The following is a 57671-nucleotide window of genomic DNA, read 5'->3' on the forward strand; positions in this document are numbered from 1 at the left end:
GGAGCACCACCGACGCGGACACCACCGACGCGCGCACCGCCGACGGGACGGAGCAGGAACTGGCCGAGCGGACGGAGCGGTTCGAGTCGGCCGAACGCTCCGGGTGGACGGTGGCCGACGCCGCCCACGACGACGTGTGGGCGTCCCCCTACGACCAGGCCGTCCCCCCAGCCGTCCCGGCCGCGCCGCCGCCCCGCCGGGTCCCGACCCGTCGCGTCCCCGGCAGGCACGCCAGGTCGACGTCCGGCCCCGTCCACTCGCCATCGCCCCCGGCTGCGCCCGCACCCGCTGCGCCCGCACCCGCCGGGGCCGCCGCGCCGTCCTCGCGGATGGCCCGAGCGGCCGTCGCCACCGCCGGGCTCAGCGTCGCGGGCTCCGTACTCGGCCTGGTCCGCGACCAGGGCATCGCCCACCTCTTCGGGGCGGGCGCGGAGAGCGACGCGTTCCTGGTGGCCTGGACGGTGCCCGAGGTCGCCGCCACCGTGCTCATCGAGGACGCCATGGCGCTGCTGATGGTGCCCGCCTTCAGCACGGCGCTGGCCCGCCGCGGGGTGCGCGCCCTGGTCCGCGGCACGCTGCCGCGGCTGGTCGCCCTGCTGGCCGGGCTGACGGCGCTGCTCGCGGCGGGCGCGCCCGCCGTGGTGCGGGTGCTGGCCCCGGGACTGGCCGACCCGGCCACGGCGGTGGCGTGCACCCGGCTGACCGCGCTGACCGTGCTCACCTTCGGGATCGCCGGCTACCTCAGCGCGGGGCTGCGCGCCCACCGCCGGTTCGGGCCGCCCGCGGCGATCTACGTCGCCTACAACGCGGGCATCGTCGCCACCCTCTTTGCCCTGCACGGCGCGCTGGGCGTCAGGGCGGCGGCGGCCGGGGTGGCCGTCGGCGGAGCACTGATGGTGGCGGCCCAACTCCTCCCGGCGGTACGGCTGCTGCGCACCTCGCCCGGCACCGCGCACGCGACCGCGCCCGACACCGCGCCCGCCCCGGCCGACGCGCCCGGCCGGGCCGCCGGGTACGACCCGCTGGGCGTCGTGCTGCTCGCCCCCGTCGTCGTCTACACCCTCAGCCGCCAGGCGCAGGTGCTGGTGGAGCGGTACTTCGCCGCACCGCTGCGGGCCGGCGCCATCTCGCACCTCAACTACGCCGAGAAGGTCGCCCAGTTGCCGATGGCGCTGTCGGTGATGATCGTGACCGTCACCTTCCCCGCGCTCTCCCGGGCGCTGGCCGAGGGCGACGCCGACACGGCCCGGCGGCGGGTCGAACGGGATCTGGGACTGGCCTGCTTCGTGGTGCTGCTCGGCACCGCGTACGTGGTGGCGTGCGCCCCGCAGATCGTCCATGTGCTCTTCCAGCGAGGCGAGTTCACCGCCGCCGACACCACCGCGACGGCCGCCGTGATGCGGGTGTACGCGCTCGGCCTGCTCGGCCAGAGCCTGGTCGGCACGCTGGTGCGGCCCTACTTCTCCGCGGCCCGGCCCACCTGGTACCCGGCCGCGGCGATGGGCGCCGGGCTGCTGCTCACGGCGGTGCTGGACGCCGCCGCGGTCGGCCCGTTCGGCGCCTGCGGCATCGCGGCCGGCAACGCGGCGGGGATCACCCTGGCCGCGGCGCTGCTGCTGCGCGGCCTCGGCGGCCGCCCGGTCGCCCTGCGGGCCCGCGCCCTCGCCCCGGCCATGGCCCGCACCCTGCTGGCCGCCGCCGCGGCGGCGGCCGCCGGGTGGGCACTGGCGGCGCGGCTGCCGGACACCGCGGCCGTGGCCGCCTGCGCGGTGGCCGTCCCGCTGGTGTTCGGGGCCGGCGCGGCGGCCGTCCGCGCGCCCGAAGTCCCCTACCTGCTCGCGACCGTGACCCGGAGGGCCGTCCATGACCGCTGATCCCCCCACCCGGACGCGCTCCCGCCACGGGGGCCGGGCCGGCCGCCGCGCGCCCTGGGCGCTGATGTACCACTCGGTGGCCGACCGGGCGGCCGGCGACCCGTACCTGGTCACCGTGGACCCCGACCGGCTGGCCGACCAGTTGCGCTGGCTGGGCCGGCACGGCCTGACCGGGGTGAGCATGCGCGAACTGCTCACCGCCCGCGCCCGCGGCCGGGCCGACCGGCTGGTCGGCCTGACCTTCGACGACGGCTACGCCGACTTCCTCACCGAGGCCGTCCCGCGGCTGCGCGAACACGGCCACACCGCCACCGTGTTCGTCCTGGCCGGCCGGCTCGGCGGCAGCAACGTCTGGGACGCCGAGGGCCCGCGCAAGCCGCTGCTGACCGCCGACGGCGTCCGCGCCGTCCACCGGGCCGGCATGGAGGTCGGCTCCCACGGCCTGCTGCACCGCGACCTGACCACACTGGACGAGGCCGAGCTGGCCCGCGAACTCACCGAGAGCCGACGCCTGCTGGCCGAGATCACCGGCGCCGTCCCGGTCGGCTTCTGCCACCCCTACGGCGCCGTCGACCCGCGCACCCTGCGGGCCGCCCGCACCTCCGGCTACGCCTACGCCTGCGCGGTCGACCCCGGTCCGCTGGCCTGCGTCCACGCGCTGCCGCGCAGCTACGTCGGCCACGCCGACACCTCTCCCCGGCTGCACGCCAAACGGCTGCTCCACCGGCTGCGCGGCCCCGTCCTGGCGCCGCCTTCCCCCCAGGCCGCCGTACCACCCGCCACACCACCCGCCGTACCGACAGGAGGCGACGCATGAAGGTCCTGCACGTCATCACCGGCCTGGAGATCGGTGGCGCCGAGCAGCAACTGCGGCTGCTGCTCAGGCACCTGGACGCCGAGTGCGAGGTCGTCTCGCTCACCGGCAGCGGCCCGCTGGCCGAGGCGATCCGCGCCGACGGGGTGCGGGTCACCGAGCTGCGCATGGCCGGCAACCTCGACCTGGAGGCGCTGCCCCGGCTGGTCGGGGTGATCCGGGCCGCCCGACCCGACATCGTCCACACCCACCTGTACCGGGCCTGCGTCTACGGCCGCGTCGCCGCCCGGCTCGCCGGGGTGCGCACCGTGGTGGCCACCGAGCACTCGCTGGGCGCCACCCGGATCGAGGGCCGCCCGCTGACGGCGGGCACCCGGGCGCTGTACCGGGCCACCGAACTCCTCGGCCAGGCCACCCTCGCGGTGTCGCCGACCGTCGCCGCACGCCTGCGGGCGTGGGGGGTGCCCGCCGCCCGCGTGCACGTGGCGCCCAACGGCATCGAGCCCGGGCGCTTCGCCTACGACCCGGCCGCGCGCGCCCGGGTCCGGAAGCTCCTGCGCATCCCGCAGGACGCGTTCGTGGTCGGCGGGGTGGGCCGGCAGGTGGCCGGCAAGCGGTTCGACGTACTGGTACGGGCCGTGGCCGAACACCCGGGCGTCCACCTGCTGCTGGCCGGCGACGGCATCGAACGGGTGCCGCTGCTCCGCCTCGTGCAGGGCCTCGGCGTCCAGGACCGGGTCCGGATGGCGGACCAGGCCACCACTGAGGTCGCCGAGGTCCTCAGCGCCATGGACCTGTTCGCCTCGCCCTCCGACGACGAGGCGTTCGGCCTCGCGGTCGTCGAGGCGCTGGCCGCCGGGCTCCCGGTGCTCTACGCGGCCTGCCCGGCCGTGGAGGACCTGCCGCCCGACCACGCCCCCGGCGCCCGGAAGATCGTCCCGGCGCGGGCGTCGGCGCAGTCGGCCGAGCCCGCGGAGCCCGCCGAGCCCGCGGAGCCCGCCGAGCCCGCGGAGCCCGCCGGGTCCGCGGAGCCCGCCGCGCACCCCGGTGACCGAGCGGGCGGGCAGGACGGCGGGCGGTCGACGGCGGAGCTGGCAGCGCGGTTCGCGGAGGCGATCGGCGCCGAACTCGCCGCCGGGCCGCGCCGCCTGCCACCGCCGCCGGCCGTCGGCCAGTACGACATCGTCTGCACCGCGCAGCAGGTCATGGCCGTCTACGAACGTGCGCACCACCGCGCCGGGCTGCTGCGCCGACGCCGGCCCGCGCCGCCCGCCGCCGTCCCGGCCCAGTCGGCGGCCCCCGGGACCCCGCCGCACAGGCGGCCCCGTCCGGTGCTCTGGAGCCCGGGTCCGTCCCCGCGCCGCAGGGTCCCGCCACCGCCCCGGCGCCGACTCCCGTCCCCCCGGCCGCCGGACCGTCCGCGACCGCCGCCCAGAAGTGAGAAGACAGCCATGACCGACTTCCGCGACCCGACGGACCTCCGGCGGGCCGCCCCCGCCGCCGGGTTCCCCGCCGGATGCCCCGCTGGGTGCCGCTCCCGCTCGGCATCGGCCTCGGCCTGGCCGCCGGGCTGGGCTACGGGCTCGCGGCCACCCCGCAGTACACCGCCTCCGGGTACGTGGTGGTCGTCCCCGAGGCCGGCACCGACGCGCCCACCGCCCTCGGCTTCGCCCAGGCGTACGGCCGGATCGCCACCGGCTCGGCGGTACTGGCCGGCGCCCAGGCCGCCACACACACGGCCGCGTCCGACCTGAGGGCGCGGGTGCGGGCCGAGACCTCGCCCGACGCGCCGATGATCGAACTAACCGGCACCTCCCCCCGGGCGGCCGAGGCCGCCTCCGCCGCCAACGCCGTGGCCCGCTCGCTGGCCGCCGTCGCCAACCGGGACAGCGCGGCCACCGGGGTACGGCTGATGTTCTTCTCCCCCGCCGCCGCGCCCACCGCGCCTTCCTCCCCCTCGGCCCCGCTCGCCGGGGCGGTCGGCGCGAGCGCGGGCGGCCTGCTGGGCGGGCTGGTCCTGCTCGTCCGCCCGCGGCCCGAGGAACAGGACGGACCGGAGGGGCCCGCGGCCCAGGTGCCGACCCCGGCGGCGGCCGAGCCGGAACGGGCCGCGGTGTGAGCGCCCCCCGACCGGACCCACGCGTCGGGCCACCCGCGCCCACCTCCGCGACGGCACGTCCGCCGGAACCCGGACCGCCTCGGCCCCGCCGCACCCCTGCCGAGCCCGACGACCCCGACGGGCCCCACGAGCCCGAGGACCCCGACGGGCCGGTTTCTGCCGGATACGAGGTGGCCGTCTGCCGCGACACCGCGGGCTTCGCCGCCCTCGGCCCCGAGTGGTCGGCGCTGCACGGCCGCTGCCCGGAGGCCACACCGTTCCAGAGCCACGCCTGGCTCCACTCGTGGTGGCTGTCGTACGGGGGGCGCCGGGGGCGGCTGCGGGTCGTGGTGGTCCGGCACGGCGGGCGGCTGGTCGCGGCGGCGCCGCTGGCGCGGGTCGGCGGGCCGCTGCCCGCCGTGGTGCCGCTCGGCGGCGCGGTCACCGACTACTCCGACGTGCTGCTCGACCCGGCGCACCGCCCGGGCGCCGTCGACGCGCTGCTGGCCGGACTGCGCCGGGCCGCCCGCGGCGCGGTGCTCGACCTGCGCGAGGTGCGGCCGGGCGGCGCGGCCGAGTTGCTGTACACGCGGTGGGAGGGCCCCCGGCGGCGGCTGCCGGACTCGCTCTGCCTTGAGCTGCCGGGCGGCCCGATGGACGCGCTGATCGCCCGGGTGGGCAGCTCGCGCGGCCAGCGCATCCGCTCCGACCTGCGGAAGATCGCCGCCGCCGGGCTGGCCGAACGGCAGGTGCCGGTGGCTGAGGTACCGGCCGCCGTGGCACGGCTGCTGCGGCTGCACCAGGAGCAGTGGCGGGGGCGCGGCATCACCCCCGAGCATCTGAGGCCACGGTTCGCCGAGCACCTGGCACGCGCCTGCGGGGCGATGGCCGCCTCCGGCGAGGCGGCGGTCACCGAGTTCCGGCTCCCCTCCGCGCAGGGCGCACCGGACACTCCGGGTGCGCCGGACGAACAGGGCGCACCGGACACACCGGACGCACCGGGCGAAGGCCGAGAGGCCGACGCGGGCGCTCGCCCTCACCCGGACGGCGGTACGGCCGACGGACCCGGCGGCGAACTGGTGGCCGCCGACCTCACGCTGCTGTCGCCCGCGCTCTGCGGCGGCTACCTCTTCGGTGCCCGGCCGGCCGCGCTGCGCGCCGCGCGGGTCGACACCACCACGCTGCTGATGCGGCTGGGCGCGCGCCACACCGCGGAGGGCGGGCTGCCGGTGCTGAGCCTGCTGCGGGGGGACGAGCCGCACAAGGCGCACTGGCGTCCCGGACGGGCCGTCAACTCCCGGCTGATGATGGCCGGCCCGTTCTCCGCGCCGCTGCTCGCCGCACGGTACGCCCCGGCCTCCGCCCGCGCCCGACTGCGCGGCCGCCCACTGCCGAGGCTGCGCGCCGCACGGGCCCGGCTCATGGCCCTGCGGGCGGCCCTGGCGGAGCGGGCCGCGCGGGTCCGCCGCGACGGTCAGCGGGACCGGCGCGAACGCTGAGCCCGGCAGTTCAGGACGCCACCGGGTCCTGAGCCCGGCAGTTCAGGACGCCACGGGGTCCTGAGCCCGGCGGTTCAGGACCCCGTGGCGCGGCTGAGGGCGGCGATCGGGGCGCCGTCGGCCGCGCCGCCCGAGGGCCGCACGAGCGGCTCCGGGCTCGCCGGCGGCGCGGCCGGCGTCGTCCCCTCGGGCGCGGGGACCGCCGGGACGGCGGCGGGCGCCGAGGGGCCGCCTGGCCGTGCGGCGGCGTGCCGGCCGGGCTGGGGGACGGGCCCGCAGGCCGGGCAGCGGGGGAAGCGGCCGGCTGCTCGGCGGCGGACGGACCGTCTGACGCGCCGGTGGACGGCGCCGAGGTGTCGATCGGCGGGGGCGCCGAGGCGGTCTGCCGGCCGTAGAGCATGATCCGGTAGACCTTGGCCGCCTGCGGGTTCTGGTCGCACTCCCGGATGCCGTGCGGGCAGTAGTCGGTGAGGGTCTGGTAGAGCGCGTGGTGGGTGTTGATCCAGGTGAGCATCAGCGTCATCCAGTCCGGGTCGTCGCCGTTCTGGAAGAGGCCCCACTCCGGGTAGGAGACCGGTTTTCCGTGTTCGCCCGCGAAGTCCACCTGCTCCTGGAGGCCGTACGGCTCGGTCACCTGGTCGTAGAAGGACTCGCCCGCGGGCTGGTCGTAGGAGTCCATGCCGATGACGTCCACCACGCCGTCGCCCGGGTAGCACTCGGTCCACGGGATCGCGTCCTGGCCGCGGCTGGGCGCGAAGTCGAAGCGGAAGTGCTGGCCGGGCACCGCGCGCATCGCGGCCACGATCCGGTTCCAGTACTCCTTCCAGCCGGCCGGGTCGGGCCCGCAGCGGTGGGTGTAGGTGACGCCGTTCATCTCCCAGCCGAGCACGATCACCGTGTCCGGCACGCCGAGCCGCACCAGGCGGCGGGCCAGCGCGGTGAAGTGCGCGTCGTCGGCGCCCCGCGCGCCCTGGTCGATCAGGGCGCGCACGTCGGCGTCGGACACGCCGCCCTCGTCGTCCTCCTGCATGGGGACGTTGAGCACGAACATCCGCCCGGACCGGGCGCGGGTCCACTGCGCCCAGGGCGCCAGCTGCGCGTCCTCGCCCTCGATGCCCTGCCAGCTGTCGCCCGGCAGGTAGGTGTGGGCGACCCGCACCGGCGTACCGCCGAGCCAGGACTGGAGGTCCGCCAGGGCCGCCACGCCCTCCGGACCCGAGTCGGTGAAGGCGCCCAGCGGGGGGATCTCGTCGGCGCCGGCCCTGGCCGCCGCGCCGTCCGCCGCCACGGCCGAGGTCCCGTCGGCGGCCGGCACGCCCGCCGTACCGGGCCGCGCGGACACCGAGTCGTCGCGGACCGCCGTCGCCGTCAGGCCGCTGAGTGCCAGCGCCGCAGCGGCCAGCACCACCCCCGTCCTCCCCCGCAACCGGTACCGGTCGGCCATGGATCGCTCCTCGCTCGAAAACGGCGGCACCCTGGCCGCCCCTCTGTGCGGTAATTCATAACGTACGAAGAATTGACGGCCAGACATCTGCGCGCCGACCACCGGCGTGCCGCCCCCGTCCGGCCCCACAGCGTCCCTTCACACCGGCCACCACTCTCGTGAGGGGCGCGGCAGCCACCCCAGGGAGGGCCGCCGGAACGGCCACCGGGACAGCCGCCAGGAGAGCCACCGGGACGGCCCGCGCCGGGGGCACCCGGCCGCCGATCCGCCCCGGCGCGCGGGCGGAAGGAACGTTACGTCAGAAGTATTCCCGCAGGTCAGCTCGGCCTCACCGGGAATCGGCCGCACTCCGGCGCGTCCGCCGGGCCGTTCCCGCCGTCCCGCCAACCGCCGGTCCCGCGCACGCCCTTCCGCACCACGGCGTGCGCCCCGCCGACCACGCCCGCCCCCTGGTTCCACGTATCCACGCCTGCACCTCACGGGGCTTTCGGCGCCGATTCCGTGCCGTTCCAGCACCGTTGGCGCACCGGGGGGATTCCGCTCCTTACCAGGAAGACGCCGAGACCCGACGGAAGACAGGAAGAGTCGATATCACTCGGGCGGATGAATTCCACGACTGCTTTTGCCGATAATCGGCTCCAATCCACGGTTCTCCCGCCCCCCGGCGCCACGATGAGGCCCGGACTCACGGAAGGGGTCGGCATGGTCTCGCGCAGGCGAGTGCTGAGGACCGGGTTCACCACCGCCGCCGCCGTGTCGGGCACCGCCGCGGCGCTGCTGCCCGTCACGGCCGGGAGCCACACCGCCGGCAGCGCCACCGCTCCCGGCGACCCGGGCCCCGACGACGGGAAGCCGGGCGGCGCGCTCTTCGACGAGGTGTACCGGGGCCGCCACATCCAGGGCTACCACGCCCCCGACGAGCCCTCCGGGGTGGCCGTGCTGGTGGACGGCCGCCAACTCGACCTGATGCGCCGGGTGGACGGCAGCTTCATCAGCATGGCCAACCACTACCAGCCGTACCTGACCCCGGTGGAGACCGCCCGAGCGGCCGTCGACGTCATCGGGCGGGCCCAGCTGTCCGAGGCCGCCGCCGTCATGCACCACCACTGACCGACCGAGCGCGAAGGGTCCGCGAAGCGTGTACACCCGCATGAACCAGCGCAACCTCACCAGCGACCAGCGCTCCCGGTTCGTCAACGCCGTGCTCCAGCTCAAACACCTCGGCCGGTACGACAAGTACGTCAAGCTGCACGCCCAGTACTTCGCCGCCGACGGGGAGACGGGGCTGCGGATGGCCCACATGGCCCCCACGTTCTTCCCCTGGCACCGCCAGTTCCTGCTGGTCTTCGAGCACGAGCTCCAGATGATCGACCCCTCGGTCACCATCCCGTACTGGGACTGGACCGCGGACCGCTCCACCACCTCGGCGCTGTGGGACGACGACTTCATGGGCGGCGACGGCCGCTCCAGCGACGGCCAGGTGACGTCCGGGCCGTTCGCCTACCGCAACGGCGGATGGCCGATCAACTTCGGCGTCACGAAGGAGAAGTACCTCACCCGCTCCATGGGCCGGCCGGACCGCCCGATCGTGCTGCCGACCTCGGACGAGCTGTCGAGCGCGCTGTCCATCTCCACCTACGACACCTCGCCGTGGAACTCCGCGCCGGGCACCCGGGGCTTCCGCAACACGATCGAGGGGTGGACGGTCGACGAGTCCAAGGGCGGCTACCTGCACAACCGGGTCCACCAGTGGGTCGGCGGCCAGATGACCGGCGGCGCCTCCCCGAACGACCCGATCTTCTGGCTGCACCACTCCTTCATCGACCTGATCTGGGTGCGCTGGCAGCGGCAGCACCCGAACTCCGCCTTCTACCTGCCGTCCCGCCCGCTGGCCGCGAACGACCCCCAACACGGCCGGCTGCTCAGCCTGGACGAGCCGATGCCCCCGTTCAACGTGAAGCCCTCCACGCTGCTGGACCACCGCCGGTACTACACCTACGAGGAGAACTGACCCCGCGCGCCTGCCCGCACGCACCCCGCACGCCGGCGCCCGCACACCGGCCCGCCGGCCCGCGGAAGGTCCCGGCACGACGCGAGCGGCCCCCGCCCCGAGGCTCGGGACGGGGGCCGCTGCCACGCGGGAGACGGCTCAGTACTGGCCGCCGGCGGCGACCGGGGCGATGCCCAGGCCGCTGGACGAGCTGTTCACGCAGGTGTTGCCGAAAGCGGGGTTGAGCAGCCCGACGATGTCGATGGTGTTGCCGCAGACGTTCACCGGCACGTGCACCGGCACCTGGATGACGTTGCCGGACAGGACGCCCGGCGAGCCCAGAGCGGCGCCCTCGGCACCGGCGTCGGCCGAGGCCGCACCCGCGCCAGCGGCCAGGGCGGCACCAACGGCGGCGGTCAGGGCCGCAGCCTTCGCGATACGCGACATCACGTTCTCCTTGAGAGACAGTTCGGGTACAGGAACAGCCGCAGCGCTGCGACGTTGCCACCCAGCGCAACGGCCCGGGGCGCGGATGGTCACGCTGGTTCGGCCGAACCGGTGAGTGCCTCCGGTCGATCCCGGCCGGAACCGTCCCGAACCGGCCCGCACCGGCGAGGGGATGACACGTTCGGGGGAATCCCCGCCCAGGCGTCGCCCGCTGAGGTGACATCGGCGCCGTCGCCGCCCGCCCGGCCGCTAGGGTCCGGCGCATGAGCCAGACCAACACCGCCGCCGGACCGCCCCTCCAGAGCCGTATGGGCACTCTCATGGTGATCCCGTGGGCCGGGGCCGACGACGACGGCGTCGACATGCCGTTCCTGATGGCCTACTCGCTCGGCGACGGGCCCGCGGGCCCCGAGGCCGGCCAGGAGGCGGTGCTGGCCGCGGCCGCCGAGGTGGGGCTGCCCGTCGGCGGCGCCATCCTCGACCTCGCGGAGGCCCAGCGGAACGACGTGCGGCTGCTGGTGGAGGCCGGCAAGGCCGTTCTGACGATGCCGTACCTGAAGGTCACCTGCCCGGTGCCCGAGCAGTGGACGGCCGCCGCCCGCGCCCGCGGCTCGGTCTACTTCATCCTGGCCAGCCGCCCCTGGCCGGGCGCGGTGGCGGGCGCGCCGGTCAGCGAGGAGCAGCTGCGCGCCTTCGCCTCCGACGAGAGCGTGCTGCGCACCGCCGCGCACGTCCTCGTCCCCGTCGGCAGCATCCGGCGCTGACACCTCCCCTCCCCCGGTCCGCCGCCGGGACCGCCGGGACCGCCGCGCCCTCCCGCACCCCCGCACCGTGCCGGGGGCCGCTGGGCCGCCGGTGCACTGGGCCACTGGTGCACTGGTCTGCTGGTCTGCTGGTCGCCACGAACGTGCCGGTCCGCCGGAACATGCCGAAGGGGTGCCCCTCCGCGGTGGAGGGGCACCCCTTCGGTGCTGTGGACGCGGGAGCTGGTCAGCCGTTGACCAGCTGGTTGCCCGCGCTCACCACCTGGGCGCCGCCCTGCACGGCCTGGTTCACGTCGGCCATCTTGGAGCCGACGCCGGACTGCTGGAGCACGCTGGAGGCGGCACCGCCCGCCTGCTGTCCCGCGTCCGCGGCGGTCAGCGCGGTGCCGGTCAGGGTGGAGCTGAGGTCGGCCGCCTGAGCGGCGACGGGGACGGCGGCGGCCATCGCGAAGGCTCCGAGGGCGGCGGTGGTGATGGTGCGGAATACGTTCATGGCCCGTACAACGCCCGCGCGGTCCTCAGGGCACGCCCCGGACGGCCAGCCGTCAGCACCCGTACGCGGACTTCACCCGCGCGGGGCCGCCGGGCTCACCCGGACAGCCCATCAGGCGAGCTTGGCCCACCACCCCGGGCCGGCGCATCCCCTGTTGCCAGGTCGTGACAACCGCCTTACACCGTCGGGAAATCGGCGCCGCACCCTGCTGGCAGGGACCGACTCGCCGTGCCCGGCACGGCGCCCGCACGCGACCGCACCGCTTCCAGGGGGAACCTCATGTCCGCGAACGCCACCAGACGCCGCACCACCGCCATCGCCCTCGCGGCCGGCCTCACCGCGGGGGCGACCCTCGCCCTGTGCGGCTGCGGCTCGAAGGGCGGCTCCGACGCCGCCGCGTCCAGCGCGGCGTCGCCCAGGACCTCGGCCTCGACCCCGGCCGACACCGCGTCCGCGACCGCCTCCCCGTCCGCCTCCCCGTCCGCCTCCCCGTCCGCCTCCGGCACGGCCGGCGCGGGCAGCGGGGGCAGTGCGGCCAGCGCGCCCGGGCAGAGCGCCCGTACCGCCGCGTCGACCGCACCCCTCAACGGCACCAAGGGCACCGGCCTGACCATCAGCGACGGCAGCCGGTACGTCGTGATGAACGGCACCCGGGTGGACTTCGGCACCCCCGTACGGGACCTGTCCTGGTCCCCGGACGGCCGCCGCGCCGCCTTCGTGGACGGTGCCGGCGACCTCGCCGTCAGCCGCCCGGACGGCACCGGCCGGGTGGTCGTGGCCCGCGACACCGGCGGCCAGGTCTGGTCGCACCCGGCGTGGCTGACCCGTGCGGCGTCCCCGCAGGACAGCCTGCCCCCGCTGGACGAACTCGTCTTCACCGCTGCCGGGCCCGGGGCCGGCGGCACCACCCGCCTGTACTCCGTGCCCGCGTCCGGCGGCACCCCGCAGCTCCTCGGCCTGAGCGGCGAGCCCGGCGGCTCCGACGTCAAACCGCTGCCGAAGACCGGCAACACCTGGGCCGCCGGGGGCGGCGACGCGGGCACCATCGTCTACGAGAACACCGCCGACGGGCAGGTCTACATCCGCGACGACAACCTGCGCCAGCAGGGCTCCGCCCTCACCAAGGGCTCCGAACCGACGCTCGCGGGCGGCGAGAACGCGGACGACGAGGGATCGGAGATCGTCTTCGTCCGCTCGGTCGACGGGCACGACCACCTCTTCGCCGGGCACTTCACCGCCGACGGCCCCGTCTACCAGGACCTCACCCCGCACGCGGCCACCAACTACGCCGAGCCCGCGCTCTCCCCCGACGGCCGGCAGATCGCCGCCCGCACCCCCGACGGCGTCGTCGTCCTGCCCGCCGACGGCTCGGCCGCCCCGGTGCGCGTCTCCGGCTACCACGGCCTCCCGGCCTACCGTCGCTCCTGACCGCCGCGGGCCAACTCGGCCCGCAGCTCCGCCAGGAGGGTGTCGGACGTGTCGTAGGGCAGGAACTCCAGCACGTCCAGGAAACGGAACAGCGTGCGGTTCGCGGTCACCGCGAACTCGTACTCGGCGAACCCCACCACCGCGCCCAGCGCCCCCCGCGCCGTGCCCCGCACCACGTGCGAGGTCAGCTCGTCGGGGTGCTCGGCGCCCACCCCGCGGCGGGCGTTGGGCCGGGCGAGGTAGGGGCAGACCATCGCGGCGTAGAGCATGCACGCCCGGTGGCCCGGCCCCTCGGAGGTCGGCGCCATGTTGCGGTACGGCAGCCCGGCGGCCAGCGCGGCGCCGACCGCCCCGGCCTCGGTGGCGCCCACCACCCGCCACACCGGGCCGCGCGGCATCAGCGTGCCGCACACCGAGCACAGCCGCTCCCGCGCGCACTCGGCGCTGCGGCCGTGGTCGGTGAGGGCGAACCTGGGCTCCTCGCCGACCCACGGGGTGATCGCCGGCACCGGGTAGCCGCGGGCGTCACGCGGCCGGGCCCCGACGGCGTCCGGCCGCGGTACGGCGTCGAATCGCACGACCCTCCCCTGTCAGCGGCGGGCGCCCGCGGTCAGCCCCTCGCCTGCACCGCGTGCCCGGCCACGGTCGGTCCTCGCCCACGTCGCGTGCCCGTCCGCGGTCAGGACGCGGCCGGCCCGCCCTCGGCCCGGCCCTCGCGCCACTCGGCGACGATCTGCTCGACGTCGAAGGGCGCCAGGTTCAGCGGCGGCCCCTCGGGCGGCCGGCGGATCGCCTCCCTGATCCGCTCGTTGACCTTCTCCAGGACGCGCCGCACCTGGACCTCGGTACCGGCCGCGCGCGCCTCGGCGAGGGCGTCCTCCGCCTCCTTGCGCAGCACCAGCGACGGCGGCAGGAAGGACAGGCCCTCCCGCCGCATCTTGTCCTTGACCCACCACAGTTCGTCGTAGGCGGCTCCGGACGACGGGAGCGGCTTGCCCAGCCCGGCCAGCCCCTCGAAGGCGCCGCGCTGCTCCGCCTCCCGGATCTGCCGGTCCGCCCACGTCTCGAAGGGGACGCCGGGCGGCTTCCGTTCGGTCATGCGGACTCCTCACCCCTCGTGATCCGCAGAGTTCCCCTCCGAGGTTAACAACCCGCCCGTCCCTCCGGCAGGGTCCCGTGGCCCCTCTCCCGTTCCCGGGGCGGCCCGGTGGTGAGGGGGCGCCTCAGCCCAGCGGCGGCATGAAGACGGCGCGGGCGGCGAGGAGGGCGACGTCGTCCTCGGTCGGGCCTGGGGCCAGGCGGTGGACGACGCGGGCCAGCAGGGCGTCGAGCGGGCCGTCGGCCTGCTGGAGGCGCAGCCCGGCGAGGCGGGCGAGCGAGGTGTCGATGTCCTCGGTGCGGCGTTCCACCAGGCCGTCCGTGTAGAGCAGCAGCACGTCGCCCCGCTCCCACTCGACGGCCACGGTGGCGTAGCCGCCGCCCAGGTCGGCGCCGAGGGGCGGCCCCGGGGGGACGTCGAGCAGGGTCACCGTGCCGACGGCGGTGACGCGGGCCGGCGGGAGGTGGCCGGCGGCCGCGAACCAGGCCGTACGGCGGCGCGGGTCGACCACCCCGAGCAGGCAGGTACCGGGCCGGCCGGTGCCGCCGGCCGACAGCAGGGCGTCGATCCGGTTGAGCATCAGGTGCGGCGCGTCCTCCTCGGCGGCCACCACCCGCAGCATCGACCGGTAGCGGCTCATCTCGACCGCCGCCTCGACCCCGTGGCCCATCACGTCCCCCAGGGCCAGCAGCGTCCGTCCGCCCGGCATCGCCAGCACGTCGAACCAGTCGCCTCCCACCAGGTCCGTCTCGCCGGCCGGCAGGTAGCGGGTGGCCACGTCGACGTTCGGCCCCGGCAGACCCGGTTCGGCCAGCAGCGCCCGTTGGAGCTCCACGGCGATGGCGTGCTCCCTGCTGTAGCGGCGCGCGTTGTCCAGGCTGATCGCGGCCCGCTCGGCGAGCGCCCGGGCCACCGCGACGTCCTCCTCGTCGAAGCCGGGCGACGTGCCGGCCCGCACCATGCTGACCGTGCCGATCCGGGCGCCGCGGGCCGCGAGCGGTACGACCAGCGCCGAGTGGATGCCCGCCTTCCGGTAGGCGCCGACCCGTTCCACGTTGGGCGCGGAGCGGCCCAGCTCCTCGTCCGGCAGCAGGTTCAGGACGATCGGGCGGCCGCTCTCCAGGCAGCGCGGGATCGCCGAGTCCGGCTGGTAGTCGACGTACTCGCCGGGTCGGCCGAAGTCCCCCACCTTGCCGTGCAGCACCGGGCGCGAGCTCATCGCGGCCCGCCGCAGCCGGACGGTGCCCTCGGGCGGCGGGCGCATCCCGTCCTGGTCGCCGCTGGAGAGCACCTCGACCGTCGCGGTGTCCGCCAGCACCTCCACCAGCAGGTCGCACAGCTCCTGGCAGGTCCGGTCCATCTCCAGGGTGGAGCCGATCCGCACCGCCGCCGCGTCCAGCACCAGCAGCCGCTCCCGGGCCCGTTCCAGCTCGTGGTGGGAGGCCCGGTCGGCGCTCACCTCCACCAGGACCGCGCCGAGGCCGAGCACTCTTCCGTCCGGGGCCTCCATCCGGTGGTAGCTGCTGTGCCAGTAGCGGCGGACGTGCTCGGAGTCGGCGCGGGTCTGGCCGCTGGTGTCGCCGGCCCGGGGCACGCCGTCGGCCAGCACCCGGCGCATCATGCCCTCGTCCGCGTGCACGCCCGGCACCACCTCGCTGATGAGCCGGCCGACGTGCTCGGCCGCCGGCACGCCGTTCATCCGGGCCAGCGCCGGGTTGACCCAGACGTAGCGCAACCCGGTGTCCAGCAGTGCCACCCCGGCCTGCGTGCCGTCCAGCAGGGTCCGCCACGGGTCGCCGCCGAGGGCCCGCCACATGCCGCTGCCGGGTGGGCCGCCTTCCGCACCCATCGGCAGTCCTCCTCCCGCGTCCGCCGACCCGCCTGGTCGCCGCCGGCGCACCCTTTGCTCCCGGTCCGTCCCGTGCTGTGCTCCGTGCCCTGTGCCCTGTCCGCCGTACGCCCCCTGTGCCCTGTGATCACCGTGGCCGTTCGCGTGCCGCCGTCCGGGAGCGCCGGGCGGGTGGGCCCGCGGCGGTCCCGGACGGCGGCACGTTCTCCTGCCACCCTGCCCGGAGCGCGACGATTCGGCGATTCAGGGGGATTCGTCCGGCCGACCGGCCGGGCGTCGAGGCTGCACCCGGTTGCGCCGGGCCGGTAGGCTTTCCGTGTGATCTTCAAGCGCATCGGACAGGGGCGGCCGTACCCCGACCACGGCCGGGTGAGCACGCGCGACTGGGCGGAGGTCGCCCCCCGTCCTGTGCGGCTGGACCAGCTGGTGACCACCAAGGGCCAGCTCGACCTGGAGACACTGCTGGCCGAGGACTCCACCTTCTACGGCGATCTGTTCGCCCACGTAGTGAAGTGGCAGGGCGACCTGTACCTGGAGGACGGTCTGCACCGGGCGGTACGCGCGGCGCTCCAGCAGCGTCAAGTGCTGCATGCCCGGGTCCTGGAGATGGACTGACAATCCGCTTACGCTGCGCATATGAGCATGCTGACCCCCTCGGGGATGGGCGGGAAGTACCGGATCACGGGCACCGCGTACCCGCGTATGCGCCCACCCCGGCGGCGCGGACGCGTGGTGGCGGTCCTGTGCGCCGCTGTCGTCGCCCTCGGCCTGCTGGGCTGGGGCGGGCTCCAGCTCTACTCCGTCTTCACCGGCCGCGGCGGCGACAAGAAGGCGAGCGCCGCCCCCCAGGACCGCCCGTCGTGCGCCCCCACGACCCCGCCGGCCGCCAGCGGCAAGCCGCTCGTCCTGCCGCAGCCCGAGAAGGTGGTGATGAACGTCTACAACGCCACCGAACACGGCGGCCTGGCCAAGGCCACCGCCGACGAACTGGCCAGCCGGGGCTTCAAGGTGGCGAAGTTCGGCAACGCGCCCGTGGCCTACATCACGAAGATCCCCCAGTCGGCCCTGGTGCTGGCGGGCCCGGCCGGCGAGGCGGCGGCCCGCGAGGCGGGCACCCAGGTGGCGGGCTCGCTGGTGAAGATCGACCCGAACCGCAAGGGCGACACCGTCGATCTGATGATCGGCAACACCTTCGGCAAGCTCGCCACGCCCGCACAGGCCGCGGCGGCCCGGGTGACAGCGGCCAACCCGCCCGCGCCCAAGCCCAGCTGCGCCCCGACCACCGGGAGCGGCAAGAGCAGCGCGAGCGGCAAGAACGACACGGCTCGGACCACCAAGCACTGACGCCCGGCGGCTCCGCGACCGACCGGACCCGGGAGTCCCGCCGCCGACCGGACCCGATGGTCCCTCAAACGGCCGGGCCCGCACCCCCGAACGGGTGCGGGCCCGATGTCCTCGATCCGCGTGCCCCGGCAAGCCCACCGGGGCGGATTCCTCAGCCGGCCGCGCCGTAGAGGCGGTCGCCCGCGTCCCCGAGGCCGGGGACGATGAAGCCCTGCTCGTCCAGCCGCTCGTCCACGGCCGCGGTGACGACGGTGACCGGCTGGCCGGCCAGCTCGCGCTCCATCAGCGCCACGCCCTCCGGCGCGGCCAGCAGGCACAGCGCCGTCACGTCGTCGGCGCCGCGCTCGATCAGCAGGCGGATCGCCGCGACGAGCGTGCCGCCGGTGGCCAGCATCGGGTCGACCACGTACACCTGCCGGCCGGACAGGTCCTCCGGCATCCGGGTGGCGTAGGTCTCGGCCTGGAGGGTGTCCTCGTTGCGGACCATGCCGAGGAAGCCGACCTCGGCGGTGGGCAGCAGCCGGACCATGCCGTCGAGCATGCCGAGGCCCGCCCGGAGGATCGGTACGACCATGGGGCGCGGGTGGGACAGCCGCACACCCGTGGTCGCGGCGACCGGGGTGCGGATGTCGACCTGCTCGGTGCGCACGTCCCTGGTCGCCTCGTAGGCGAGGAGCGTGACCAGCTCGTCGGCGAGCCGCCGGAAGGTCGGGGAGTCGGTGCGCTGGTCGCGCAGGGTGGTGAGCTTGTGCGCGACCAGCGGGTGGTCGACGACGTGGAGACGCATGGGAACGACTGTAACCGGCCCGCCGGGCTGTCGTGCCCGGAGCCCGGCGGGCCCGGACGGCCGCCGGGGACGCTGCCGCACCTGGTCGTCGGGGGCGTCGCAGCCCCGCCCGCCGCGTTCGCGAGCCAGTCATGGGCCAGTCCTGAGCCAGCCATATGGTCTTATCCGCGCTGATCCGGCCCCCCTTGCGACCCGGTGGCGGCTTCGCGGTAGCCCCCCTTTGCGACCGGCCCCGGGGTAAACGGGCCGAACGGGGGAAACAGCCTGTCGTACACCCGTGACAGCCAGGACGGTGACCATGCCGGAGCCGGACAGCAGCAGCCGCACCAGCCGCATCAGCGGCGAGGAGAGCGTCGAGGAGGCCGGAGGCCGGGTACGCGAGGCCGGGGAGCCGTCCCGCGAGGACGCCCACGAGGACGCCCCGGGGGAAACCCGGGAGCGCGGCCAGGAGGGCGACCAGGAGCGGGACCGGGAGCGCCGCAGCCGGCGCGCGGCCTTCCTGCGGGAGCTCAGCGAGGCACGGGCGCTGCGCGACCGGGTGCAGCCGCGGCGGGCGAAGTCGGTCCGGCTGCGCCAGCAGATGCGGATGCGTACGTTCCGCTGGTGAGCACCGCCCGCCGTCCGGACGGGGCCCGCGCCGGGCCGCGACCGGGCCGTGGAGGGTCCGCCCGCGCCCCCGGCGACCGTGGTCCGTCCGGAGGCGCGGGCCGGCCACGGGGCCGCCGACGACGGCTCCCGACGCGCCGGGCCAGCCCTTCGGCTGCCCGCCATGGTCGCGGTTTTCCGCGGAAGTGACCAAGTCCTGGCACGTCGCGGTGGCGAAGACCTCTCGCGACGCCCCTGTTTCTGCCACGATGCCGAGTGGGTGGGAGCGTCATGGACCCCTCGTCCAGTACCCGGGGACCATGGGCCCCGTCCGGTCCGGACGGCCTGAGAACTGTGGGAGAGTCACGGTGTACTTCGCCGCACTGCTCGCGCGCACCGAGGACGGTTGGCAAGCGAGCGAACCCGATCTCGACGATGTTGAAACCCTCGCCGACCTGAGCGATCTGGCTCGCGCGGCCGCCGACGAGGAGGAAACGGTTCTGGTCTTCATCGAGCAGGAGGACGCCTGGTTCGGCGTCGTCCGGGTCGACGGGGAGGACGATCCCAGGATCTACGTGTCCGACGCGGCCGCCGCCGCCCGCAGCTCCTACGGGGAGATCCTGCTCACCGACGAGGTGCTGGGACGCGACCCGGAGGACCTCAGGCTCGACGAGCTGGTGGACCTCGACGGCACCGAGGACGGTGAGGACGGCGACTCCGACGACGCGGCCGCCGACCTCTCCGAGGAGCACGTGCCGGCCGGCCCGGTCGGCGAGACCGACCTGCTGGCCGACCTCGGCATGAGCGCGGCCGACCTGCTGGCGCTCAGCGGGGACGGCGCGCTCACCGGGGAGGCGCTGGGCGAGATCGCGGACGCGCTGGGCGCCGCCGACGTACTGGAGGCGGTCCGCTGAGGTCTTCCGACCCGCCCGCGGGCGGCGTTCCCGATGGTCCCGACGTCCTGCGCGACCCCTGGGTGCCGGCCATGCGGCTGGCCCTGGCGGAGGCCGAGCGCGCCCCGCTCACCGGCGACGTGCCGGTGGGCGCGGTCGTGCTGGCCGCCGACGGCACGCTGCTGGCCCGGGCCCGCAACGAGCGGGAGGCCACCGGCGATCCGACCGCCCACGCCGAGGTGCTGGCCATCCGCCGGGCGGCGGCCGTCCTGGGCAGCTGGCGGCTGACCGGCTGCACCCTGGCGGTCACCCTCGAACCGTGCACGATGTGCGCGGGGGCGATCGTGCTCTCACGCCTTGACCGGGTCGTCTACGCGGCCCCCGACCCCAAGGCGGGCGCGGCCGGCTCCCTGTGGGACCTGGTGCGCGACCGCCGCCTCAACCACCGCCCCGAGGTCGTCGCCGAGGTGCTCCCCGAGCCCGCCTCGGCGCTCCTCACCCACTTCTTCCGTCCAAAGGATTTCTGAGCACACCCTCACGTGGGATAGGCTCTGCCTCGGTAGCGTGTCCGAGCGGCCTAAGGAGCACGCCTCGAAAGCGTGTGAGGGGGCAACTCCTCCGTGGGTTCAAATCCCACCGCTACCGCTCTGAGCAGTACGGACGCCGGTTCCCTCCACCAGGAGGGGGCCGGCGTCCGCATTTCCGCCGACGGGCGGTTCACAGGGGGAGGCCGCGCCGCGCGCCGGCCGGGGGAGGGACCTTGTCCGAGACCGGGCTCACGGCGGACGCCGCCGTCGAACACTTCCGCCGGCTGTTCGAGGCCCGCACCGAGGGCAGGCCGTACACCGTCGAGCGCGTCGAGGACGGGTTGCTCCTCCGGCTCGACGTCCAGGACCTGGCCTGGCGAACGTTCCTGCACGCGCAGGGCATCTCCACCGACTACCGGATCATGCTCCGATTCGACACGGCGAACCGCACGTACACGCGCGAGCAGCAGATCCACGACATGAGGTGGCGGGCCGGCGCCGGCGCGGGAGGGGTCGGCGCGGAATTCGTCCAGCGGACCGCGCGGGGCACCTTCGTGACCAAGGAGTACCGCCGTTACACCGCCGTGGGGCCGGGCGGCACGGGGACGGTGGAGTACCGCTTCGACAGCACAGAGATGACGGCGCTGGTCGCCGAGGTCATGGACGGCACCGGGTGGACCCGCAAGACCGACCCGGGCACCCGCCTGGGGCTCGTCATCGCCGGCTCGGTACTCGGCGGGATCGTCCTCGCGGGGCTCGTCGTCCTGGCCGTCCTGCTGCTCTGAACCACGCATGACGGTCTGACAGCCCGGGTACCGGACAGCCCGGCGCCCGGCACCACCCGGCGCCATGGCCGGCTGTCGCCCCAACCGGCAGGCGTTCATCGCATGAGCGGATAACCACGTGAGAGTGTGGTCATCTCGGTGCACCGTACGGCGTAATAGACTCCGGCGGTTGCGCACCTGCGACCGCTCGTGCCGCGCGCGGTGGGGAGGAGAAGGGGCATGGCGCAGGCAAGGAAGATCGTCACCTGGGTGGTGCTGGCCTTCGTCCTCTACACGATCATCGACCAGCCCGCCCGGGCCGCCGACCTCGTCCAGGTAGGGTTCGTGGGGATTTCCAACGGTGCCAAGAGCATCGGGCAGTTCATGCACGACCTGGCCGACTGACGGCCTGCCCGCGAGGAGTGGTGATGATCCGTCATCTGGTGTTGTTCAAGCTGAACGAGGGCGTGGACCGCGCCGAGGAGCGCGTGGTGCGCGGCGCCCGCGCCTTCGCCGAGCTCGGCGGCCAGGTGCCCGACGTGGCCTCCTGGGAGTGCGGGTGGAACATCTCCGACCGCGCCATCGCCTACGACTTCGCGATCAACTCCGCCGCCGAGGACGCCGACGCCCTCCAGCGGTACCTGGACCACCCGGCCCACCAGGCGGCCGTGGCGCAGTGGCGGGAGTTCGCCACCTGGGTGGTGGCGGACTACCAGTTCTGACCCGGACGACGGCCCCGCGTTCACCCGCCCGGCCGCGCACGTCCGTCCGATTCACCCCGCGAGCCCCCCGCGCCGCCTGTCGGCACGGGGGGCTTCGTCGTGTCGTTCACCCCTGCCCGTTCGTACAACACGGCAATATGCGGTGCTTGCACAAGGCGCACATGAATTGTGATGCTATGACCGCTTTTGACGGACAGGGCAAGTGCTGGAGTGGACCGATAGGGAGTGGGTGTGCCGGTGTCGGCCCGTACAGCGTCAGCGTCGCCGTCCGCACCAGACCCGGCCGCCCCACCCACGCCCGGCCCAACCGCCCTGCCCGCGCCGGACTCACCCGCCCCGTCGACGCGGGGGGCATGGCGCCCGGCCGGCCCCGTTCCCGACCGTACGGACGCCTCCCGGGCGGTGCCCGGGCCCGTACCCGCCCCGGACCCCGGCGGCGCCTTCGACGGCGCTTCCAGCGGCTCTGAGGGCCCCGCCCCGGCGGACGCCGACGGAGGGACAGACGGCGGCGCGGACGGCGGAGGGACGGACGGCGGCGCCGAGGACGGACCGGGCACCGAGGACGTGCTCGTGGCGGAGGAGTTCCGCGCCGAGGACGCGTTCGAGGAGGCCGAGCCGGCGCCCGGCACCGAGGTCCGGCGCCCCTTCCCGCCCCCGCCCGGCACGCCGCACCCCCGTGGCCGCGCCAAGGCGCCGAACAGCAACGCGGCCGACGCCCGGGCCCTCACCCAGGTGCTCTTCGAGCAGCTCGCCGTCCTGGAGCCGGGCGGCGCGGAGCACACCCGGGTGCGCGCCGCGCTGATCGAGGTCAACCTGCCGCTGGTCCGGTACGCCGCCGCCCGCTTCCGCAGCCGCAACGAGCCGATGGAGGACGTGGTCCAGGTCGGCACCATCGGTCTGATCAACGCCATCGACCGGTTCGACCCGGACCGGGGCGTCCAGTTCCCCACCTTCGCCATGCCCACCGTCGTCGGCGAGATCAAGCGCTACTTCCGGGACAACGTCCGCACCGTCCATGTACCGCGGCGGCTGCACGAGCTGTGGGTCCAGGTCAGCGGTGCCATCGAGGATCTGACCGTGCTCAACGGCCGCTCCCCGACCACGGCCGAGATCGCCGAGCGGCTGCGGCTGTCCGAGGAGGAGGTGCTGGCCTGCCTGGAGGCCGGCCGCGCCTACCACGCGACCTCCCTGGAAGCCGCCCAGGAGGGCGACGGCGCCCCCGGGCTGCTGGACCGGCTCGGGTACGAGGACCCGGCCCTCAGCGGCGTCGAGCACCGCGACCTCGTCCGGCACCTGCTGGTGCAACTCCCCGAACGGGAGCGGCGCATCCTGCTGCTGCGCTACTTCGGCAACCTGACGCAGTCCCAGATCAGCGCGGAACTCGGCGTCTCCCAGATGCACGTGAGCCGGCTGCTGTCGCGCAGCTTCGCCCGCCTGAGGTCCGCAAACCAGATCGACGTGTAGCCCCGGGGAATGAGGCGTCCTGCGAAGATAAGTCGACTTGGCACTACAGCGTGTTGCCGACATGTGACATTCTGCGGGGAGCGCGTTTGTGACGGCCGGACCTCCGGTATGCCAGAGGAGGAACAACCGTCGCTCGCAACGCCCTTCCGCGACCTCAAGGGGGTGGCATGTCCGTACAGGTGGGCAGTCCCAAGGTGCTCCGTACCGCGGCAACCGACCCGGCCGTCGACCCTGTCGACGTCCTCGACCCCGTCCGCGGCGGCCCCGCCGACAGGGCCGACAGCGCCGACAGTGCCGCCGCCGGTGTCGACGTGCTCGACGCGGCCCCGTCCGGGGCGCCGCGCGGCGCCCTCACCGACGGCCCGCCCGGCGTCGCGCCGTCCCAGGCCATCGACACCCGCACCCTGTCCCGCTCGCTCTTCCTGCGACTCGCGGAGCTGCGCGCCGACAGCCCGGAGCGGGCGTACGTGCGGGACACCCTGATCGAGCTGAACCTCCCGCTGGTCCGGTACGCGGCCGCGCGCTTCCGCAGCCGCAACGAGCCGATGGAGGACATCGTCCAGGTCGGCACCATCGGCCTGATCAAGGCGATCGACCGGTTCGACTGCGAGCGGGGTGTGGAGTTCCCCACCTTCGCGATGCCCACGATCGTCGGCGAGGTCAAGCGGTTCTTCCGCGACACCTCCTGGTCGGTGCGGGTGCCGCGGCGCCTCCAGGAGCTGCGGCTGGCCCTGACCAAGGCGAGCGACGAGCTCTCGCAGCGGCTGGACCGCTCGCCCACGGTCGCCGAACTGGCCGGCTGCCTCGGCGTCTCCGAGGAGGACGTGGTCGACGGACTCGCCGTCGGCAACGCCTACACCGCCAGTTCGCTGGACTCCCCGCCCCCGGAGGACGACGGCGGCGAGGGCACGCTGGCCGACCGGCTCGGCTACGAGGACTCCGCCCTGGAGGGCGTCGAGTACCGCGAGTCGCTGAAGCCGCTGCTGGCCCAGCTGCCGCCGCGCGAACGGCAGATCATCATGCTGCGGTTCTTCGCGAACATGACGCAGTCGCAGATCGGCGAGGAGGTCGGCATCTCGCAGATGCACGTCTCCCGGCTGCTGACGCGGACCCTGGCCCAGCTGCGCGAGGGCCTGACCGCGGAGGCGTGAGGAGGAGGCGGAGTGGTCGCGGGGCCGCGGCCCCGCGGCGGGCTGCCCGGTACGTCCGGGGCTGCCGCGCCCCGCCCGCCGGCAGGCGGCCCGCCGTCCGCGGGCTCACTTCATGGCGAGCGCGACCACTCCGACGACGACCACCACGGCGACGACGATGCCGATGACCAGACCGGCCCGGCTGCGGGTCTGCTCCCGCTGCGCCTGCTGGGCCTGTGCCGGCGGCGGCTGCTCGTCGACGAAGGCCCGGAACATCTGGGTGCTGCCGGCCGGGTCGTAGTTGTTGTCAGGGTTGGGCGAGGTGTTCGACATGGCGCCTGACCCTAGCGTGTCGGCGGAATACCCCGCACCCCCCACCGGTTGCGTCAGTTATGGCACGCATCGGCAGATCAGAACTGGACGTCTTCCCGCTCGCCCTCGGCGGCAACGTCTTCGGCTGGACCGCGGACGAGGCGCAGTCCTTCGCCGTCCTCGACGCGTACACCGCCGCCGGCGGCGACTTCGTGGACACCGCTGACGTGTACTCGGCCTGGGTGCCGGGGAACTCCGGCGGCGAGTCGGAGACCGTCATCGGCAGGTGGCTGGCCCGGCGCGGCCGGCGCGACGACGTGGTGGTGGCCACCAAGGTCGGCGCGCACGCCGAGGCCAAGGGCCTGCGTCCGGAGACCATCCGCAAGGGCGTCGAGGCGTCCCTGCGCCGGCTGGGCACCGAGCACATCGACGTCTACTACACCCACTTCGACGACACGTCCGTGCCGGTCGAGGAGATCGTGACCACCCTCGACGCCCTGGTCAAGGAGGGCAAGGTCCGGGTGCTGGGCGCCTCCAACCTCTCCGCCGAGCGGCTGGCCGCCTCGCTGGACTTCGCCGAGCGCGAGGGCCTGGCCCGCTACGAGATCCTCCAGCCGGAGTACAACCTGGTGGCGCGCGACTCCTACGAGGGCCCGCTGGCCGATCTGGTCGCCGAGCGCGGCCTGTCCGCCGCGCCGTACTACGGCCTGGCCTCCGGCTTCCTCACCGGCAAGTACCGGCCGGGCGCCGCCCCGGTGGACAGCGCCCGCGCCGGACGCGCTGCCGGGTACCTGGCGGAGCCGCGCGGCGTGAAGGTGCTGGAGGCGCTCGACGAGGTGGCCGCGGCGCACCGGGCCGAGGTGGCCACGGTGGCACTGGCCTGGCTGGCCGCGCAGCCCACCGTCGTCGCGCCGATCGCCAGCGCCCGCACGCCCGAGCACGTCCCCGCGCTCACGGCGGTCGCCGACCTCAAGCTCACCGCCGACGAGGTGGCCGCGCTCACCGCCGCCTCGGTCTGAGGCGCGCCTCCTCGGTCCGGCTCGCCGCCCCCGGCCCCGCCCCCGCACCTGCCGCGGGCGGGGCCGCAGGCGCGGTCCGGGTGCTGTCCCGGTCGTGACGTGCCAGGAGGTACCGGCCCGGACCGTTCCGGTACCTTCTGGCACTTGCGGTGGGGCGGACCCCGTCCGTATCGTTGCTTTAGGCAACCATGAGGGCGGGACGTCCGCCCCGACGACAGCCACCCGGGACGGCTCGCACCGCCCAGGGTCACCCGGTCGTACGGCCCGCGCCCGCAGCGGAGAGGTCCGGGACGACGGCTCGGGGTACGGGTCCCGGTGACGGCCGGAGCAGGGGACGGCCGAGGCCGACGCCGGGACCCCCAACACGGACCCGCACCGCTTCGGCGGGGGCGGGGACGACGGCCGGGTCGGCGCAGGACCAGCGGCCGGGACGGCCACGCGGCCACCGGCCGGGAGCGGAGGCCGGCGCTAGGGTTTCCGGTATGGCTCCCAACATCGCCACCAACACCACCGTGGACCTCGACGGACTGCTGGAGTTCGTCCGGCCCCGGCACCGCGCGATCCTGCTCACCACGCGCGCCGACGGCCGCCCGCAGGGGTCGCCGCTCACCTGCGGCGTCGACGACTCGGGCCGGATCGTCGTGTCCACCTACCCCGAACGGGCCAAGACCCGCAACGCGCGCCGCGACGAGCGCGTCAGCCTCATCGTGCTCTCGGACGACTGGAACGGGCCCTGGGTCCAGGTCGACGGCACCGCCGAGGTGCTGGACGTGCCGGAGTCGGTGGAGCCGCTCGTCGAGTACTTCCGGAACATCTCCGGCGAGCACCCGGACTGGGCCGAGTACCGCGAGGCGATGGTCCGCCAGGGCAAGTCGCTGATCCGGGTGACGCCGGAGCGGTGGAGCCCGGTGGCGACCGGCGGCTTCCCGGCCCGCCTGGCCTGACGCGGCGCCGACGGGCCCCGCGGCCCCGCGAGCCGCGCACCGGGGGCGGTCGGACGGAGGGCTCTCCGTCCGACCGCCCCCGTTCCCGTCCGGCGCCGCGGGTCAGTTCACTTCGGGTCGGTCAGGTCGTACACGGTGGTGCCGCCGACCGTCTTCGCCGTGTAGTGCGCCTCGACCCAGGACTGGATCTGCGAGGCCGTACCCGAACCGCCCTGGCCGCCCTGGCCGCCCTGGCCGCCGCCGAACCCGCCACCGAAGCCACCGCCGCCGATCAGGTAGTGGATGCGGCCGGCGGCGACGTACTTCTCGAACTGGGCCAGCGTCGGCGAGGGGTCGGTGCCGTTGAAGCCGCCGATCGCCATCACCGGCTTCCGCGTGGACAGCTGGTAGCTCGCCTGGTTCTGGGAGCCGACCGCGGCGGCGACCCAGGTGTAGCGGTCGGCGTCCGCCAGCAGCAGTTTCTTCATGGCAGCGGACACCTCGGTGCCGTTGAGCAGGCCGTTCATGCCGCCACCTGCCGTGCCGCCGGGGCGCCGCCGCCCTCCGCACCGAACGGACCGCCGGCCGTACCCGACCCCGTCCCGCCGTTCTGCGTACCCTGACCACCCGGGAAGCCCTGCCCGCCCGGGAAGCCCGGGAAGCCCTGGCCGTTCTGCGCACCCTGGCCGCCGGGGCCCCGAACTGGCCCTGGCCCTGGCCAGTGGAGCCGCCGGTGGAGTTCGGGCCGCCCGCGCCGCCGGGCATCCCGCCGGCCGGCGCCCCCGTGCCGCCACGCATGCCGCCCTGACCGCCGCCGGGGAAACCGCCTCCGCCGCCCGGACCACCCATGGCGCCCTGCACCGCGGGGCCGGCGGTGATGATCGAGCCCTCGTGGCCGACCGACACGGTTTCGAGGGTGTAGGCCGCCGGCCCGCCCAGCATCGCGACCACCCCGGCCGCCGCGGCAACGGCCGACAACCGCCCCCGGGCCCGCGCGCCGGCCGTCGCCGGCAGGGTGCCGGCCAGCACCGCGAGCGCGGCCAGCAGCCCCGCGGCCACCACCACGTACCGCAGCCACGGGTGCCATCCGGCGGACCGGCCCAGCAGTTCGGCCGCCCACACCCCGGTACCCAGCACGACGGCGGCCAGCACCACGGCGGCGGGCAGCCGGTCCCGGCGCCGCCACAGCAGGGCGCCGCCCATACCGGTCAGCGCCGCGATGTAGGGCGCCAGGGCGATGTTGTAGTACTGGTGGAAGATCCCCGACATGAAGCTGAAGGTCACGAAGGTGGCGAGCAGCGCCCCGCCCCAGACCAGGAACGCCGCCCGGCGCTCCCCGGTGCGCGGCTCCCGCCGGGTGATCCACAGCCCCGCCACGAGCAGGGCGAACGCGGCCGGCAGCAGCCAGGCGATCTGCCCGCCCATGTCCGTGCCGAACAGTCGGCCGATGCCGGTCCGGCCCCACATACCGCCACCGGCACCGCCCGGGCCGCCCGCTCCGCCGCCGCCGACGCTGCCGGTCTCGTTCCCGGTGATCCGGCCGAAGCCGTTGTAGCCGAAGGTCAGCGAGAGGAAGTCGTTGTCCTGCGAACCGCCGATGTACGGCCGGGAGGACGCCGGCCACAGCTCGACGATCGCCACCCACCAGCCGCCCGCCAGCACCATCGCACCGCCCGCGGCCAGCAGTTGCAGCAGGCGGCGGCGCGGCGCGGTCGGCGCGCACACGGCGTACACGACGGCCAGCGGCGGCAGGATCAGCCACGCCTGGAGCGTCTTGGTGAGGAACGCCAGCCCGAAGACCGCGCCCGCCGCGAGCAGCCAGCGCAGCCGGGCGTCCTCCAGTGCCCGCAGCACGAAGTAGAGAGCCGCGACCATGAGCAGCGCCAGCAGCGCGTCGGGGTTGTTGAAGCGGAACATCAGCGTCGCGACCGGGGTGAGCGCCAGCACCACCGCCGCGGTCAACCCCGCGCCGGGCCCGAACCGGCGCCGTACCGCCGCGTACAGCAGCCCCACCGTCGCGGCGCCCATGAGCGCCTCGGGCACCAGGATCTGCCAGGAGCCGAGGCCGAACAGCCGCACCGACAGCGCCATCGGCCACAGCGCGGCCGGCGGCTTGTCCACGGTGATCGAGTTGGCGGCGTCGGAGGAGCCGAAGAAGAACGCCTTCCAGCTCTGGCTGCCCGCCTGGACCGCCGCCGAGTAGAAGGAGTTGGCGTAGCCGGACGCCCCGAGGTCGTACAGGTACAGCACCAGGGCGGCGACGAGCACCGCCAGCAGCGCGGGCCGGGCCCAGGCCGGGTCCTCCTCGTGGCCCCGCCACAGCCGTCGCGGCAGCCCCGCCGCGGTACGGCGCAGGGTCGTCGCGGTACGGCGCAGGGTCGTCGCGGCGGACGCGGCCGGTCCGGCGGACGGGGCCGGTGGCAGGCCGGACGGCAGCAGGTGGCTGGGTGTGCTCATCGGGCGCTCCCGGATTCGGTGCCGGATTCGGTGTGGGATTCGGCACCGGATTCGGTACCGGATTCGCTGTCGGCGGTCCCCGCTGGACCGGTCGTCCCGGCGGGGCGTGCGGGGCTGGCGTCAGCGAACTCAGCGGAGCCGGTGGGGCCGGTGGGGCCGGTGGAGTCAGCGGGTCCTACAGCGCCGACGGGGCCTCCGTCGGCCGGCTCGGCGAACAGCCAGACCCGGAAGAGCAGGAACCGGACAACCGTGGCGGCCAGGTTGGCCACGACGAGGACCCCGAGTTCGGTGTGGTGCGGGGGATGGGCCACCGCGATGTGCAGGGCCGCCAGCGACCCGCTGGTCAGCACCAGCCCGACCGCGAACACCACCAGCCCCTGGGCCTGGTGGCGCACCGCCCGATCCCTGCCGCGCACCCCGAAGGTCAGCCGCCGGTTGGCCGCGGTGTTCCCCAGCGCCGACAGCAGCAGCGCCAGCGCGTTGGCGGCCTGGGCCGGCACCACCGCGCGCAGCGCCATGTACAGCGCCAGGTAGACGAGGGTGCTGAGCACGCCGACCGCGCAGAACCCGACGAGCTGGCGGGCCAGTCCGACCGGCACCCCGGTCAGCGCCCGGTCGCGCGGGTCGTCCCCGAACGGACGGCGCAGCCGCTCCAGCGGCAGCCGGCCGGTGGCCAGCGCCCTGCCCACCCGCCACATGCCGCGCAGGTCCTCGGCGGCGGTGCGCGCCACGTCCACCTTGCTGTCGGGGTCGTCGACCCAGTCCACCGGCACCTCGTGGATACGCAGGCCGGCCCGTTCGGCCAGCACGAGCAGCTCGGTGTCGAAGAACCAGCCGCCGTCCTCGACCAGCGGCAGCAGCTGCTCGGCGACGTCCGCGCGGATCGCCTTGAACCCGCACTGGGCGTCGGAGAACCGGGCGGCCAGCGAGCCGCGCAGCAGCATGTTGTAGCCACGGGAGACCAGTTCCCGCTTGGTGCCGCGCACCACCCGCGACGAGCGGGCCAGCCGGGTGCCGATCGCCAGGTCGGAGTGGCCGGAGATCAACGGCGCGACCAGCGGCAGCAGCGCGTTGAGGTCGGTGGACAGGTCGACGTCCATGTACGCGAGCACCGGCGCGTCCGAAGCCGCCCACACGGCGCGCAGCGCCCGACCGCGGCCCTTCTGCTCCAGCCGGAACGACTCGACCTCCGGCAACTCGACGGCGAGGATCGCGGCCTGCTGCGGCGTCAGGTCGGTGCTGGCGTTGTCCGCGACGGTGATCCGGAACGGATAGGGGAACGTCGCCGCCAGGTGCGCGTGCAGCCGGCGGACGCAGGGCCCGAGGTCGTCCTGCTCGTTGTAGACGGGCACCACGACGTCGAGCACGGGTGGGGCGGTCCGGCCGGGGGACCGGCCGTCGGCGCGGGGGCCGCCGCGGAGTACGGCAGGCGGCCGACAGCCGGGAGGTGCATCCGGACGGGAAGGCTTCCGTGGTCGGTACGCATGTTCCGACACTCGGCGCCCCGCCTGTCACAGGCGTGTGCTGAACCTTGGTCCGGCCTGTGGAAGTCGGGCCGGCGCTGATTCGGGGAGCAGCACCTGGAAGACGGTGCGGCCCGGTTCCGACTCCACCGTCACCCGGCCGCCGTGCGCGGTGACCACCGAGGCGACGATGGCCAGGCCGAGTCCGGTGCTGCCGGCGACCCGTGAACGGGAGGCGTCGCCGCGGGCGAACCGCTCGAAGACGTGCGCCTGGAGGTCCGGCGGGATGCCGGGCCCGTCGTCCTCGACCTCCAGCAGCACCGTGCCCAGGCCGCGGCGGACCCGGGCGGTGACGGTGGTGCCGGGCGGCGTGTGCGTACGGGCGTTGGCGAGCAGGTTGGCGAGCACCTGCTGGACCCGGGGGGCGTCGCCGTGCAGCAGGGCCGGGTCGTCGGGCAGGTCCAGCCGCCAGACATGGTCCCGGCCGGCCGCCCGCGCGTCGCTGACGGCGTCCACCACCAGCGGCGACAGGTCGATCTCGGCCCGCTCCACCGGACGGCCCGCGTCGAGCCGGGCGAGCAGCAGCAGGTCCTCCACCAGGGTGGTCATCCGGGCTGCCTCGGACTCGATCCGGCCCAGCGCGTGCCGGGTGTCGGGGCCGACCGGCTCGCGGCCGCGGCGGGTCAGTTCGGCGTAGCCGCGGATGGAGGCGAGCGGTGTGCGCAGCTCGTGGCTGGCGTCGGCGACGAACCGGCGGACCCTGGTCTCGCTCTCCTGCCGGGCGTGCAGCGCCGAACCCACGTGGCCGAGCATCCGGTTGAGGGCCGCACCGACCTGCCCGACCTCCGTCCGGGGGTCGGTGCCGTCGTCGGGCACGCGCTCGTGCAGGGCCACCTCGCCGCGGTGCAGGGGCAGTTCGGAGACCCGGGTGGCGGTCGCGGCGACCCGGCGCAGCGGCTCCAGGGCGATCCGGACCAGCGCGGCCCCGGCCAGCCCGGCCGCCACCAGGCCGGCCGCGGCCACCGAGACCTCCACCCAGAGGAGGGTGGACAGCGTGTCCTCGGTGCCGGCGGTGCTCAGGCCGACCAGGGTGATCGTCCCGTCGGCGACGGCGGCGGCCGACTCCACGCGGTACTCACCCAGACCGGGTACCCGCAGCGTGTGCGGGTGGCCGTCACGGGGGACGCCGGCGAAGGCCGCGGCCTGGGACGCGCTGAGGTAGTCCGGGCCTATCTGCCCGGTGGTGGGGTTGGTGGCGCTGACCGCGGCCCGCGTGACCTGGCCGGCGGCGGTGACGGTGGCGGCGACGCTCTCCCCCGGCTGGCCGCCGCCGGCCAGGAACACGAAGGCGAGCGCGTCCGGGCGCTGGCCGCCGGGCAGGGCGCCACCGCCATGGTCGGTCGGGGCGCGGCCGGGCTCGCCGCCGCCCGCCTGGGGCCGCCGGGGCCCTCCGCGCGTACGGCGGTGTCGTGCACCTTCGAGTCGAGCTGGTCGTAGAGGAAGTCGTGCAGCGCGAAGATGGTGACGGCGCCGATCACCGCGCACACGGCGGCGACCAGGGCGACACACGAGGCGACCAGGCGGCGGCGCAGCGACCACCTGGCCATGGGCCGGCCTGCCCATCGCGGCGGGAAGGCCCACCGGCCCCGCCGGAGGCGCGCTGGGCGCGGGGAGGCGTCCGCATCCTCCGGCGGGGCCGGCGGGCCGGCGGCGACGGGCCGGCCGGACCGGGTCACGCCGGGTCGCCTGGCTTGATCAGGTAGCCCGCGCCGCGGCGGGTGTGGATCATCGGCGAACGGCCCGCGTCGATCTTGCGGCGCAGATAGGAGATGTACAGCTCGACGACGTTGGCCTGGCCGCCGAAGTCGTACGACCACACGCGGTCGAGGATCTGCGCCTTGCTCAGCACCCGGCGCGGGTTGCGCATCAGGTAGCGCAGCAGCTCGAACTCGGTCGCCGTCAGGTGGATGTCGGTACCGCCCCGGCTGACCTCGTGGCTGTCCTCGTTGAGCACCAGGTCGCCGACGACCAGCATCGACTCGTTGCGGACGGCGGCCGCACCCGAACGGCGCAGCAGCCCCCGCAGGCGCGCCACGACCTCCTCCAGGCTGAACGGCTTGGTGACGTAGTCGTCGCCACCCGCCGTCAGCCCGGCGATGCGGTCCTCGACCGCGTCCTTCGCGGTCAGGAAGAGCACCGGCACGTCCGGGGTCTCCCTGCGCAGCCGGGCCAGCACCTCCAGTCCGTCCATGTCGGGCAGCATCACGTCGAGCACGACCGCGTCGGGACGGTTCTCCCGGGCCGCGCGCAGCGCGCTCGCGCCGTCCGCCTCGGTCCGCACCTGCCAGCCCTCGTAGCGCAGGGCCATGGACAGCAGGTCGGCGAGCGGGGTCTCGTCGTCGACCACGAGGACGCGGACCGGCGAACCGTCCGGCCTGGCCAACTCGCCCGCCGGAGCAGTTGAGTTCACGGCAGGAGGCGCGGCGGCGGGAGCGGGGACTGCGGAAACGGGGGGCGCGGTCTGCGGGGCGGCCGCGGAGGAGGTCGTAGCCATGCACATCACCCTGTGGGCGACCTATGAGATCCGCCTTGTCCGAATCTGTGAAAACTCTGAGAATCCTGATGCGCCTCCTGTCTCCGTGCCGGGCTGTGCCCTGCCGGATGGCTCCTCCGGACGTCCTGAGGCCGTGTGCGGCGGCACGCGGCGCGGCCCCCTTCGGACGGCGGCCGTCCGTACAGCGGGCGTACGACCCTGCGCCACGGTGTTCCCGCTCGGGAGAGCGGTTCGCCCAAGGCGGTCAGTGTCCCCGGTACGGTCGGCCGCCGCGCTGCTCAGGCAGCTCGGGTGGACGTCATGGCGCCTCCCCCGCCGCCGCGTCGTCCGCCGTGTCCGAGTTCACGCCCTGCCGCTGAGGCGGGAGGTGGCTCAGGTCAGCGGGCAGGTCGGGGACGCTTCGGCGGTCCTGGTACTGGTCCGCCTGCATGCGGTACATCGCCGCGTACCGGCCGCCCAGCCGCATGAGGCTGTCGTGGTCTCCCTGTTCGGCCAGTCGTCCCTTGTGCAGCACGTAGATCACGTCCGCGTGCCGGACAGCGGCCATCCGGTGGGTGACCAGAACCACGGTCTGGTCGCCTTCGGCCATGGCCCGAATCCGCTCGAACGCGGCGATCTCAGCGGCCGGGTCCAGCGCCGAGGTCGGCTCGTCCGCGACGACCAGGCGGGCGCGCCGGTAGGCGGTGCGGGCGATGCCGATCTTCTGCCACTGCCCGCCGGAGAGTTCGGCGCCTCGGCGGAACTGCCGGGCCAGCAGGGTCTCCATCCCCTCCGGGAGGGTGGCGACCACCTCGTCCGCCCCGGAGTAGGCGGCCGCCCGGCCGAGGTCATCGGGCGCCGGACGGTCGCCCGGCCGGTCGCAGGGTCTGCCGATGCCGATGTTGGCCGCCGCGGTGAACGGCCACCGCTCGAACTCCTGGTTCAGCAGGGACACCTGGGCGAACACCTGGGCGCGGTCCGCCTCCGCCACGTCGACGCCGTCCCACTCGATCCGCCCGGAGTCCGGGAGGTGCAGCCCCGTCAGGAGCTTGACCAGAGTGCTCTTGCCGGAGCCGTTCTCGCCGACCAGGGCCACGACACGACCCGCCGGGATGTCCAGGGAGACCTCGTCGACCGCGGGAGCGTCCCGGCCGGGATAGGTGAAGCTCACGTCGTGGAACCGCACGGACCGCACCCGCTGCGGCAGGTCGCGCCCGCCGTCGGGGACGGACTGCCGCGCCGCCTCCGCGAGGAACCGGTCGAGGTCGGCCACGTACAGGGACTGCTCGTGCATGGAGTTGACGTTCTGCACCAGGGCGCCCAGCGCCGCCGAACCCGTGCGGACGGCCAGCACCGCCGTGGCTCCCGCCGCGATCTCCACATGCCCGGAGAGGATCAGCGCCAGCAGCGTGGCGTACGTGGCCAGCGACGCCAGCCCGCCGAAGGCAGCCGCGAGCAGCTCGGTGAGCGCCTTGTCCCTGGCGAGGCGGGTGTGCTCCTCCTCCGCGGCCTCCGCCATCGACCGGTAGTGGCGCAGCACCCAGCCGCCGACCCCGTGGACGCGCACCTCCTGGGCCGCGGTGCGGGAGGTGAGCAGTTGGCTCAGCACCCGCTGTGCCCTGGAGTGCTCCACCCACTGCATCATCGAGACGTATCGGCGTTGGGACACCCGCATCGCGCCCCACCCGCGCGGCAGCACGATCAGCAGCAGCATCGGCAGCAGGACCGGGTGCAGGACGGTGAGCACGCTGCCCACCGCGACCAGCGAGAAGACGCCGTTGACGGCGGCCACCCAGGACCCGACCATGCGGCGGGCCTCCGCCGCGGAGAACTGCACGGTGTCGACCAGCCGTTGGAACGCCGCGTCCTCCACGGCGACCAGCTCCACCCGCGCGGCCCCGGCCAGGTACAGCTCCGAGACGGACCGCTCGATCTGCGGCTCCAGCCGTCCCGCCGAGGCAGTGGACAGCGAGGCGAGCACCGCGTTCACGACCGCGATCGCCGCGACGGTGACCAGCGCGGGCAGCGCCGCGTGCAGTCGGTCCGCGACCGGGCCGCCGGCGAACAGCTGCCGCAGCACCCGGCTGAGGGCGAGGTAGCTGAACGCCCCGGCGAGCCCCTGCCCGACCTCCGTCACCGCGATCGTGGTCAGCGCCCGCCGGTCCGTCCGCCAGGCCAGCCGCAGCACGGAGGTCACGTTCCTCGGCAGGGACCGGAGCGTGCCCAACAGCGTGGCCTCCAGCCGCGCGTACTCGTGCCGCGTCCAGCCGGCATCCCACCGCAGCGGACCGCCGAAGAGCTCCTCCTCGCTGCGCGAGACCGCCCCTTCGACCACCTCCGGCCGCCTCACCAGCCGCAGTAACCCGTGCGACCCCGCGCCCTTCCCGCGCCGACCGGCGCCGGACCCTCGCCTCTCCTCCGCAGGCCGTCGCAGGCGGTCCCCGCCCGCCTCCTTCGCCTCCTTCACCGTGTCCGCCAGCTTCGCCTCGTCCCCTTCGTCCACGTCACCCACGTCGCCCCTGGGATCCCCGTCGTCCACGTCGCTCGCCTCGCTCGCCTCGACCGGTTCGCGTGCGTCAGCCACGTCCCGTGTGTCGTCCACGACAACCCCTTTCATCACTCAACACGTCCGCTCGAACTCACTGCGTAACCATCGCACGCACCACTGACACTCGGCCTCGGGTTATCCACAGACCCCCGCGCCCTCGGTCCTCGCCGTCGACCACCAGCGGGCGCGGAGAACCCTCAACAGGGCAGACAACGCGGGCAGGTCATCGGGAGACGACGCACGACTCCGTCGAACACGGCGGAACGAGCCTCCCGGCACGCCGATCGGGAGACCCCGCACTCGCGGACGCTCAGCGAGCCACGAACCTGGAGCCGCCCCCGGAGCTCTCTCCGACGCCGCCCGGGAGCCCGGATACAGCGGACCCGGCCATCAGGGGCGGTACAGGCGGGCCCGGGGCGTGGCAGGGGACGACGACGCCGGTCGGATCACCGGCCGCCGACCGGCCGTACTCCTCCGCTGCGGGGTGGAGGTCCGGCGGGGGCGCTCAGGGCGCCGGTTCCACAAGGACCGGGTACCGGCCGCGAGATCCGGCGCCCCGGCTGCCTTGCGGACACCGGCTCCCCTCGCACAACGCGAAGAGGCCCCCGGATGATCTCCAGGGGCCTCTCGATTGCTGTGCACTCGGCAGGATTCGAACCTGCAACCTTCTGATCCGTAGTCAGATGCTCTATCCGTTGAGCTACGAGTGCTTGTGCTTCCCGGTTTGCTTTCTGCCCGGTCGGCGTTGCGTGGACAACATTACATGAGGGTGCGCGGGAGGCGAAATCGATTGAGCCGACCGACTCTGACCTGCGGAAACGCGACCACCCAGGGCGTGGCGCCGAGGCGGGAGGCAGCCTCGGGGGGGCGGCCGTGGGGGCAGGTGGAGCGGGCCGGGTGGAGCCGGCACAGAGGGCTCGCGGGAGCGGGGAGGGCCGCTGCGGCGGGTCCGGGGGAAAAGAAAAGGAGCCCCGGCCGTGTGAACGACGGGGCTCCCTGAAGAGCTGGCGGAGGCGGAGGGATTTGAACCCTCGATGGACGGTAAAGCCCAAACCGCATTAGCAGTGCGGCGCCATAGACCGGACTAGGCGACGCCTCCATGGTCACGAGACCGCGTTACCGCGGGCGCGTGGGGAAATGATGGCACAGCCTGGAGGGCTGCGACCAATCCGAGGCTACGGTACAAGGCCGCACCCGGGCGGAGCAAAGGGGTTGGCCCGCAAGCCTCGGCGCGCCGGTCCACGCCGAACCCCCTTCCCCCGCATCCGACCCCGCCGCCCCACTCCCCACCGCGCCGCCCCATGCCCCTGGCCCAGGCCGCCGGCGCCGACGGCCTGGGCGGTTCAAGGCAGGCGCGCCGAAGGCCCCGTACGCCGAAGAGCCCGTGCACCAAGGCCCCGTACGCCAAGGGTCCCGCCACACCGAAGGACCCGCGCGCCCGCCACCCCCGCGCCACCCGAAAGGGCGACCCGCGCCGACCGCGGGTCGCGACCCGCGGGCCGCCGCCCGGCGGCACCCTCCCGGACAGGCCCCCAGGCCACACGGCCGATGGTGACGTACACCACATCTCCACCGGGTGATCGTCAACCTCTCACCCCATGGGGGGACATGGGCCGCAACAGCCACAGCGGGAGGCCCGACCCGTACACTCGGTCTAGTGACAGGGCCCGGGGGCGGCGGGAAGATGAGCCGCCCGTGATGTCGGCAGACCGCACCGGGCGACCTGGCCGGGCTCGGCGGAAGGGACTGGGGTGGACCGGCGTCCACTCCCTCGTTCCGGACAGCCGTCCCGGGGTAAAGCACCCCGGGAGCGCCCGTGGGTCGTCGGCTGCTCGGCCGGCGTTCCCGAGCGCAGACCGAGCGGAACAGCACATGCGGTAACAGGGAGGACGCGTCTCGTGAGCAGCAGGCCATCCCGAGGCGCTGCTCGCCTCGCCTCGATACTCGACGCCCTCCCGGACGCGCTGCTGCTGGTCAACGCGAACGGCACCGTGGTGAACGCCAACGCCATCGCGTTGGAGACCTTCGAGACCCCGGGCACCGCCCTGGTGGGGCGCGGCCTGCTCGACCTCCTGCCGTCCTTCGACCCCAAGCGCATCCCCGGGTCCATGCGCAGCCCGCAGGAGGCGGCCGAGGACACCCGGACGAAGCCCACCCGGATGACGGCACGCCGCACCGACGGCACCGAGTTCCCCGTCCAGGTGACCAGCGCCAACCTGGAGGACGGCCGTACCCCCTACGCGGACTACGGCGACGGCGTGCCGCACTACACCGGCAACGAGTTGCTGATGCTGGTGGTGCGCGACCTGAGCGGCACCGTGGACACCGAGGCCGAACTCGCCCGTCAGCAGCGGCAGACGGAGATGATCCTGCGGGCCGCCGCCGAGGGCGTGGTCGGCGTGGACACCGCCGGCAAGATCGTGCTGGTGAACCCGTCGGCCGCACAGATCCTCGGCCACCGTGCCACCGACCTCGGCGGCAAGGAGCTCCACCCCCTCGTCCACCACTCGCGCCCGGACGGCTCGCCGCTGGCGTACGAGGAGACCCCGCTCGCCGACACCCTGCGCTCCGGCCGCAAGCACCGGGTGCGCGGGCAGGTGCTGTGGCGCAAGGACGGCAAGGCCGTACCGGTGGACCTGACGACGGCTCCGGTGCGCGACGGCGACCAACTGGTCGGCGCGGTCATGACGTTCACCGACCGCAGCGGGCCCGACGCGATGGCCGCCCGCAACGAGCAGCTGCGCGCGCTGCTGGACGTCTCGCTGCGCGGGCCACTGGCCCAGTTGCACGGCGACCTGTCCGGTCTGGCCGCCGACCCGGCGGGGCAGTTGTGGCCCGAGGCGAACCAGATCCTGCACCACCTGTCGGCCGGGTACTCGCGGATCACCGCCCTGATCGACAACGTGCTGGACTACCAGCGCCTGGACCGGGGCGAGGACAAGCTGCGGCCCGAGCCGGTCGGCATGGACGACGTGCTGGCCGCGGCGGTCGAGGGCGCGGTCGAGCTGATCGGGCCGGGACGGGCCCAGTTCGCGGTGCACGCGGCGCCGGTCCGGGTGTCGGTCGACGGCCCCCGGATGGCCCAGGCGCTGGCCCATCTGATCGCCGACGTCGCCGGGGTGGACGCCACGGGCAACTCCGTCTCGTTCGCCGGCGACTCCACCATCGTGGTGGCCGCCGCCCAGCGCGGCAAGGTGGTCCGCATCGACGTACGCGGCCCGAGCGCGGGCGGCGACCCGGTCCATCTGCCGCTGGCCCGCGGCGTCATCGAGCACCACGGCGGCGTGCTCCAGACCCACGACGTGCCCGGCCAGGGCAGCGCCTACGTCCTGGAGGTGCCGCTCGGCCTGGACCCGGAGGAGGCGTCAGCCGACGCGGACCAGGGTTCCCAGGCCGACGGTCCCGACGGCCGGAGCGGGGGCGGGGCGCGCACGGCGCAGCGGCCCGCGCTCAGGGCGGTTCCGCGCGCGGGGGCGCGCACTCCACGAAACGAGCCGGCGGGAAAGCTCCCGCGCTCCCGCCGTCCAGGGAAGGGTCCGCACCCTCCTCGGTGCCCGGCCCCCGCCCCGAGACGCCCGGCACCGCGGCGGACCGCAAGCCCCGGGACGCCGGGGACGAGCGGCCGACCGCCGCGGAAGGGCCCGGCGGGCTTCGCGGGCCGGTCCGGCCCGAGCAGCCGTACGACGGGGACACCGGCACGGTCGTCGCGCCGTGGGCGATCCCGGCCGCCGCCGACCAGGGCGCGGCGCCGACCGGCCGCCGCCGCGCGCTGCGCCACCCCGATGACGCCGTCCAGGGCGACGAGTCCGAGGTGGCCGCCGCGGCACTGGAGGCCGTGGGCCAGGCCGCCCCGCCGGGCGCCGGGGGCGGCGTGCCCGGCCCGCCTCGGAGGAGCAGGAAGCCGCCGAGGTGCGGGAACTGGCCGCACCCCGCATCCCCAACGCCCTGCCGCCCGCGGGCACTCCGACGACCGTCCCTGACCACTTGGGCGGCGGGGCCGAACCCGGCGCCCAGGGCGGCGGCTCCCCGACGCGCGCCCCGGTGCTCCGGAGCCGGCTCCCGGCACCGGCCGCCGTGGCCGCCGCCCCGTGGAGGCCGCGCCGTCGCCCGTCCCCGGCCCGCCGTACGCGATCGAACCGCCGCAGCCGCCGGCCTGGCCGCAGCCGGGCGGAGCGACCGCGGCCGACGCCTCGGACGGGGCCCCACCGCCCCGAACGGACCCGCCGCCCCGGCCGGACCCACCGCCTCGAACGGACCCACCGCCTCGGACGGACCGCGCCCGGATGCCGAGCCGACCGCTCCGAGCGCAGGCCCGGCCGAGGCCGCCGGGCACTCCCCCGCGTCCGCCCCCGTGCGCCACACCGCGTGGCCCGACGCCGAGCAGTCGCAGGCCAGGCTCGGCCCCGCCCAGTGGCCCGCGCCGGCCGACCAGGCCGCGCCGCACGGTCCCGCCCTTCCCGGCGGGGGCGGTGGCCGCGTCCAGCAGGGCTACCAGGATCCGCACGGCCAGCACAGCCAGCACGGTCAGCAGGGAATGCCGGACCCGTCGCTGCAGAGCCACGGCCGCGCGATCAGCGTGCGCGCTCTCGGGCAGGGCACGCCGCCCTTCGGCGGCGACCCCGGTGAGCAGACCCCGACGCAGGCCGCGCAGGCGCAGCACCCCAACGGCCTGCCCGCGCAGGTCGCGGCGGGCGGCTCCGGCCGTCGGCGGCGGCTCGCCGCGCCGCAGGACGGACCGTCGGTGAGCGCGCTGCCGCTCGTGCCCAGCCAGCCGGGAGCCCAGACGGGAGCCCAGACCGCCTCGCAGGCCGGCGTGCGGGTCGGACAGCCAGGGCCGCAGCCCGGAGCCCAGCCCGTCGCTCCGGCAGGAACGCAGCCCGCCGACCGTCCGGGCGCGCCGGGCAGCGACCGCGAGGCCCGCCAGCACCCGCAGGCAGACCCGGACAGCGGCCAGCTCCCCGTCCGCAGGACCGGCACGCCGTCGGACGTCCCGTCCGGCACCGCCCCGGAGACGGCGTCGACGCGCCCGGTACCGGCCGAGCCGGGCCCCCGGGCCCAGGGCGGGCGCGCCTACGCGATCGGCGCTCCGGCGGCTGGCGCGGCCGAGGGGCCCGAGCCGTTGGACGGCCCGAACGGCGCGATCGACGTGACCGACACCATGGGCCACGAGCCCGTGGGCAGCCACGGGCCCCACCCGCGCGTCGGCTTCGGTCCCGCTGTCGGCCCCGGCGCGGTGCCCGACGTCCGCGACGCGGCCGACGACCACCCCGACATCCCGCTCGACGAGCCCCGCCGCCTCCTGGTGTGGCCCGAGCCCGACGTCTCCACCCGGCAGGCGCTGACCGACCGGGGGTACCGTCCGGTGACCGTACGGTCGCGTGAGGAGGTCGACGCGCAGGTGGCCGAGCCGCCGGCCGCACTCTTCGTCGACCCGCTGACCGGGCCGATCACCCGTACGGCGCTCCAGTCGCTGCGCCAGGCCGCGGCCGCCGCCGAGGTGCCCGTCCTGGTCACCGCGGGGCTGGGCCAGGCCACCCGGGAAGCCGCCTACGGCGCCGATCCCGCGGTGCTGCTGAAGGCCCTGGCGCCGCGCGACAGCGACCAGCACCCGCCGCGGGTGCTGCTGGTGGAGGGCCACGACCCGATCGCCGACGCCTTCTCCGCGACCCTGGAGCGGCGGGGGATGCAGGTCACGCACGCGGACTCGGAGTCCGACGCGATGACGAAGGCCGCGCAGGTCCACCCCAACCTGGTGGTGATGGACCTGATGCTGATCCGGCGCCGCCGCCAGGGCATCGTGGACTGGCTGCGCGGCAACTCCCGGCTCAACAGCACGCCCCTGGTCGTCTACACCTCCGCGGACATCGACCCGGACCAGCTGTCGCGGCTGGCGTCCGGCGAGACGGTGCTCTTCCTGGCCGAGCGCTCCACGAGCCCGGACGTGCAGTCCAGGATCGTCGACCTGTTGGGCAAGATCGGGGCGTAGCGGGGCGTAGCAGCCACTCCTCGGACCCTCTCCGCCGCTGAACCGCGCGGCCGAGGATCCGGGGAACGGACCGGGGCCGGGGACGGGCCAGGGGACGGGGCAGGGAACGGCCGGGGCAGGCCGGTCGGGGCCGGTCGGGGACGGCCGGGGCCGGAGACGTCGGGGTCCAGGGGCGTGGCCGGGAGCCTGGGGGTCGGCAGGCGGTCCGGGAGGTGTGGGGTCCGGGTGCCGGTGCCGGTGCCGGGGTCCGGGTGCGCGGGCGGAGGCTCGGGGGTCGGATCCGGGTTCGGGGGTCAGATCCGGGTGACGTCCAACTCGCCGTCGGCGTAGGACTTGCGGATCACCTTCTTGTCGAACTTGCCGACGCTCGTCTTCGGCACCGCCGACAGCGTCGCCCACCGGTCGGGCAGTTGCCAGCGCGCGACCCGTTCGGCGAGGAAGTCCCGCAGCCCCTCGAAGCCGGCGGCCGCGCCCTCGCGCAGGACGACCGTGGCGAGCGGGCGTTCGCCCCAGCGGTCGTCTGGCACCGCCACCACCGCGGCCTCGACCACGTCGGGATGGGCCATGAGGTGGTTCTCCAGGTCGACCGAGGAGATCCACTCACCACCCGACTTGATCACGTCCTTCACCCGGTCGGTGATGGTGAGGAAGCCGTCCTGCGAGATGGTGCCCACGTCGCCGGTGCGCAGCCAGCCGTCCGGGCTGAACCTGTCCTCGGGACGGTCGGGCTCACCGTCCGCGCCGCCGAAGTACGCGCCGGCGATCCACGGCCCGCGTACCTCCAACTCGCCCGCCGACCGGCCGTCCCACGGCAGCACCGAGCCGTCCGGGCCGACCAGCCGGGGCTCGACGGAGGCGGGGAAGCGCCCCTGGGTGACCCGGTACGCCCACTCCTCCTCCGGCCCGACGCCCGCCGGCGGGTGCGCGGTGGTGCCCAGGGGAGAGGTCTCGGTCATCCCCCAGGCGTGGCACAACCGCACCCCCAACTGCTCGTCGAACGCCTTCATCAGCGACGGCGGGCACGCCGAGCCGCCGATGGTGACCTGCCGCAGCGAGCGGACCTCGCGCGGCCTGGCGGTCAGTTCGGCGAGCAGGCCCTGCCAGATGGTGGGGACGGCCGCGGCGTGGGTGGGGCGCTCGCTCTCGATCATCTCGGCCAGCGGGCCGGGCTGGAGGAAGCGGTCGGGCATCAGCAGGTTCACGCCCGACATGAAGGCGGCGTGAGGGACGCCCCACGAGTGGACGTGGAACATGGGCACGATGAGCAGCGAGACGTCGCGACAGGTCAGGCCCATCGACTCGGTGGCGTTGACCTGCATGGAGTGCAGGTAGACCGAACGGTGGCTGAACACCACGCCCTTGGGGTTGCCCGTGGTGCCCGAGGTGTAGCACATGGCGGCGGCCTCCCGCTCGTCCAGCTCGGGCCAGTCGTACGTGGCCGGGCGGTCGGCGATCAGCTCCTCGTAGGTGTGCACGGCCGGACGGCAGCCGTCGAGCGGTGACAGGTCCGCCGGACCGACGACGACCACGTGCTCGACCGGCGCCATGGCCGGCAGCAGCGGGGCGAGCAGCGGCACGAGGGTGCCGTCGACCAGGATCACCCGATCGGCGGCATGGTTGACGATCCAGGTGAGCTGGTCCACGGGCAGCCGCAGGTTGAGGGTGTGCAGCACCGCGCCCATGGACGGGATCGCCAGATACGCCTCAAGGTGCACGCTGTTGTTCCACATGAGGGTCGCCACCCGCTCGCCCCGGCCGACGCCGAGTTCGCCGCGCAGCGCGTTGGCGAGCCGGGCCGCCCGGTCGCCGATCTCCCGGAAGGTACGGCGCCGCGGCTGCTCCCCTCCGGTCCAGGTCGTGACGGTGGACCGCCCGTGCACGGACCGGCCGTGCTCCACGATGCGGCTCACGAGCAGCGGGACGTCCTGCATGGTGCTCAGCACGCGGGCCTCCGGAGGCGGCGACGGCGGTATCCCGCGATTGTGCTTGCATACCGAGTGGTATGTCACTACCTCTCACACGGACGTGTCCGGTCCCGCGACGTGTCCGATCCCGCGACGGCGTGTCCGGTCCCGCGACGGCGCCGGAGCTTCGAGGACCGTGCCCGCCCGGGCGCACTGCTTCAGACGACCGAGAGTTCGAGCTCCGGATCGTCCCGCAGCTTGCCCAGCGCGCGCGAGACCGCGCTCTTGACCGTCCCGACCGAGACCCCCAGCGCCTCGGCGGTCTGCACCTCGCTCATGTCCTCGTAGTACCGCAGCACGACCATGGCGCGCTGACGCGGTGGAAGCCTGCCCACCGCCCGCAGCAGCGCGTCCCGTTGGGCCTGCTGCTCGACGATGTCGGGCCCGGACACGGCGCGCTCCGGCAACTCGTCCGTGGTGAACTCGTCGACCTTGCGCTTGCGCCACTGCGACGTACGGGTGTTCACCAGGGTGCGGCGGACGTAGCCGTCGACCGCCCGGTGGTCGTCGATGCGGTGCCAGGCCAGGTAGGTCTTGGTCAGCGCCGTCTGCAGCAGGTCCTCCGCGTCGGCGGGGTTGGGCGTCAGCGAGCGCGCGGTGCGCAGCAGCGTGGGGCCCTTGCTGCGGACGTAGGTCGTGAACTGTCTCGTGTCGGCGCTGCCGCGCACAGACGTGGTCATGGCTCCCACGCTAGGAGCAGTCCGCGCCCGGCGGATCGGCCGCAAGTGCCGAAGAGAAATCACCCTCAGGTCGTAGGAGGGGGGTTGTCCGCACCACCCCGGGGTGGAGCAGGCCGGCGCCTACCCTGAGGGGTCACCCGAGGGGGGTCGGGGTCGGCCGTACCCGAGCCGGTCCCGGGGCGCGGGCTGCTGGCGTCCCGGCCACGGTCCCGGCTCACGTCCGGGCTCAAGTGCCGGCTCAAGTGCCGGCTCAGGTCCCGGCTCACGCAAGGCTCACGTCCCGGCTCACGTCCGGGCTCAGGTCCTCGGGTCGGCGGCGGGAGCGACCGTGGCGGTCATCGGATGACGGCCACGGGGGCGTCCACCAGGTCCCGGTCCACGGTGAGCTGTCGACCGCCGTGGGTCTCCGTGACGGCTCCCGCGTACTGGTGGACCCGCTCGTGCGGGCTCCAGGCGCCCTCGGCCAGCACGGGCTCCCGGGTGACGCCGGCGGCTGCGCCCCAACGGGCGTACCAGAGCACGTCCGGCAGGTGCGTCATCCCCCGCTCGCGGGCGCGTTCGAGGTCCGCCGCCCCGGAATCGGCGCTGCTGTAGAAGCCCGCCAGGTAGCCGGCCCGCGTCACCCTCTCGTCCCAGGCGCGGATGAACGCCAGTGTGGTGCGCGCACAGCGGGCCTTCCCCGTGTCGTACGCCTCCATGTCCAGGTACAGCGGGCTGCCGGGGGCGATCGCCAGGGCCCGTGCCCGCTCGACGGCGTCGGCCGCCTCCTCGGCTCCCTGGCCGGCGGGCCGCGCCGAGTCGATCGGGTGCGGGTTCGCCCGGCCCCCTCCGGCGCAGGGACTCTGCGAACCGGCGTAGACCGGCAACAGGTGCCAGCCGTCCGCGTCCGTGCGGCGCACCCAGTCGGCGGTCAGGTAGGTCTGCTTGGCGCAGGCCCGCGAGCGCCCGCCGAAGTAGATGCCGACGGCGCGGTACGCGGAATGCCTCCGCCACGCCTCCATGGTGGCCGGATCCGGAGCCTGGCATGCGTCGAACCCGGCGCCTTGGAAGACGCGCGGAGAGGTGCGGATGTCCGCGTGCTCGGCCGCGAAGACGGAGGCGGGGGCGTAGGCGGAAGCGGAGGCGGAGGCAAAGGCAGCCGAGACGGAGGCGGCCGACGTGGAGGCGGAGGCCGACGGAGCCGTCGGCAACAGCAGCCCTGTCCACCCCAGTACCGCAGCGGCAACGGCTACGAAGCGGGTGATCATCCTCTTATCGCCCATTGGGCGAGTGAACGACGCCGCACGCGCCGGACAGCGCAGACACGCCGCCCGCCACCCGACTGCCGGACAGCGCCCCCACCCGCGCCGAGTCGCCCCTCGCGACCTCACCTCCTCCTGGGCGACCGAACCTTCCTCACCTTCCTCGCTCCTGCTCGCCCCCATGGGGCCGGCCCTCTTCCCCTCGGGCCGACCCCACTTCCCCCCTTTCCGCGCCGCACCCCCGATCAGCCCCCACCCCTCGGACCGGCCCTCTTCGTGCCCCCCTTCGGCCCCGGCTGGCCCCGCCAGCCTCCTTCCGCCCCTCTGATGCCTCCTTCTGCCCCGCCCCAGGGTCACCCGGCCGTTCCCCCGGGTCCGGACCGGCCGGCCCCACCCCCCAACACCCCCTCGACAGCGGACACGTCGCGTCGGCGCGGCATCGGACGGCGCCGGAACCGCCCCCGCCTCGGCGCCGTCCAGGCGATCCCCCACACCCGAAACAGCCGCGCGTTCTTTGTCCACACCCTGTGGACAAAGAATCCCCTTCCGCAACCACCCGCTTTCCCGCCCCGAGAACAGCGACGGCATGGCGGTACCGCAGCCGTGGCGCACTCTCCCCCCGGAGAGGTCGCCGGTCCCCCCTCATTCCCCCGCCGGCAGCGTCGGCGGCGCCCGCCAGGCCGCCCGTGTTCTCCCGACCCCCGACACCACGGCCGCCCGCGGTCGCGGAGCCGTCGGCGTGGCCCCGGAACGCGAGTCGAGCACGGCGCGGCGGAAACCGCTCACCGACACCGCCTGGAAGCGGGCCTCCGCGAACACCCGCACCCGGGCGGCCGGCAGCACGGCCGACCCACCCGTGAGCGGCAGCGCGGCAAGAGGCGCAAGGACTCGGACGGTACTGAGAACGGTGGGGAAACCTGCCATGACAATCCTCCAGGAACGGTGGGCCTCGGCGCACCGACGGGCTTCCGGCCTTCCGTCCCGCCGGAGGCCCTGTCGTCGCCAGGAGCAGAACTGCCCACCCCAGCCCGGCGAATGCGGCCGCCCGATCCCTTTCCCTCGGACGCGTGACGGACCGACGCCAAACCTCAACGAGGCCGCGTCCTGGATCACCCGCGCCCACTCGCACGCCCCGCACCACGCCGCGCGCCCCGCCATCAGAGCGACAACCCGTCACCTCAGAGGCTTCGCGGTGTCCTTCGGCTCCTGGATCAGCCGATCCCCCGCAGGTGGCCGACGTCCCCCCGCGCCACCAGACGCATCGTCGTACCGTCACCGTCCCAGCGGGTCACCGAGGCGTTGGGGACCGGCACAAGGTCCGGCGGCGGAGCGCCGACCCCCGCCAGCACCTGGTCGACCGCCATCACCACCGCGTCGTGCGCCACCAGGGCCACATGCCGCCCGGACGCTCCCTCCCCCAGCTCGCGGAGCAGGTCACGCACCCTTACGGTGACGTCCGCCAACGACTCACCGCCCGGCGGCCGGTAGTACCAATCACCCACCAGGTCGCGCCGTTCGGCCTCCCGGGGCGCGTACGCACGTACGGCCGGTGGCGTCATCAACTCGATAACGCCCGTCTCCCGGTCCCGCAACCGCTCGTCCACCAGCGGCTCGGGGCAGGCCGCCCACTCCCCACGAGCGGCCTCGGCCAACACCTCCCACGTCCGCCGGGCCCGGACGTACGGCGAGCACACCACGATCTGCGGCCGGTCCGAGGGCTCCAGCCCGGCCAGCCATTCCCCGGTCGCCGCCGCCTGCCGGACGCCGAACGGCGAGAGGCCCACCCGGATGTCGATCCCCTCGGGAACGGTGAGGTCCGGATCGTTCTCCCGCTCGGCCCGCGCGAAGAGGACGTTGGCGGTGCTCTGCCCGTGGCGGATCAGCGTCAGCCGCCCCAGCGCACACCGGAAGGGCAACGGGCGCGCGCCAGCCGCACCCCTTCCAGCCTCCACCCCCGCCCCAGCACGGCTCGCGCCTTCCACCCCGGCGCCCCGACCCCCCACCCCGTCGCCCTGAGTCCCGTCCGCCCGCATCGCGCGCCGCCTCCCGGAGCCCGTCGCCCTACCTCCGCCCCTGCTTACCACGCACCCCCGCCTGAAGCACCCCACCCGGAACCCAGCCGACCGAACCCGCCAGCAGCACCCCCCCCACCCCGAAGACGACCCGCCACCCTCCCCTCCCGCGAGCTCCCGTCCCGCCGAGAACCACCGGTCGCCACAGAGGGGCACAACTCCAGAGCCGTGGGGATCACGCGCCGTCGGCGATGGAACGCGGTGCCCCCGTCGAACTGGCGACCACCAGGGCCTGGAGTCCGCTCCACGCCTGGTCCACGCACTGGCCAACAGGGGTCCGCACACGCCCCACCATGGGACCGCCACAACGCAGAGCGGGTGCCCCGAGACTCGGGGCACCCGCTCTGACGTGCTGCAAGAACTACCTGCGCGGAGGCTGTGGGATTTGAACCCACGGTGACATCGCTGCCACGACGGTTTTCAAGACCGTTCCCTTCGGCCGCTCGGGCAAGCCTCCCCCTGGGCGCCCGGGGTGGGGCGCCCTAGGGGAGATAGCGTAACGGGTCAGCTGTCGCTGTCGCCGATGCGGCTGCCAAGGGTGAGCGTCGCGGTGTGGCTGGAACCGTCGCGGGTGTAGGTGACGGTGACCTTGTCGCCCGGCTGGTGCTGCCAGATCTCGCCGATCAGGGTCTCACCGCTGTCGATCATCGTGCCGTCGAACTTGGTGATCACGTCGCCCGACTTCAGGCCGGCCGCGGCGCCGGGGCCGCCCGCGGTGATGGCCGTGCTGGGGTCGGTGGAGATCTCCGCGCCGTCGCCGCTGTACTGGGTGTCCAGCTGGACGCCGATCACCGGGTAGACCGGCTTGCCGGTCTTGATCAGCTGTTCCGCGACCCGCTTCGCCTGGTTGATCGGGATCGCGAAGCCCAGGCCGACGCTGCCGCCCTGGCTGCCGTCCGTCGAGCTGCCGCCGGGCTGGATGGCCGAGTTGATGCCGATCACCGCGCCGCTGGCGTTGAGCAGCGGGCCGCCGGAGTTGCCGGGGTTGATGGAGGCGTCCGTCTGGATCGCGCTCATGTAGGAGGCGCTGGACCCCTCGCCGTCGCTGGAGGCCACCGGTCGGTGGACCGCGGAGACGATGCCGGTGGTGACGGTGCCCGACAGGCCGTAGGGGGCGCCGACCGCGATGGTGGCGTCGCCGACGGCGGCACGGTCGGAGTCGGCGAGCGGCAGCGGGGAGAGCTTGATGCTGCCGGCGTTCTTGAGCTTGATCACGGCGACGTCGTAGCCCTGTGCGCGGCCGACGATCGAGGCGTCGTAGGTGGTGCCGTTGGAGAAGGTGACCGTCAGCTTGCCGCTGTCGGCGGCTGCGGCCACGACGTGGTTGTTGGTGAGGATGTGGCCCTGCGTGTCGAAGACGAAGCCGGTGCCGGTGTCGCTCTCCTGGCCGTTCTGCGCCTTGATCGTCACGACGCTGGGCAGTACGCGGTTGGCGATTCCGGCCACCGAGGTGGGTGCCCGGTTGAGCGCCTTGCTGGCAGCAGGCGCGGAGATGGTGGTGGAGCCGGAGTTGTCGTTGTGCTTGGCGGCAAAGTAGCCGACACCGCCACCGATGCCGCCCGCCACCACCGCGGCCACCAGCACCGCGGCCACGAGGCGGCCGATGCCGCGTCGGCCGCCGCGGCCGCCCTCGGGGGAGCCGGGCGAGCCGGGGGCATCGGGGTGCCCCAGCCCGGGCCGCCGGGCTGGCCGGGGCCGCCGGGGCCGGGCTGCGGCGTGGCGTACGCGGGCGTGGACGGCACCGCGTACGGGTCGTGGACGGGGTGCGGCGCCGGGTTCTCGCCCTGCGGGCCGCCGGCGGGCGGCTGCTCGGAGGCGAAGACGGCGGCCGGTGCCGCGTCCTGCGGCTGCCCGGCGGGGGCACCGTAACCGGCAGGGGCCTCGTGTCCGGCGGGGGCGCCGTACGTCGGAGCAGCGGGCTGATGCGGCTGCGGCTGCGGGGCGTTCGGCGGGGTGTCCTGAGGGGTCGCGGAGTACACCGGGGCGGCGTACGCGGGAGCTGCCTGCGGGGGCACCGGAGGGGCCGGCGGGTGCGGGATCTCGTACGGCGCCGGAGCCGGTGCCGACGCCTGGGCCGGGGCCGGGGCGGCAGGCTGCTGGTGGGCGAGCTGCGCGGGCGGCGCACCGTAGGGCGACGGCGGACCGACCGGCGGCGGGGCCTGGGGCGCGACCGCCTCCGCGCGCTCCTCGGCGGGCCGCGCGGCCTGAGCCGGGATGTGGTCGGACCCCGGCGTGCCGGCCTGGTCGGACGACCCCGCCGACCCCGACGGGCCGGACAGGTGCGCGGGGCCGTCGGACGGAGCGGAGGGAGCCGGGGGAACCGGGGCCGCCGGGGCACCGTCGGGCGCCACCGCCGACTCCGCAGCCGGCTCCGTGGACCCGGCCTCGTTCTCGGTGCTCACAGCGTTACTCCTCAGGGTCATGACCAATCAAACAGCGACAGGCAGCCGTCGGCCGGCCACCACGTCGTACACCACAGCATTTCCCACGGCGTGTCGGACCGCCGTAAGGCGTAGCTGTGTACCACGCGGCACCGGCTGCCCGGTCCCGCGGCCGCGCCCGGGACGGCGAGCTCGGCACGGCGGCCCGCCGCACGGTGGCACCATGGCTCGGTGACCTCCGCACACGTGGCCCCGGCTCCGCACCTGGAGGGACGACCGGTCCAGGTCGTCGCCCACCGGGGCGCTTCCGAGGATGTACCAGAACATACGCTCGCCGCGTACCGGAAGGCCATCGAGGACGGCGCGGACGCGCTGGAGTGCGACGTACGGCTGACCGCCGACGGGGAGCTGGTGTGCGTCCACGACTGGCGGGTGAACCGGACCTCCAACGGGCGCGGGGCGGTCTCGTCGCTGGAGCTGGCGGACCTCGCGGCGCTGGACTTCGGCTCCTGGAAGGGCCAGCAGGGCGACTCCGAGGCGCCCGAGCGCTTCGACCCCGGTGAGCGCAGCCGGGTACTGACGCTGCGCCGCCTGCTGGAGCTGGTCGCCGACACCGAGCGCAGGGTTGAGCTGGCCATCGAGACGAAGCACCCCACCCGCTGGGCCGGACAGGTGGAGGAGCGGCTGCTCGACCTTCTGGGCCACTTCGGCCTGGACCACCGCTCCCCGGACGGTGCTCCTTCGGCTGTCCGGGTGATGAGTTTCTCAGTGCGCTCACTGCGCCGGGTGCGGGCCGCGGCGCCCGGGCTGCCGACGGTCCACCTCACGCAGTACGTCCTGCCCCGCTACCGCGACGGCCGCCTCCCGCTGGGGGCGACGATCGCGGGTCCCGGCGTGCGGGTGCTGCGGGCCCACCCCGGCTACGTCGAACGGGCGCATCAGGCGGGCCATCCGGTGCACGTCTGGACGGTGGACCGTCCGGAGGACGTCGAGTTGTGCGTACGCCTCGGTGTGGACGCGATCATCACCAACCGGCCGCGGCAGGTGCTCGCCCAGCTCGGGCGTTGAGCCGGCGGCGCCCGACAGCTCCCTGTCCGCCCCCGTCCCGCGTCCGTCCCCGTAACCGCCGCCTTCCCACCCTGGGGCGCGTTCCCTGGAGCGCGTTCTTGGGGCACCTTCCTTGTGCCTCCCCTGGGCCCCCTCTGAGCGTCACCTAGACGTTGTCTGGGCATCGTCTGGGCATCGCCCGAGCCCTCGGATCACTGCCCAGCGCGGCATGCACGCCATGGGCGGCCTTTCGACGGCCGCCGGGCTCCGGCGGAGGCGGAAGACCGCCGCAGTCCGTGCCATTGGCATAGGCCACGGGCCGACTGTCAGGGAGGCGCAAAAGATCGCGGTTGGGCCGTTTCCGGTCGAGTTCCAAAGGGCATTCACCCTGTGGCGTGGGGTGAAGGAGGTCTCGGGGGTGTCGTTGATGGTGGCGCAGCGAGTGCCGACGTCCACGATCATGGCCCTGCCCCATGGTCCGACGGGTGTCGCGGACGCGAGAAGGCGACTGCGCTCGGACCTGGGTGCCCAGGGCGTGCCGGAGTCGGTGATGGACGACGCCGTCCTTATCGTCTCCGAGCTGATCAGCAACTCCTGTCGGCATGCCCGCCCCCTCGGGGAGGCGCTGGCGGAGCGTGTGGGCGACGGCGCAGGACGGTTTCCGGCGGATGCCCGGGGGGCTGCGGACCCGCTGCCGGGCGGGATAAGAGCCGCGTGGTCGGTGGGCCAGGACGGGCTGCTCGTGCTGGAGGTCACCGACGGCGGCGGGCCGACGCGCCCCCGCCCGGCCAGCCCTTCCCTGACGGCACGGGGCGGCCGCGGGCTCGGCATCGTGGAGAGCCTCGCCCTGCGATGGGGCGTCCGGGACGCCCCGGGCGAGGTGACGGTGTGGGCGGTGCTGCCGGTGCGGGGCCGCCACGCACGGCGCGACGGCAGCCCCGGCACCGGGCTCGGCCTGCCCTTGGGGGTCCCGATCGGGCTGCCGCTGGACCTCGCCGAGTCGCTGGACGACCTGGCGTAGGCGCCTTGCTCATATTGCTCACATTGATCACATCGCTCGGGTTGCTCACGTTGCTCGCGTTGCCCGCACAGGCGTCCTGCTCGTGCAGGCCGCGTGGCGGCATAGGCGCGTCGGTGGCGCGGCAGCCGGGTCGTCGGCGTCCGATCCCTGGTGCCGAGGCTCGCTCGGGGTGCGTGGTCGCAAGCCGAGCTGTTCGAGCCGGTACGAGCCAGTACGAGCCAGTACGAGCTGAACCGGACCGGACCAAGCCCGTCCCATCCGGACCGCCGGACGGAGCCGGGTGGGCCGGCAAGCGGGCCCCAGCGGGACGGTGGTCGTACCTGCCCCCGGACGCCCGTCCGTTCGCCCGAAGGGGCTGCCGTGCGCCGTCCGCCCTGCCCGCCGGACCGCGCACGTCACCTCGACGCCCGCCGGCGCACGCCCCGGAGCGGTCCTCCGGTCCCCGCTCTCCCGGCCCCAGCCCCGCGCCCCGCCGCAGCGTGGCCCACCCGCCCCGCGCGGACGGTCCGGAACGGCCCCTCGGTAGCGCTAGGCTCGCCGCCGAAGACCGGAAGAGCCGTAGACCGGAAGAACCGCCGCACCGGCGCCGTACCGGGAGAGACCGGGAGAGAACGAGCCATGGCCAAGAAGCGCGCCACCGCCACCAAGCCCAGCCCCAAGGCCGCCCCGGGCGACGCCGTGCCGGTCGTCGGCGCGCGCGAGCCCTGCCCGTGCGGCTCCGGCCGCCGGTACAAGGCATGCCATGGGCGTGAGGCGGCGCACGCCGTGACCGAGCTGGTGCGCCGGCCGTTCGAGGGGCTGCCCAACGAGTGCGACTGGGTGGCGCTGCGCGAGCTGGTGCCGGCCGCCACGGTGCCGCTGAAACTGAAGGACGGCCTGCCCGAGGGCGTACCGTCCGTCACCCTGGCCACCGTGCTCCCCATGGCCTGGCCGGCGCTGCGCCGGGACACCGGCGCGGTCCTGCTCGGACTGCAGAACGACGCCGCCTCCGGCGACATCAGCCGCGACCTCGCCGGCACCCTGCTGCGCGCGCTCGCCGCCGAGCCGGGCAACCCGGTGGAGGGCGCCCGCCCGGCCGCCGACGGGCCCCGGCTCCAGGACCTGCTCGACCTGACGGCACCGTTCGAGCCGGAGGTGCACACCGGGTTCGGGTTCTGGCTGGAGGATGCCGAGGCGGCCACGGGCGAGGTGGCGGCCTCGCTCGAACGGGCCAACGAGGCGGCCATCCCGACCGTGCGGCTGTCCGGGCTCGATGCCGCGTACTGGTGCGAGACGCCGGAGAAGAACCACCTGCGCTGGGTGATGCCGCACGCCGAGGAGGGGCTGCTGGACGCGCTGGCCCGGCTGCACGCCGCAGGCGCGTCCTCGCTGGGCGAGGGCACCCGCCTGGTCGGCTCCTTCCGGGCGCACGGCCTGGTGGTGCCGGTCTGGGACCTGCCGACCGGGATGTCCGCGGACGACGTGGAGAAGCCGGCCGCGGCCTTCGGCGAGCGTCTGGCCGAGGTCCTGGAGCGCACGGAGCCGCTGACGGCCGAGGAGCGCAGGGCCCGTAGCGGGTTCACCAACCGGCAGATCACGCTGAGCTGACGCCCAGGTCCGGGTCGGCCTGCTTGGGACCGACCCGGACCGCCGAGTCAGCGCCGGGGTCCTCTCGGGCCCTGGCCTTCCCGGACCGAGGAGACCGGGCGCCGCCGGCGGCGCCCGGTCTCCTCGGTCCGGCCTGCGAACGGGGCACACGGGCAGACCGAGAGGGATTCCGTACCAAGCGGTCGGTCAGTGAGTCTGATCACAACACCATTGAAAACGCCGGGTCATGGCCCTCTGGGCCTGAAGAGTGAATTTGCGATCAGCCGAAGTCTTGTTACCGTTTGAACAGCCCGGTCGCTGGTGCATCCCCCGTCGCCAGCGATCGGGCCTTTTCATGCCCGCGACCGGCTCGCGCGCCCGCGCCCACGTCCGAGCCCCCGTCCGCCCGCACCCACGTCCGCGCCCACGACCTGGCGGCAGGCTGTCGGCGACAGCGACCTCGCCCGAAGATGTACGGCGGCCTCGCCGATGCCTCCGTGGCGCCGCCCTGGGAGAGGGATCAGCCCAGGCCCATGAGCGCACCGGCGCAGGGCAACCGGGCCGGCTCAGTGGTCGCCGGCAGACGGTACGGACCGGTGCTCCGCCGCGCTCTGCCCGACACCCCCGTGACGCCCGTCGCCACTCCCGTGCTCCGCGCCGGCCGCCGCGACCGCGAGCGGCAGCACGACGGCGAGCGCGGCCGCGCTGGCCATCGCCACCCGGCGCAGCCCGGCCACCCGCATCCGCTCCTGCTCGTCCGACGCCGCCGCGGCGCGCACGGCACCCGCGTCGGCCGCCGAGAAGGGCGGGGACACCGCGGGCGGCGGGGACGGCGGGGACGACGCCGACAGCGAAGCCGGCGAGGCGAAGGAGGACTTCCCGGAGTAAGGGCTCACGGATGCGGGACTCACAGATGACGGGCTCACGGAGAGGGAGTTCGCGGTAGGGACGTTCGACGTCAAAGGGCACACCTGGACTCTGCGGCGACCGGCACCCCCCGCACGGTCGAACATAACGCGACCCCGGCGCCGCATCAGGCGACACTCCGACAGCTGTGCGAAGTCATCCGGCCCATCCGGCTCATGGGGCCCGCGGGGTTCACCGGCCTCACCACGTCCGCACGGTTCACAGGGCTCACAGGAGGGCCGCCAGAGGCCTCAGTACGTCAGCCGGTCGCCGTCGGGCGCGCTGCACCCCGCCCGCACCAGCGCGTCCACGAGAACGTCGATCCTCGGCAGCCAGGGCGCGCGCCCGCCGTCGGGGACCGCGGGCGGCCGGACCCAGTACGGCGCCCCGGGACATTCGGCGGCCGGGGGCAGGACCACGTAGCCGCCCTCACCGTGGAAGCGCAGCGACGTGGGCACCCAGTCGCAGGTGTCGAGCAGTTCGCCGAGCTCGGCCAGGGAGTAGGGCGCGACGAGGAAGACGTACCGGCTCGACGTGGCCAGCACCGGGCCGAGGCGCACCCCCAGCCGTTCCATGGCGTCGAGGGCGGGAGGGCCGGCGGAAGCGGGCAGGCTCGCCGCCGAGACCCGGTCGCCGGTGGCGAGCACGATCGGTGCCTCGGGCCTGCGGGTCCACCACCAGCGCACCATGCGCTCGTCGCGGGTCGCGGCGAGCAGGCCCGGGTCGAGGGGGTGCGCTCCGGGGACCGGGCAGCCGCGCCGCCCGCAGGAGCAGGCGGCGGGACCGAGCGCACGCCGGGCGGCTCTGCGGTCGGGGCCGACGCCGGGCACCACGCGCCAGCGCCACCCGGCGGCGTAGCCCAGGGCCGCGTCGAGATACGCGGTCCGTGCCCTCCGCCGGAGAGAGATCTTGCGTCGCCTTCCGAGGATCTCGCGCATCAGCGCTCGTTCCTTTCCGTTAACGCCCAGGGATCTGCCCACTGCACACAACGTAACTGTCGAGCACACCGCACATGAGGCGGCACTTGCGCCGCCGGCCGAGCGTGGAACGTGGCGGAGGGGTGTGCACGTGCGCACACCTGGTGGTCCTGTTCTCGCGGCGCCCTGAGCGCGGGCCTCGCATGGTCCGCGTGGGACGCGGCGCTCCCTCGCCCCTCGGGGTTGGGCCGGCCGTCACCTGTATACGTACTTACGACGCGTGGACCTGACGTCGGGTTCCTACCCAGCGCCCGGGAGTTGACGCGCCGTCGGCTGCGCACAGTCGACCGTGCGCATACCCGGGGCAGGGCTCTTTCCGGCCAACCTTCTTCGCACCCCGCCGTGTCATGACATCACCCGACACCACTGGCTCTACCCGGACAATCCTGGACTTGCCCGTGAACGTACGTTAGAAGTGGGGTCCTTGATAGCGCCGCAGCACGACCTGGGGGTTCGCGATGCTGTTCACGCAGGTGCTCCGCGTTCCGCCGCCCGGGAGCATCCTTCGCCACGCCAGCAGGCCGCCGTCCGGAAGCCGTCAGCCGTGAGCCCGGTCCGCCACGGAAAAGTGGCTGGAAACGAGCCCGCCGCCGGCGCCCCGGCGCACACTGCGGCCCCTTCCGCACCACCTCCGGTCGCCGGGGCGCCGGCTGAGCCGTCGGCCGCGCTGCCCGCCGCACCGCTCGCCCCGCCACCCGACGGCCACCCTGCCGGGGGCCTGTCCGGACGTCCCCCCGCTCCCACCGCCCCCACCGGTCCGGCGCACCACGCCGCCACGGCGCTCACACCGCCCTCGGCGGTGTCCCCGTCCCCGGCGGCGGCGGTCGTGCGGATCCCGCCGCTGCCCCGCTCGGCAGCGGTACCCGCGCAGGGCGCTCCCGGCACCGCGCCCGCCGCGGTACAGCGCCGCCTCGCCTCCTGGGTGTGCGACCTGGCGCTCCTGCACGAGCTCGGCGAGCGGCTGGCCCGCACCTCCGACCTGTCCGACGCCCTGCACGAGGTGCTGCGCGCCGGAGCCGACCTGCTCGGTGCCCGCCGGGGCCTGCTGATCCTGGAGCCGGCCGACGGCCTGGGCCCCCACACGAGCGTCGGACTCGGCCTGGGCCGCAGCGACCTGGGCGCCCTGGAGACCGTCCCCCGGATGGGTGCGGAAACTCCCGGCCACCGGGACCTGCTGCACGAGCCCGGCCTGGCGCCGCGCCACCGCGAGGTCGCACTCCAGCTCGGGTTGGCCGCCAGCTTCTGCGCGCCCCTCGTGCCGGACACCCGCGCCGCCCTGGGCGCGGCCGTGTGGTTCTACGACGAACCCGCCGTGCCCTCGGAGCAGCGCTTCCACCTGGTCGACCGCTACCTGCGGCTCGCCGTCGAGCACGTGGCCCGCTGCCTGGAGCTGGACCGGACCCGCCGGGCCGCCGCCACCCTGGCCGCGGAGCTGCTGCCGCCGCGACTCCCGCGGGTGCCCGGGGTGCGGACCGCGGTACGGCACACGGCGGGCCCGCGCGGCGGCGGCGACTGGTACGACGTCCTGCCGCTGCCGGAGGGGGCGTTCGGCCTCGCCGTGGGCGGGGTGACCGGGGCCGGACCGGGCGCGGTGGCGGCCATGGGACGGCTGCGGGCCTCGCTGCGCGCCTACGCGGTGATGGAGGGCGAGGACCCGGTCGCCGTCCTGTCCGACCTGGAGCTGCTGCTGCGCACGGCCGAGCCGGCCCGTTCGGCGACGGCTCTGTTCGTGCACGCGGACGCGCTGCCCGGCGGAGGGTGCCGGCTGGCGCTCGCCGGGGCCGGCCACTGCCCGCCGCTGTTGGTGGGGGAGCGGCACTGCGAGTTCGTCGAGACCTCGCTCTCGGCACCGCTGAACATGCTCAGCTGCTGGGAGGCGCCCGGCGTGGAGCTGCGGGTCCAGCCGGGGGAGAGCCTGCTGCTGTTCACCGACGGCCTGCTGCACCGTACGGGTGACCCCGCCGACCAGGCCTTCGCCCGGCTGCGGGAGGCCGCGGCGGACGCCCCCGCCGCTGTACGGGGGGACCCCGAGCTGCTGGCCGACCACGTGACGCGGACCCTGCTGCCCGACGGCCGCGACCAGGCCGACGACCCGGAGGACCTGGTCCTGCTGGCGGCGTGCTTCGACTGACGGCGTCGAGGTCCGTCGTACCGCCGTCCGGGTGAACCGGAGGCCGGGTGAACCGGAGGCCGGGACCGGGCGCCGGCCCGGGCGCCCGGCCCCGGCGCGGTCGCGGTCGTGCGGCCGCCGACGTGACTTTGCCCTCCCGCCCGCCGCCGGTTCCAGCACCGGCCTGCACCGTGCGGAAGGCCGCCTCCCGTCCCCCGTCCGCCCGGTAACCCCGCGACGTCCGAGTCGTGTTGGAGCCCCGGGCGGCCGGCCGGGGAGCCGCCGCGGGCCGCCGCGACCGGCCGGGGAGCGGGCCCGGGCGAGGTTCACGGCCACAGTGCCCCCTTCCGCTGACCGTGCTCCCCCATACGATGGGCGGAGGTTCATTCTGAGGAGGCATGACGTGGCGGAGGCCGAGGTCAGGCAGGACGTCCAGGACGAGAAGGGCAC

General features: G+C 74.9%; 43 protein-coding genes, 4 tRNA genes and 5 pseudogenes (1 of these 52 only partly in view). 29 read left to right on the plus strand and 23 right to left on the minus strand.

Translation table 11 applies throughout. The features are described 5' to 3' along the window. The first annotated feature begins 329 nt into the window (after positions 1-329). The 5 genes and pseudogenes from BS72_RS15755 to BS72_RS38350 all read left to right on the plus strand — a co-directional run bounded on the left by BS72_RS15755 (position 330) and on the right by BS72_RS38350 (position 6285). A complete protein-coding gene (locus BS72_RS15755; RefSeq protein ID WP_037916104.1) occupies positions 330-1874 on the plus strand; it encodes a lipid II flippase MurJ in 1545 nt (514 codons plus the stop codon). After that, positions 1864-2691, plus strand: coding sequence for a polysaccharide deacetylase family protein (locus tag BS72_RS15760; protein WP_051951152.1), 828 nt, complete (start codon positions 1864-1866; stop codon positions 2689-2691). The genes BS72_RS15755 and BS72_RS15760 overlap by 11 nt, the downstream gene beginning before the upstream one ends. After that, positions 2688-3623, plus strand: a pseudogene (locus BS72_RS38345) (glycosyltransferase); the annotation flags it as partial. The gene BS72_RS15760 and the pseudogene BS72_RS38345, both read left to right, overlap by 4 nt. A 683-nt stretch (positions 3624-4306) precedes the next feature. Continuing rightward, positions 4307-4807: a lipopolysaccharide biosynthesis protein gene (locus BS72_RS36545; RefSeq protein WP_232792424.1), complete on the plus strand. Its 501-nt coding sequence runs from the start codon at positions 4307-4309 to the stop codon at positions 4805-4807. Positions 4808-4977: 170 nt separating this feature from the next. Further along, the gene (locus tag BS72_RS38350; protein ID WP_063836085.1) at positions 4978-6285 is read left to right on the plus strand and encodes a GNAT family N-acetyltransferase; all 1308 of its coding nucleotides are present in this window, start codon (positions 4978-4980) and stop codon (positions 6283-6285) included. Between the two features lie 10 nt (positions 6286-6295). On the opposite strand, the gene BS72_RS15780 is transcribed toward BS72_RS38350, so the two are convergent. After that, entirely contained in the window at positions 6296-7729 is a 1434-nt protein-coding gene (locus BS72_RS15780; RefSeq protein WP_107498800.1) for a glycoside hydrolase family 26 protein, read from the minus strand. Positions 7730-8431: 702 nt separating this feature from the next. Between BS72_RS15780 and BS72_RS15785 the strand changes: the two genes are divergently transcribed. Further along, on the plus strand, positions 8432-8839 hold the full coding sequence (locus tag BS72_RS15785; RefSeq protein ID WP_078901397.1) for a tyrosinase family oxidase copper chaperone: 408 nt from the start codon (positions 8432-8434) through the stop codon (positions 8837-8839). A 28-nt stretch (positions 8840-8867) separates the two neighbouring features. Continuing rightward, positions 8868-9740 (plus strand): tyrosinase family protein, encoded by an 873-nt coding sequence (locus tag BS72_RS15790; RefSeq protein WP_037911217.1) that lies wholly within the window; start codon positions 8868-8870, stop codon positions 9738-9740. A gap of 138 nt (positions 9741-9878) precedes the next feature. On the opposite strand, the gene BS72_RS15795 is transcribed toward BS72_RS15790, so the two are convergent. After that, complete coding sequence (locus BS72_RS15795; RefSeq protein WP_037911218.1) at positions 9879-10166, minus strand: chaplin; 288 nt, start codon at positions 10164-10166, stop codon at positions 9879-9881. A gap of 263 nt (positions 10167-10429) precedes the next feature. Here BS72_RS15795 and BS72_RS15800 point away from each other — a divergent pair, with 263 nt between their 5' ends. Continuing rightward, entirely contained in the window at positions 10430-10930 is a 501-nt protein-coding gene (locus BS72_RS15800; RefSeq protein ID WP_037911219.1) for a DUF5949 family protein, read from the plus strand. Positions 10931-11156: 226 nt separating this feature from the next. Here the strand turns inward: BS72_RS15800 and BS72_RS15805 are convergent, their stop codons facing one another. Continuing rightward, the gene (locus BS72_RS15805; RefSeq protein ID WP_037911221.1) at positions 11157-11423 is read right to left on the minus strand and encodes a hypothetical protein; all 267 of its coding nucleotides are present in this window, start codon (positions 11421-11423) and stop codon (positions 11157-11159) included. A gap of 279 nt (positions 11424-11702) precedes the next feature. Between BS72_RS15805 and BS72_RS32395 the strand changes: the two genes are divergently transcribed. Further along, positions 11703-12851: a TolB-like translocation protein gene (locus BS72_RS32395; protein WP_051951156.1), complete on the plus strand. Its 1149-nt coding sequence runs from the start codon at positions 11703-11705 to the stop codon at positions 12849-12851. Here the strand turns inward: BS72_RS32395 and BS72_RS15815 are convergent. The 3 genes from BS72_RS15815 to BS72_RS15825 all read right to left on the minus strand — a co-directional run bounded on the left by BS72_RS15815 (position 12836) and on the right by BS72_RS15825 (position 15799). Next, entirely contained in the window at positions 12836-13429 is a 594-nt protein-coding gene (locus tag BS72_RS15815) for a hypothetical protein (protein ID WP_037911222.1), read from the minus strand. The genes BS72_RS32395 and BS72_RS15815 overlap by 16 nt on opposite strands. Before the next feature lie 101 nt (positions 13430-13530). After that, a complete protein-coding gene (locus BS72_RS15820) occupies positions 13531-13950 on the minus strand; it encodes a DnaJ family domain-containing protein (RefSeq protein WP_037911224.1) in 420 nt (139 codons plus the stop codon). 124 nt (positions 13951-14074) lie between these two features. Beyond that, positions 14075-15799 carry a SpoIIE family protein phosphatase gene (locus BS72_RS15825; RefSeq protein WP_232792425.1) on the minus strand — a complete coding sequence of 575 codons (1725 nt, stop codon included), beginning with the start codon at positions 15797-15799 and terminating at the stop codon, positions 14075-14077. A gap of 318 nt (positions 15800-16117) precedes the next feature. On the opposite strand from BS72_RS15825, the gene BS72_RS15830 reads away from it, so the two are divergent. Both BS72_RS15830 and BS72_RS15835 read left to right on the plus strand, forming a co-directional pair. Then, complete coding sequence (locus BS72_RS15830; RefSeq protein ID WP_037911225.1) at positions 16118-16414, plus strand: type II toxin-antitoxin system VapB family antitoxin; 297 nt, start codon at positions 16118-16120, stop codon at positions 16412-16414. A gap of 21 nt (positions 16415-16435) precedes the next feature. Further along, positions 16436-17143, plus strand: coding sequence for a LytR C-terminal domain-containing protein (locus BS72_RS15835; protein WP_051951157.1), 708 nt, complete (start codon positions 16436-16438; stop codon positions 17141-17143). A 151-nt stretch (positions 17144-17294) separates the two neighbouring features. Here BS72_RS15835 and upp read toward each other — a convergent pair whose 3' ends face one another. Beyond that, positions 17295-17930: a uracil phosphoribosyltransferase gene (gene upp / locus BS72_RS15840; RefSeq protein ID WP_037911226.1), complete on the minus strand. Its 636-nt coding sequence runs from the start codon at positions 17928-17930 to the stop codon at positions 17295-17297. 334 nt (positions 17931-18264) lie between these two features. On the opposite strand from upp, the gene BS72_RS15845 reads away from it, so the two are divergent. From BS72_RS15845 to BS72_RS15880, 9 genes are all read left to right on the plus strand, one after another. After that, positions 18265-18537: a hypothetical protein gene (locus BS72_RS15845; RefSeq protein ID WP_407639043.1), complete on the plus strand. Its 273-nt coding sequence runs from the start codon at positions 18265-18267 to the stop codon at positions 18535-18537. 346 nt (positions 18538-18883) lie between these two features. Beyond that, a complete protein-coding gene (locus BS72_RS15850) occupies positions 18884-19429 on the plus strand; it encodes a tRNA adenosine deaminase-associated protein (protein WP_037911229.1) in 546 nt (181 codons plus the stop codon). A 71-nt stretch (positions 19430-19500) separates the two neighbouring features. After that, positions 19501-19935 (plus strand): nucleoside deaminase, encoded by a 435-nt coding sequence (locus tag BS72_RS15855; RefSeq protein WP_037911233.1) that lies wholly within the window; start codon positions 19501-19503, stop codon positions 19933-19935. Positions 19936-19966: 31 nt separating this feature from the next. Then, positions 19967-20053: transfer RNA gene (locus BS72_RS15860), tRNA-Ser, on the plus strand. Positions 20054-20168: 115 nt separating this feature from the next. Beyond that, complete coding sequence (locus tag BS72_RS15865) at positions 20169-20720, plus strand: hypothetical protein (RefSeq protein ID WP_037911234.1); 552 nt, start codon at positions 20169-20171, stop codon at positions 20718-20720. Between the two features lie 219 nt (positions 20721-20939). Next, positions 20940-21104, plus strand: a complete 165-nt coding sequence (locus tag BS72_RS37270) for a hypothetical protein (RefSeq protein WP_198545901.1) — start codon at positions 20940-20942, stop codon at positions 21102-21104. Positions 21105-21127: 23 nt separating this feature from the next. Beyond that, a complete protein-coding gene (locus BS72_RS15870; protein WP_037911236.1) occupies positions 21128-21421 on the plus strand; it encodes a Dabb family protein in 294 nt (97 codons plus the stop codon). Positions 21422-21823: 402 nt separating this feature from the next. Further along, the gene (locus BS72_RS15875) at positions 21824-22885 is read left to right on the plus strand and encodes an RNA polymerase sigma factor SigF (protein ID WP_232792426.1); all 1062 of its coding nucleotides are present in this window, start codon (positions 21824-21826) and stop codon (positions 22883-22885) included. Between the two features lie 167 nt (positions 22886-23052). After that, positions 23053-24036 carry an RNA polymerase sigma factor SigF gene (locus BS72_RS15880; RefSeq protein ID WP_037911238.1) on the plus strand — a complete coding sequence of 328 codons (984 nt, stop codon included), beginning with the start codon at positions 23053-23055 and terminating at the stop codon, positions 24034-24036. 105 nt (positions 24037-24141) lie between these two features. On the opposite strand, the gene BS72_RS15885 is transcribed toward BS72_RS15880, so the two are convergent. After that, the gene (locus BS72_RS15885) at positions 24142-24348 is read right to left on the minus strand and encodes a hypothetical protein (RefSeq protein ID WP_037911240.1); all 207 of its coding nucleotides are present in this window, start codon (positions 24346-24348) and stop codon (positions 24142-24144) included. Between the two features lie 59 nt (positions 24349-24407). On the opposite strand from BS72_RS15885, the gene BS72_RS15890 reads away from it, so the two are divergent. Next, positions 24408-25346, plus strand: coding sequence for an aldo/keto reductase (locus tag BS72_RS15890; RefSeq protein ID WP_037911242.1), 939 nt, complete (start codon positions 24408-24410; stop codon positions 25344-25346). A 482-nt stretch (positions 25347-25828) separates the two neighbouring features. Further along, positions 25829-26290, plus strand: coding sequence for a PPOX class F420-dependent oxidoreductase (locus BS72_RS15895; protein ID WP_037911244.1), 462 nt, complete (start codon positions 25829-25831; stop codon positions 26288-26290). Between the two features lie 107 nt (positions 26291-26397). Here the strand turns inward: BS72_RS15895 and BS72_RS15900 are convergent. From BS72_RS15900 to BS72_RS15930, 7 genes and pseudogenes are all read right to left on the minus strand, one after another. Then, a pseudogene (locus BS72_RS15900) lies at positions 26398-28726 on the minus strand (ArnT family glycosyltransferase). After that, positions 28723-30093, minus strand: coding sequence for a glycosyltransferase (locus tag BS72_RS15905; protein ID WP_198545903.1), 1371 nt, complete (start codon positions 30091-30093; stop codon positions 28723-28725). The pseudogene BS72_RS15900 and the gene BS72_RS15905 overlap by 4 nt, the downstream one beginning before the upstream one ends. Before the next feature lie 144 nt (positions 30094-30237). Next, a pseudogene (locus BS72_RS15910) lies at positions 30238-31796 on the minus strand (sensor histidine kinase). A gap of 125 nt (positions 31797-31921) precedes the next feature. Further along, positions 31922-32743: a response regulator transcription factor gene (locus BS72_RS15915; RefSeq protein ID WP_078901399.1), complete on the minus strand. Its 822-nt coding sequence runs from the start codon at positions 32741-32743 to the stop codon at positions 31922-31924. A gap of 298 nt (positions 32744-33041) precedes the next feature. Continuing rightward, complete coding sequence (locus BS72_RS15920; protein ID WP_107498938.1) at positions 33042-35081, minus strand: ABC transporter ATP-binding protein; 2040 nt, start codon at positions 35079-35081, stop codon at positions 33042-33044. 826 nt (positions 35082-35907) lie between these two features. Further along, a tRNA-Arg gene (locus BS72_RS15925) sits at positions 35908-35980 on the minus strand. Between the two features lie 295 nt (positions 35981-36275). After that, a tRNA-Ser gene (locus BS72_RS15930) sits at positions 36276-36369 on the minus strand. A 799-nt stretch (positions 36370-37168) separates the two neighbouring features. Between BS72_RS15930 and BS72_RS38355 the strand changes: the two genes are divergently transcribed. Both BS72_RS38355 and BS72_RS38360 read left to right on the plus strand, forming a co-directional pair. Beyond that, positions 37169-39250: a PAS domain-containing protein gene (locus tag BS72_RS38355; RefSeq protein WP_232792427.1), complete on the plus strand. Its 2082-nt coding sequence runs from the start codon at positions 37169-37171 to the stop codon at positions 39248-39250. An 842-nt stretch (positions 39251-40092) separates the two neighbouring features. Next, positions 40093-41256: pseudogene (locus BS72_RS38360) on the plus strand (hypothetical protein); the annotation flags it as partial. Between the two features lie 293 nt (positions 41257-41549). On the opposite strand, the gene BS72_RS15940 reads toward BS72_RS38360, so the two are convergent. The 6 genes and pseudogenes from BS72_RS15940 to BS72_RS34185 form a co-directional block, all read right to left on the minus strand. Continuing rightward, positions 41550-43199, minus strand: a complete 1650-nt coding sequence (locus BS72_RS15940) for a long-chain fatty acid--CoA ligase (protein WP_037911248.1) — start codon at positions 43197-43199, stop codon at positions 41550-41552. 179 nt (positions 43200-43378) lie between these two features. Then, positions 43379-43900, minus strand: coding sequence for a SigE family RNA polymerase sigma factor (locus BS72_RS15945; RefSeq protein WP_037911252.1), 522 nt, complete (start codon positions 43898-43900; stop codon positions 43379-43381). A 335-nt stretch (positions 43901-44235) separates the two neighbouring features. Then, the gene (locus BS72_RS15950; protein ID WP_037911253.1) at positions 44236-45162 is read right to left on the minus strand and encodes a DUF1906 domain-containing protein; all 927 of its coding nucleotides are present in this window, start codon (positions 45160-45162) and stop codon (positions 44236-44238) included. A gap of 1190 nt (positions 45163-46352) precedes the next feature. Further along, the gene (locus BS72_RS15960; RefSeq protein WP_037916136.1) at positions 46353-47057 is read right to left on the minus strand and encodes a histidine phosphatase family protein; all 705 of its coding nucleotides are present in this window, start codon (positions 47055-47057) and stop codon (positions 46353-46355) included. 526 nt (positions 47058-47583) lie between these two features. Beyond that, positions 47584-47670: transfer RNA gene (locus tag BS72_RS15965), tRNA-Ser, on the minus strand. Between the two features lie 47 nt (positions 47671-47717). Beyond that, positions 47718-49252 (minus strand): annotated as a pseudogene (locus BS72_RS34185) (trypsin-like peptidase domain-containing protein). A 573-nt stretch (positions 49253-49825) separates the two neighbouring features. Here BS72_RS34185 and BS72_RS15975 point away from each other — a divergent pair. From BS72_RS15975 to BS72_RS15985, 3 genes are all read left to right on the plus strand, one after another. Continuing rightward, the gene (locus BS72_RS15975; RefSeq protein ID WP_051951159.1) at positions 49826-50662 is read left to right on the plus strand and encodes a glycerophosphodiester phosphodiesterase; all 837 of its coding nucleotides are present in this window, start codon (positions 49826-49828) and stop codon (positions 50660-50662) included. Between the two features lie 397 nt (positions 50663-51059). Beyond that, on the plus strand, positions 51060-51662 hold the full coding sequence (locus BS72_RS15980; RefSeq protein WP_037916138.1) for an ATP-binding protein: 603 nt from the start codon (positions 51060-51062) through the stop codon (positions 51660-51662). A 618-nt stretch (positions 51663-52280) separates the two neighbouring features. Further along, on the plus strand, positions 52281-53249 hold the full coding sequence (locus tag BS72_RS15985) for a DUF5926 family protein (protein ID WP_037911256.1): 969 nt from the start codon (positions 52281-52283) through the stop codon (positions 53247-53249). Between the two features lie 545 nt (positions 53250-53794). Here BS72_RS15985 and BS72_RS15990 read toward each other — a convergent pair. Both BS72_RS15990 and BS72_RS15995 read right to left on the minus strand, forming a co-directional pair. Continuing rightward, the gene (locus BS72_RS15990; protein ID WP_037911257.1) at positions 53795-54124 is read right to left on the minus strand and encodes a hypothetical protein; all 330 of its coding nucleotides are present in this window, start codon (positions 54122-54124) and stop codon (positions 53795-53797) included. A 261-nt stretch (positions 54125-54385) separates the two neighbouring features. Beyond that, entirely contained in the window at positions 54386-55072 is a 687-nt protein-coding gene (locus BS72_RS15995; protein WP_037911258.1) for a bifunctional DNA primase/polymerase, read from the minus strand. 838 nt (positions 55073-55910) lie between these two features. Between BS72_RS15995 and BS72_RS16000 the strand changes: the two genes are divergently transcribed. Beyond that, positions 55911-57242 (plus strand): PP2C family protein-serine/threonine phosphatase, encoded by a 1332-nt coding sequence (locus BS72_RS16000; RefSeq protein ID WP_037911260.1) that lies wholly within the window; start codon positions 55911-55913, stop codon positions 57240-57242. Positions 57243-57624: 382 nt separating this feature from the next. Then, a protein-coding gene (locus tag BS72_RS16005) for an aminopeptidase P family protein (protein WP_051951160.1) crosses the window boundary here: on the plus strand, positions 57625-57671 show its start. Its footprint extends 1477 nt past the window's final position; only the first 47 of its 1524 coding nucleotides appear in the window; its start codon is at positions 57625-57627; its stop codon lies beyond the right edge, outside the window.

The organism is Actinacidiphila yeochonensis CN732 (genome assembly GCF_000745345.1).
Lineage (GTDB): Bacteria > Actinomycetota > Actinomycetes > Streptomycetales > Streptomycetaceae > Actinacidiphila > Actinacidiphila yeochonensis.

Coding starts and splice junctions, on each gene's coding strand:
- BS72_RS15755 (WP_037916104.1), top strand. CDS start 330: ATGGCCCGAGCGGCCGTCGCCACCGCCGGGCTCAGCGTCGCGGGCTCC.
- BS72_RS15760 (WP_051951152.1), top strand. CDS start 1,864: ATGACCGCTGATCCCCCCACCCGGACGCGCTCCCGCCACGGGGGCCGG.
- BS72_RS15780 (WP_107498800.1), bottom strand. CDS start 7,729: ATGGCCGACCGGTACCGGTTGCGGGGGAGGACGGGGGTGGTGCTGGCC.
- BS72_RS15785 (WP_078901397.1), top strand. CDS start 8,432: ATGGTCTCGCGCAGGCGAGTGCTGAGGACCGGGTTCACCACCGCCGCC.
- BS72_RS15795 (WP_037911218.1), bottom strand. CDS start 10,166: ATGTCGCGTATCGCGAAGGCTGCGGCCCTGACCGCCGCCGTTGGTGCC.
- BS72_RS15800 (WP_037911219.1), top strand. CDS start 10,430: ATGAGCCAGACCAACACCGCCGCCGGACCGCCCCTCCAGAGCCGTATG.
- BS72_RS15805 (WP_037911221.1), bottom strand. CDS start 11,423: ATGAACGTATTCCGCACCATCACCACCGCCGCCCTCGGAGCCTTCGCG.
- BS72_RS32395 (WP_051951156.1), top strand. CDS start 11,703: ATGTCCGCGAACGCCACCAGACGCCGCACCACCGCCATCGCCCTCGCG.
- BS72_RS15820 (WP_037911224.1), bottom strand. CDS start 13,950: ATGACCGAACGGAAGCCGCCCGGCGTCCCCTTCGAGACGTGGGCGGAC.
- BS72_RS15825 (WP_232792425.1), bottom strand. CDS start 15,799: ATGGGTGCGGAAGGCGGCCCACCCGGCAGCGGCATGTGGCGGGCCCTC.
- BS72_RS15835 (WP_051951157.1), top strand. CDS start 16,436: ATGAGCATGCTGACCCCCTCGGGGATGGGCGGGAAGTACCGGATCACG.
- upp (WP_037911226.1), bottom strand. CDS start 17,930: ATGCGTCTCCACGTCGTCGACCACCCGCTGGTCGCGCACAAGCTCACC.
- BS72_RS15855 (WP_037911233.1), top strand. CDS start 19,501: ATGCGGCTGGCCCTGGCGGAGGCCGAGCGCGCCCCGCTCACCGGCGAC.
- BS72_RS37270 (WP_198545901.1), top strand. CDS start 20,940: ATGGCGCAGGCAAGGAAGATCGTCACCTGGGTGGTGCTGGCCTTCGTC.
- BS72_RS15870 (WP_037911236.1), top strand. CDS start 21,128: ATGATCCGTCATCTGGTGTTGTTCAAGCTGAACGAGGGCGTGGACCGC.
- BS72_RS15880 (WP_037911238.1), top strand. CDS start 23,053: ATGTCCGTACAGGTGGGCAGTCCCAAGGTGCTCCGTACCGCGGCAACC.
- BS72_RS15885 (WP_037911240.1), bottom strand. CDS start 24,348: ATGTCGAACACCTCGCCCAACCCTGACAACAACTACGACCCGGCCGGC.
- BS72_RS15890 (WP_037911242.1), top strand. CDS start 24,408: ATGGCACGCATCGGCAGATCAGAACTGGACGTCTTCCCGCTCGCCCTC.
- BS72_RS15895 (WP_037911244.1), top strand. CDS start 25,829: ATGGCTCCCAACATCGCCACCAACACCACCGTGGACCTCGACGGACTG.
- BS72_RS15915 (WP_078901399.1), bottom strand. CDS start 32,743: ATGGCTACGACCTCCTCCGCGGCCGCCCCGCAGACCGCGCCCCCCGTT.
- BS72_RS15945 (WP_037911252.1), bottom strand. CDS start 43,900: ATGACCACGTCTGTGCGCGGCAGCGCCGACACGAGACAGTTCACGACC.
- BS72_RS15950 (WP_037911253.1), bottom strand. CDS start 45,162: ATGGGCGATAAGAGGATGATCACCCGCTTCGTAGCCGTTGCCGCTGCG.
- BS72_RS15985 (WP_037911256.1), top strand. CDS start 52,281: ATGGCCAAGAAGCGCGCCACCGCCACCAAGCCCAGCCCCAAGGCCGCC.
- BS72_RS15995 (WP_037911258.1), bottom strand. CDS start 55,072: ATGCGCGAGATCCTCGGAAGGCGACGCAAGATCTCTCTCCGGCGGAGG.